Below are 51,270 nucleotides of genomic sequence, written 5' to 3' on the forward strand. Positions count from 1 at the left end.
GTATCTAATTGGATTATCATCAACGAGTGCCCACACAGATTGATAGGTCTATATTGTTAAAGAGCTATTCTTCTTTGTGATTCACATCACTTCGGAAGAGGCGGCCATTCTAGCGAGATAATTTATTGTGTCAAACACTTTTTTAAAATTATTTCGTTTTTCTTTCTAGCCTTGCCAACCTTGCTGAAACCCTTGCGAGCCCTTGCCCTGTCGACGAGGTGGCATTATAGAGATCGCGCTCACATTGGCAAGTGTTATTTTGCAAAAATTGCAAAAAATAATGATTAAACGACGACTTTTCGCCCAAAGCTTTATTTATCCAACTTTACCCAAAACTATCAAACAACTTATCCACAGAGTTATCCTAAAATGTGTATTTTTAATCCCATTACTTATGCCTATAAATAAAGAAAGCTGCATGATCGCAGCTTTCTTCTATAGATAGATATATCTGTAACTAGATACCTGAACCATCTTGTTCATTACCATCATCTTCATGAAGTCCACATTCACGCTTTAAACCAAAGAAGCGAGTCTCTTCCTCTGACATTCCTGGCTCCCATTTACGTGTCGTATGTGTATCCCCAACAGACAAGTAACCTTCTTCCCAAAGTGGGTGATAGGTAAGACCATGTTGCTCGAGGTAGTAGTGAACATCTTTATTAGTCCAATCGATTACGGGCAGAAACTTAAACACGCCATTTTGAATCGACAGTATCGGTAAACCCGCTCGTGATTTACTTTGCTCTCTACGTAAACCTGAAAACCATGTTCCAACATTAAGTTCTTTCAATGCACGACGCATTGGTTCGACTTTATTTATTTTGTTGTACTTCTCGATCCCTTCAACGCCCTGCTCCCATAATTTGCCATAACGTGCTTCTTGCCATTGAGCACTTTGCTCCGCTCGATAAACTTTTAGATTAAGGTTGAGTTTTTCTGTCAACTCATCAATAAAGCGGTACGTTTCTGCAAACAGATATCCGGTATCCGTAAGAATAATTGGGATATCAGGTTTTTCTTGAGTCACAAGATGAAGCATGACAGCGGCTTGGATACCAAAGCTTGAGGATACCGCAAACTCTCCATCCAGATTTTCCAAAGCCCACTTTACTCGCTCTTGTGCCGACAGCGGTTCAAGTTCGACATTGATTTGTGCAAGACGGAGAATTTGCTCCGTCTTTGTTAATGTCAGTAACTCCGCCAGCTCCGGTTTGGAAGCCACAGAATCAAGCATAGAAGTCCCTCTTTGATACGAACACTTCTTGAATGATGCCTGCACGAATGGTGAAATCGCCAAAGGCTTCGCCTTCCTCACGCTCTTTCGACCATCGAGCCACCAGCAGATCAATCTCTTCTAGGATTTGTTTATCCGTGATGTTCTCTTTATACATTTTAGGTACACGTGTACCAGCACGATTCCCCCCCAAATGTAAGTTGTAACGACCCGGCGCTTTACCTACCAGACCAATTTCAGCCAACATCGCACGGCCACAACCATTTGGGCACCCCGTCACGCGCAGAATGATATTGTCATTTTCTGGCAATCCGTGTTTTTCCAGAATGCCTTCAACATCCGTGACAAACTGAGGGAGGAAGCGTTCAGCTTCTGCCATCGCTAGAGGACAAGTTGGGAATGCCACGCACGCCATTGAGTTTTTACGTTGCTCGCTGACGTTGCCATCCATTAAGCCATGTTCACGAGCGATCTTTTCAATCTTCGCTTTTTCGCTTTTAGGTACACCCGCAACAATTAGGTTTTGGTTGGCGGTCATACGGAAGTCGCCTTTGTGGATCTTCGCGATTTCAGCGACGCCCGTTTTCAGCGGCTTCCCCGGATAATCCAGCAATCGACCATTCTCGATAAATAACGCCAAGTGGAATTTACCATCGATACCTTCTACCCAACCAATACGGTCACCACGTTCAGTGAACTCATACGGGCGGCTAGCTTCAAACTGAATGCCCGCACGTTTTTCTACTTCTGCTTTAAAGACGTCTGTACCGACGCGGTCGAGTGTGTATTTGGTTTTGGCGTTTTTACGGTTTGAACGGTTACCCCAGTCACGCTGAGTTGTCACAACTGCAGCCGCGACATCTAAGGTTTTTTCTAGAGGAATGAAACCAAAGTCATCAGCTCGACGTGGGTAAGTCGACGTATCGCCATGCGTCATCGCCAAACCACCACCCACTAGCACATTAAAGCCAACCAATTTGCCGTTATCGGCAATCGCAACGAAGTTCAAATCATTCGCGTGGACATCCACATCATTTTGTGGAGGAATGACTACGGTTGTTTTGAACTTACGTGGTAAGTAAGTTTTGCCCAGGATCGGCTCATCTTCTTCAGTCGATTCGACTTTTTCTCCGTCTAACCAAATTTCAGCATACGCGCGAGTTTTAGGTAGAAGGTGTTCACTGATCTTCTTCGCCCACTCGTAAGCTTCTTGATGCAATTCAGACTCTACCGGGTTCGTGGTACACAGTACGTTACGGTTAACGTCTCCTGCTGTCGCGATTGAATCAATACCGATGCTGTTGAGCGTTTGGTGCATCAACTTGATATTTGGTTTTAATACGCCATGGAACTGAAACGTTTGACGCGTCGTCAGGCGAATACTTCCATATAACGAGTGTTCTGTAGCAAACTTGTCGATCGCCAGCCATTGTGTTGGCGTAATAATACCGCCAGGCATACGAGCACGAAGCATCACGTTATGAAGAGGTTCAAGCTTTTGCTTGGTACGCTCGTTACGGATATCGCGATCGTCTTGCTGATACATACCGTGGAAACGAATAAGCTGGAAGTTATCCGCTGTAAAGCCGCCAGTGATTCGGTCTTGTAAATCTTCGGCGATGGTTCCACGTAATAAATTGCTTTGTTTTTTTAGACGTTCGTTATCAGATAGTGGCCCTAGCTCTTCGCCTAATACAATCTGCTTGTTATTTTCAGTAGAAAAAGTCATTAGTACACATCCCTCTGATAACGTTTCGCTTTACGTAAATCATTAATAAATTGTTCTGCATCGTCACGCGGCATCTTGCCTTCTTGCTCCGCAACAATGACCAATGCGTCATGGACATCTTTCGCCATACGAGTCGCATCACCACATACATAGATGTAAGCGCCATCTTGAATCCACTGCCATACTTGCGCGGCATTTTCTAAAATGCGGTGCTGTACATAAACTTTTTCTACTTGGTCACGACTGAAAGCAACATCTAAGCGGCTTAACACTCCCGACTTAAGGTATTTTTGCCATTCAACTTGGTACAAGAAATCTTGTGTGAACGTGCGATCACCAAAGAACAACCAGTTTTTACCTTCAGCATCGCGGTTTTCACGCTCTTGAATAAAGCTGCGGAATGGCGCAATACCAGTGCCCGGCCCAACCATGATGATCGGTGTATTATCATCTTCTGGCAGTTTGAAGTTATTGTTGTGCTCAACAAATACTTTTACGTCACCGCCTTCTTCTAGACGTTGAGCCAAGAAGCTCGATGCGCCACCGTAACGTTTTTCATCATTGTGGTCATATTCAACCAATCCGACGGTAAGGTGTACTTCTTCATCCACTTCAGCTTGGCTAGAAGCAATAGAGTAAAGACGAGGCGTCAAACGGCGCAATAAACCAACCAACTCATCCGCGGTCAGTTTGGTTTTCTTCTCTGCGAATACATCAACAATTTGAGTGTTGGCAGAGTACTCACGAAGCTTGTCTTTATCTTCCACCAGCTTTTGTAGTTTCTTGCTGCCAGATAACTCGGCAAACTTAGCCACTAGCTGTGGGTTAGATGTCGTGATCTCGAACTTACTCACTAAAGCACTGTGAATAGATAAGCTTTCGCCATCAACGTCAACTGTTTCAACACCAGACAAGCCAACTTTACCTAGAATGTCATTAGCAAGCTCAGAGCTGTTTTCGTACCACACACCCAAAGCATCACCTGGTTGGTATGTCAGACCCGAACCATCTAGATCGATTTCAATATGGCGAACATCTTTACCCGAGTCTCGACCCGTGATCTTTTGGCTGGTGAGTAACGTCGCTGTGTATGGATTTTGTTTGTTGTACTGAGAATGTGAAGCTGCCGCTTGTCCTACAGGAAGTTGAACAATTTCCGCTTCATTGCCAGAAGATAGTGTCTCTTTAACTTTACCTAGCGCATTCTTGCGCCATTCTTCCGCTGCCGCTTCGTAATCAACATCGCAGTCAATACGGTCAATAAAAGACGTCGCGCCCAGTTTTGCTAAATACGTGTCAAAGTCTTTACCAGTTTGGCAGAAGAACTCATAACTAGAATCACCCAATGCAATCACACCATATTGAAGGTTTGATAGCTTAGGTGCTTTCTTAGATTGTAAGAACTCGTGCAACTCAATGGCATTGTCTGGCGCTTCACCTTCTCCGTTGGTAGAAGCAACAATGATGACGTGCGTTTCTTTGGCTAAGTTTTTGCCTTTGTAGTCGCTTGCGTCAAACAACTCTACTGCAATTCCTTCTGCTTTTGCTTCTTGTTCCAACGCTTCAGCAACACCTTTTGCGTTACCGGTTTGAGAAGCAAAAATGATGGTCAACTTACCGGCAGGCTTTGCTGATACTGCGGCAGCTGCTTGGGCGATTGGTGTTGCCGCCGCACTTGGTTGATGTTGAGCTAAACCCCAAAAGTACCCACTGACCCAAGCAAGTTGCTGCGAAGACAGCTCAGAGACAGTTTGTTGGAGTGAATTAAATTGTTGGTCATTCAGAGGGCTTGCGATCGGAGGATTTCCGCCTTGCCCATTATTATCTTCAGACACATTCTTGTGAGAATACTCATTCTTTTGAAAAGACATTATCACGACATCCCTATTCATTGCGTGACGATAGAGTACCCACTCTCCTTAATAACAAGAAAGAATAGAAGTGAATGTTTTATAACTTTTTGGAAGTAAGGACGGCTTACTTTTTGCTCAGCGATCTTCGATGCGGACTTGTTGAAAGCCCACCGCCATGGCTGATTTTGAGGCGGCATCTAAATCTTCATACAAACATTCTTCACCGTGACTGTCGGTCAGAAACACGAAACCACCTCGCGCATGCCTAAACTCAACAACCCATCCACCTTCTTGGATTGCTGGCTCAATAATGGCTTCAACAAGCTGGTTTTCACGAAATAGATGTCTTAGTTCATTTATTGTCATCGCTATCCCTGCTCTAACTTTCCCATTGCTCCTAAATAAGCATGGTCTACCTGAACAAAATAGGGAGAGAAATTCGAATAGATATAATGAAGTGGTATAAAAAAACGCCACTTATATCGTGGCGTTTTTAAAACTGAAGAAAGGAATCGAATTAAAATGAGTATTCCGCGCTAACAAAGAAGCCATTTGCGAAGATAAACTCTTTACCTAAGCTTGAGAGAAACACTTCCGACTCTAAATCGATCACGCGGTATCCACCACGGAAAGCCAACTGAGCGTCTTGTAGTGGCACATGGTATTGAATGCCAGCCATTAAGTCCGTGCTCTTGATGCCTTTGTTGTCACCAAAGTTCATCTCACCAATCACATCAAAGTTCGTATTAGGCACTTGGATCTCTGCGTAGCCGTACCAAGCCCAGATAAGCTCATCAAACTCTTCAGTACGCTTATTTGTACCTGCATCAATGTATTTCGTATCGCTTAGATTGCTGAATGTAACACCCGCATCAAAATGCAATAGATCATGGTCTAGCACTTGGTAGTACATGGTTAAATCGAGTTTATCAAAGCCCATGTAATCGGCATCAACACTTGAGTAACGTAGACGTGCATTCGGTACGTATTTCACATCGTGCTCAATGGCAGCGTAAAAAGTACCCGTTGTACTGCTATCTCTTCTTACTTCATTAACTTTTGTATCTGCACCCCATACTTCTGCCCCCACTTTTGCGGAAAAAGAAGATTCTGCGAATGTAGGAAGAGATGCGGCTAATGATAATGCTGTTAAAGCGATGGTCGCTTTATTTGTCATGGAATGTGTACTCCGAGATAGCTGATATTCAACAATGAGGGCGTGAGGGGAAATATACCATACTCTCACGCCTCGCTATCAACTAAATCGTCTATACCCAACTATTTATAACGCGGTTGGGCAACGAAGTTTTTAAAGAACCAAATACCCAATGCGATGACTATCAGCCATGGTAATAGTTTGAGTACCGCGCCGATCATGCCAAGTAAGAACATCACAACCAACGCAATACCTGTTGCTGCGAACACTGTCATCATCGTGATGCCTGTTACTAACAAGGTCGCGGCAAATACTAAAATAAAGATCAGCTCCAACATAATCACTTCTCCATTTGTTTTAAACGACTAGAGCAGTTTCCATACCAACTTATCCAAAACAAATTAAGGTTATGATTTCTAAATAAAAATAAAGCCAGAGGCATTTCTGCGCTCTGGCTTCGCTGTCCGTAAGTTGGTATTTTTAGCCAACCACTGGTGAATTTTACACATTCAGCTCTTTTGGAATCTTCGCTAACGCATCCTGCAGCACTTCTAGGCCAGAACCTGGCTTGTGCGCATTTTCACTGATGTGACGACGCCATTGGCGAGCACCCGTCATATTTTGGAACAAGCCCAACATATGACGCGTGATATGACCAAGATACGCACCTTTCGCAAGCTGCGCTTCAATGTATGGGTACATCTCTTCAACAATTTCACTGCGCTTCTTCACTGGGGCATTAGAACCAAACAGCTCTTGATCTACCGAGGCAAGCAAGTAAGGGCTTTGGTAAGCTTCACGGCCAATCATCACACCATCTAGGTGTTGGAGGTGCACTTTTGCTTCTTCCAGAGATTTCACACCACCATTAATAGCAATAGTTAAGTGAGAAAAATCTTGCTTCAATTGGTAAGCACGTGGGTAGTCCAGCGGCGGAATCTCGCGGTTTTCTTTCGGGCTCAGACCACTTAGCCACGCTTTACGCGCGTGAATAGTGAACTGCTCACAGCCGCCTTTCTCAGAGACGATCGATACGAAGTCCGTTAGGAACTCATAAGAATCTTGATCGTCAATGCCGATACGTGTTTTAACCGTAACAGGAACATCAACCACCTCTTTCATTGCAGCGACACAGTCCGCGACCAATCGCGGCTCCGCCATCAGGCAAGCACCAAAGCGACCGTTTTGCACACGATCAGATGGACACCCCACATTTAGGTTGATTTCATCGTAGCCACGTTCTTGCGCCAACTTGGCACACTTGGCCAAATCTTCTGGGTTTGAACCACCCAACTGAAGGGCTAACGGATGCTCCTCTTCGTTGTAAGCGAGGAAATCTCCTTTTCCATGAATGATCGCACCTGTCGTCACCATTTCAGTGTACAGCAGGGTTTCTTTGGTCATTAAGCGATGGAAGTAGCGACAATGACGATCGGTCCAATCCAACATTGGTGCTACGGAGAGCCTGCAAGAATGAGTCATGATTTAAACACCCGTTTTTATGTTGCTAAGGTCGAGCGCAGCAGTACGCTCAAAAAATAAGTCGGGTATTGTATACCCAGTGTCCAGCGGATGCGAGCCTTGTCCATCAATCAAAGAAAAGTGAACAAGGGACGATTCCGGCACGGTTATCTCGTTCTGTGATGGCTATTCCGGCTTCAGACCCTGTGCGACTTGCTTTAATTCATGATTTTCGTTCTGATAGTGGGTAAAATGAAGCATTTCTAAACGAACTTCGTATAGAAATGATTTATCATAGAGCACGTCCGATAGTTATGGTGAAAGGTTTGAACCCAACAATCATTGAACAAATTGAAAGTATCTGCGCAGAGCGTGGAGTAAGATTGACTCCGCAACGCCGACGCGTGTTTGAACTCATTTGTTCTAATCGCCGCGCCTCAAGTGCGTATGAGCTATTGGAGCAACTAAAAGAGAGTGAGCCTCAGGCCAAGCCTCCAACTGTTTATCGAGCGTTAGATTTTCTCTTAGAGCAAGGTTTTATCCACCGAGTGGAATCGACAAATAGCTTTATTACTTGTTGTTCTTTCAATACTCAACAGCACTTTTTCCAATTACTAATTTGCGATAAATGTGGTGATGTCGTTGAACTCGAAGATGAGACACTGATATCCTTGTTAGCTGAAAACGCCGAGAAGCATGGATTCAAACTGACCAACCAAGTTATTGAAACTCATGGTGAATGCCAGGCCTGTTCCTCCGAGACGAAAGAAAAAGTATAGAAGAACGTTATGCGCGCTGAATTTGTAAACCCGTTTTTAGCTTCTTTAATGAACGTGCTAAAAACCATGGCTTCTCTTGAGCTGAAGCCACAAAAACCGCGAATCAAGAAGGATGAGATCGCACGAGGTGACGTTTCTGGTTTGATTGGCATGGTTGGCCCACAAACACGTGGTTCAATGTCAATTACCTTTGATGAAGCGTTAGCGCTAGAAATCATGCAGAACATGCTTGGTGAGCGTCCAAACGGACTCAACGAAGAAGTGACCGATATGGTGGGTGAGATCACCAACATGGTTACTGGTGGTGCGAAGCGCATTTTGGCTGAAAGCGGTTTTGATTTTGATATGGCAACACCCGTTGTGGTATCTGGCCGAGGCCATACGATTCGCCACAAGTGTGAAGGCTCAATCATCATCATGCCTTTCTCTTCCCAGTGGGGAAATGCCTTTATCGAAATCTGCTTCGAATAAAAGAGAAAAAATAGGTTGGCCAGTGCCAACCTATTTTGTTTCTGCCTCAGGCAATAAAAAGGTCAGCATTTGCTGACCTTTTCTTTTTCTATTCGAACATTCACTAAGCTTTGAACGCTTTAAATGCGTTGATTAGACCGTTTGTTGAGCTGTCGTGCGAGTTGATTTGAGACGCATCTGCAAGCTCAGGTAGGATTTGGTTAGCCAGTTGTTTACCTAGCTCTACGCCCCATTGGTCAAAGCTGAAGATATTCCAGATAACACCTTGTACGAAGATTTTGTGTTCGTACATCGCAATCAAGTTACCTAGCGTACGAGGCGTAATTTGCTTCACTAGGATAGAGTTTGTTGGACGGTTACCTTCAAACACTTTGAATGGCGCAATCGCTGCCACTTCTTCAGCGTTCTTACCTGCTTTCACCAACTCTTCTTTCACCGTTTCTTCACTCTTACCAAACGCTAGTGCTTCAGTTTGCGCAAAGAAATTCGACATCAGTTTTTGGTGGTGGTCACCCGCAGGGTTGTGGCTGATTGCAGGTGCAATGAAGTCACATGGGATCAGCTTCGTACCTTGGTGAATGAGCTGATAGAAAGCGTGCTGACCGTTGGTACCTGGTTCACCCCAAATGATTGGGCCTGTTTGGTAAGTCACAGCATTGCCTTCACGGTCAACGTATTTACCGTTTGATTCCATGTTGCCTTGCTGGAAGTACGCCGCGAAACGGTGCATGTACTGATCGTAAGGCAGAATAGCTTCTGATTCCGCACCGTGGAAGTTGTTGTACCAAATACCGATAAGCGCAAGGATCACTGGGATGTTGCTTTCTAGATCTGTTGATACAAAGTGCTTGTCCATCTCGTGAGCGCCATCAAGCAGCTCAACGAAGTTGTCGTAGCCTACCGCCAATGCGATAGACAGACCGATCGCAGACCATAGTGAGTAACGACCACCAACCCAGTCCCAGAATTCGAACATGTTCGCTGTATCGATACCAAATTCAGACACGGCTGTCGCATTCGTTGAAAGCGCAGCAAAGTGCTTAGCCACGTGAGCTTGATCGCCTGCTGACTCTAAGAACCAATCACGTGCTGTGTGCGCGTTAGTCATGGTTTCTTGCGTTGTGAACGTCTTAGACGCGATCAAGAATAACGTCGTTTCTGGGTTAACTTTCTTCAACGTTTCAACGATGTGAGTACCATCAACGTTAGATACGAAGTGAAGATTTAGATGATTTTTGTACGGTGCTAGTGCTTCCGTCACCATGTAAGGGCCAAGGTCAGAACCACCGATACCGATGTTCACGATATCTGTAATTGCTTTACCAGTGTAACCTTTCCACTCACCGCCGATAACGCGGTCAGTGAATGATTTCATTTTTTCTAGAACCGCGTTCACTGCTGGCATTACGTCTTCGCCGTCTACCATTACTGGAGTGTTCGTGCGGTTACGTAGTGCAGTGTGAAGAACAGCGCGACCTTCTGTTTGGTTGATCGCTTCGCCACTGAACATCGCTTCAATTGCAGATTTCAGCTCAGTCTCGTTCGCAAGAGCGAACAGGTGCTTCAGAGTTTCCTCATTGATGAGGTTCTTTGAGTAATCGACTAGGATGTCTGAGCCGAAACGTGCAGAGTATTTGTCGAAACGCGCTGCGTCTTGAGCAAATAACTCTTTAAGATCCATATCTTGTGCAGATTCGAAATGCGCCGTTAGCGCTTTCCAAGCTTGTGTTTGCGTTGGATTGATATTTTTCAACATGGTCTTTATCCCGATGTTACAGTAGGTTCCATTCCTTACAGTCTAGCGAAAACTGTGGAATCCCCGATTTAGCAAATAGAATATTAATTAGATGTTTGGGCGAATTGCCACAAAACAAGTCTTTGTAATTTTTTTTCAGGCGCCAATTATGACCGAGTGCTTTTACACTCACATTGAGTTAGGTCACGTTCCCTGCCCTGAATTTGAACAATTCATTTATGGTGGCAAGAATCATATCATTTACTTATGACAGGCTCTAATTGGAATAGGATAGACGCCAATTTATAAATTTCCAAAGGAACACGTATGTGGGCACAAAAAACACTGCAATTAAAGGCGAGAAGTCGCGGTTTTCATCTAATTACTGATGAAATTGAACAACAATTACCGCAAATACACGAGCTTTCAGTAGGTTTGTTACATCTATTTATTCAGCATACCTCCGCCAGTCTGACCTTAAATGAGAATGCAGACCCAACTGTGCGCATGGACATGGAAGCGCATTTCAACAAGTTCGTGCCGGAGAGAGCTCCTTATTATCAGCACACCTATGAAGGTGATGACGACATGCCAGCACACATTAAAGCATCGCTGCTTGGCAGTAGTGTGACGATACCAATCCAAAATGGTCGATTAGCATTAGGAACATGGCAAGGTATTTACTTGGGTGAGCACCGAGACTTTGGCGGCAGCCGACGCATCATTGCAACCATCAATGGCGAGTAAGAGAGGTAAAAAAAGGCTAACCGTAAGATTAGCCTTTGTTTTTGTCATCTTGCTTAGAAGGGTTGATTGATCATCACCCGGAACGTCCCTTCGTCTGCACCCTTGGCAACTTCAGCGCGAACCACAACACCTTCAACTTGGAAACGAACCGCGCCACCGACGCTCCATTTCATGTCTTCATGGAGTGTTTTTAAATCGTATTCATCGGCAACTCGCCCCACCTCAACAAACGCAACCCATTGCCACCAAGGCATATCGTAGTAATTGATAATGGGAATGTCGTCCAGAGGCTGCCAGTCTGGTAATACCCGATATTCGGCAGAATAGTGAATCGCAGAGCGTCCATGGTAACGACCCGCGGTATAGCCTCTCAAACGGTACAACCCACCCAAGCGAACTTGTTCTTGCTCTGGCGGACGACTACAAACAACACCATCACATTGATTCCAAGTTGGAGTGTCGGCTGTATAAAAATCCAAGGCCAGCACTTGTTGATCAAACCAATCACCAAGAGGCCCCAGCGAGTAATATTGGCTATTTTGGAATTCCCACTTTAGCCACAGCTCCTCTGATTGCCAACTTTCTGCGCCCGTCGTCAAATTCAAAGAGGTATGCGAGCCTCGGGTCGTGTTACGTGCGCTATCGCGGTTGTCCCAATCAAAACCCAATGTAAAACCGTAAGCTTGCTCTTTCTTATCATTGTATACATCCAACGCTCGTGAAGAATAAAAAGGCGTCAGCAGGATAGAGCTAACGCCCGACGCCAAAGGCGATGCATTGCGAACGTCGCGGCTGGGTAGAAACGCGCCTTTCAAACCATGATCTTTCACCGCGCCCCACGGCAACAGGTATTTGAATTCGAACTTATACTTTTGCTCATCACTGTTTGTGATCGTCTGAGATTCAAACGACGAGTTGTTATCGCCTTGCTCACCTAAGTAATAGGGACTGTCATTAAAACGAGCTTGGTACATCTGAGTACTGAACAGCACATTGGGAGAGAGCGCATAATTAAATGCAGAGAGGAAACCAATATAGCTGTCTTTCTCCGAATACAGCCCCATACCAAATAGTGCAGCTTGAGGCTGACCAACCCCTTTAGCAACCCCTGCGACTCCAACGGTACTGCCCAACGTATCGGTACTGAAATAGAACGGGACAAAGGCTGAGTCTTTCTCTGAACTTAGCGCCGGAGAAGACAAAAAAATGCTGGCAGAAAGTGCCAGCATTGAGGTGATTCGTTTATTCATGGATTACTTGGTATATTCCATTTCGACGCGAGGCGTCAATTTGGTCACCAACTCATAAGCTATCGTACCAATGTGATTCGCAACCTCTTCGACAGGTAATTCTTTACCCCAAAGAATCGCTTCGTCACTGACCTTATCTGTAGCATCAGGACCTAAATCTACCGTCAGCATATCCATTGATACTCGACCCGCAATCGGTACTGTACGCCCATTCACCCACACCGGTGTACCATTGGGTGCACTTCTTGGGTAGCCATCGCCATAGCCCACTGCGATAACACCGACTTTTGTGTCGCGTTCACTTGTCCAGATACCACCGTACCCCACGCTTTCACCTTTCTTGACTTCACGAACAGCAATAAGATGAGACTTCAACGTCATCACTGGTTGGTAACCCAAATCTTGAGCCGTTTTGTCGCTAAATGGTGATACGCCGTACATAATAATGCCCGGACGAACCCACTCTAATTGGCTTTGAGGCCATGCTAATAAACCCGCAGATGCCGCTAGCGAGCGCTCGCCCTGACAGCCCGAGGTTAATGACATAAACAGCTCAATTTGTTGCGGCGTGATGCTACTATCAAGCTCATCCGCACAACCAAAATGACTCATGTATCGCAATGGCTTCGCCACATTCGGGCACGTTTTTAAGCGAGAAATGAACTCATCATACTGCTCCGGGCGAACGCCCAAACGATGCATACCACTGTCGATCTTCAACCAAACGACCACTGGCGTTTCTAAATCCGCCTGCTCCAACGCGATAAGTTGCTCTTCACAGTGCACCACGGTTTGGATGTTGTTCGTCACTAACACAGGCAGATCGCCCGGCGAATAAAAACCTTCGAGTAAGAGAATTGGCTTTACCACGCCACAAGCGCGCAGTTGCAACGCTTCTTCAATGCGAGCCACACCAAAGGCATCGGCATGATTAGCATGTTTCGCCACATGACGTAGACCATGGCCATAACCGTTGGCTTTCACTACCGCCATCACTTTACTTTCTGGTGCTTGCGCTTTCACACGCTGCAAGTTGTGCTGCAACGCAGACAAGTCAATGCATGCTTTTGCGGCTTTCATGTAGCTCATAGCATTACTCATCATCAATATCGAATGCTGGACCCGCGTAATTATCAAAGCGCGAGTGTTGTCCTTGGAATGTTAAACGCACCGAGCCAATAGGACCGTTACGTTGTTTACCGATAATTATTTCCGCCGTGCCTTTGTATGGGCTATCTGGGTGATAGACCTCATCACGGTAGATGAACATGATCAAGTCGGCATCCTGCTCGATGGAACCCGATTCACGCAAGTCCGAGTTAACAGGTCGTTTATCCGCTCGTTGCTCTAGGGAACGGTTTAGCTGCGATAGTGCAACGACAGGCACGTTCAACTCTTTCGCCAGTGCTTTAAGCGAGCGAGAAATCTCGGCAATCTCAAGAGTACGGTTATCGGTTAGCGAAGGTACGCGCATCAACTGAAGGTAGTCGACCATGATCATTGACAGACCTCCGTGCTCACGAGCAACACGACGGGCACGTGAACGCACTTCGGTTGGCGTTAAGCCTGAACTGTCATCGATGTACATATTTTTCTTCTGCATCAGGATACCCATGGTAGAAGAAATACGTGCCCAGTCTTCATCATCCAACTGACCCGTACGGATCTTGGTTTGGTCTACGCGAGACAAGGATGCCAACATACGCATCATCAACTGTTCCGCCGGCATCTCTAGCGAGAAGATCAAAACGGGTTTGTCTTGCTGCATTGCCGCGTTTTCACACAAGTTCATCGCAAAGGTGGTTTTACCCATCGATGGACGCGCTGCCACGATAACTAAGTCAGAACCTTGGAGACCCGCGGTCTTTTTGTTGAGGTCAGTAAAACCAGTATCGACACCTGTCACGCCATCTTGCGGCGTTTTGTACAGCAGTTCGATACGTTCTAGCGTCTTTTCTAGGATGTTGTCGACGTTTTGTGGACCTTCATTTTCACTGGTGCGAGACTCGGCGATAGCAAAAACTTTACTCTCCGCCATGTCTATCAAATCTTCAGAACTGCGACCTTGAGGATCGTAACCCGCGTCCGCAATTTCGTTCGCAACACCAATCAAACCACGGACGATCGCACGTTCAGCCACGATATCTGCGTAGGCATTAATGTTGGCAGCACTGGGCGTGTTTTTCGCTAAGTCAGCAAGGTAAGCAAAACCACCCACATCTTCTAGTTGCTCGTGTCGCTCTAGGTGCTCAGACAGAGTGATAAGGTCAAGCGGTTTGCCCGACTCAAGAATGGTTTTCACACCTTCAAAAATAAGACGGTGCGGACGGCTATAGAAATCACTGGCGACAACTCGCTCAGCAACGGTATCCCAACGTTCATTGTCCAGTAAGAGACCACCAATCACTGATTGCTCTGCTTCTAGTGAGTGAGGTGGCACTTTGATTGCGTCGACCTGACTATCTGAAGGTTTGCGATTTCTGTTTTCCGCCATGACTTTGCTCGATAACTACTAATGACCCACGATTATAACCTTAAAGTTAACTAAGATGCTTCCCCGAAGCGACAATTACTTGTTAAGAAATCAACATGCCTATAGCTAGCCTAAACGTTTTAAATTCCCCCCTCTCATCAAAACATATAACCCTTAGATAAAACGATTGAAGCGGAAGATTTGATGCAGGTGTCGCCTTAGCAATAAGTGGGAATTCCATTCAGCTCTAATAAAATTTAACCTACCATTGACCCAACAAAATATCTGTATCAGTATCATGCCCCTCCTTTTTAATTACGTTCGAGGTTGATGTGTCCCGATACTGGTTACTTGGCTTGAGCTTACTGTGCACGACTGCATCGTACGCTGAAGAATCAGTACAGCCAGAGCAAAATATTGATGTGCCCAACCCTCTACAAACTGAGGTAGAGTTTGGCTATCAAGCTCACACAGGTAACACGGACTCTCGTTCCCTGAATGCTCGTTTGAGTGCTGAATATACGTCTGGCAGGCACCGTTCAAACGGTGAATGGAAGTACTACAACCTGTACAAAGACGGCGAAGAAGACAAACGTTCATCGACATATTCTGTTCAAAGTGACTACAAGTTAGGACCAAAAACCTACTTGTATGGAAGCTTTAAAGGCGTTGATTCGCGCTATAGCGCCTATTTCAAAGATTACACCTTATCAGGCGGTCTGGGTTATCAGTTTTCCTACACCGAAAACTTTATCTTAGAAGCTGAGATTGGCCCTGGTTTTCGTTATCAGGAGCCGAACTTGGATGAGATTGATGATGACGATATCGTCTTCCCTAACATCGTTCGTGAAGGCATTTTCCGTGGCAACCTCAATACCACGTGGCATGCTCTGGATAACTTGAGCTTTGCCGCTGATATCACGCTTGTTACGGGTAAAAGTAATACGCGAGTGGATAGCGAACTCAGTGTCACTAATGACATTACCGAAGACATTGCCCTGAAACTGGCTCACTCGCGTCAATACCACGATAAAGTGCCAGAGGGATTAAGCAAAGCCGACAGTGTGTTCTCCGTCAATTTGCTTTTCGCGTTTTAACCTCCAATTTTTATCACTCAATTTCAGATAAAAAAAAAGCACCTCCGAAGAGGTGCTTTTTAGTATTTCGTCTTGATACTGAATTACTCAGCAGCAACAACCTGTACTTTCGCAGTAGCGAAAACTTCAGAGTGAAGTTGAACGCTGATCTCGAACTCACCAGTTGTACGTAGAGCACCTTCAGGAAGGCGAACTTCGCTCTTAGCAACTTCAACGCCTGCAGCTGTGATAGCTTCAGCGATGTCACGAGTACCGATTGAACCGAATAGTTTGCCTTCGTCACCAGCTTTAGAAGCGATAACAACTGCTTCTAGAGCGTTAACTTTCTCAGCGCGAGCTTCTGCAGCAGCTAGTTGCTCAGCAACTTTAGCTTCTAGTTCAGCACGACGTGCTTCGAACATTTCAACGTTGCCTTTAGTAGCCATAACTGCTTTACCCTGAGGGATAAGGAAGTTACGAGCGTAGCCAGATTTAACGTTTACTGTATCGCCAAGACCACCTAGGTTACCGATTTTATCAAGTAGAATAACTTGCATTGCTTAATCCTCTTTCTTAATAAACGGAACCGATTACTGATGCTTGTCAGTGTACGGTAGTAGAGCTAGGTAGCGTGAACGCTTGATAGCACGTGCTAGTTGACGCTGGTACTTAGCGCTTGTACCAGTGATACGGCTAGGTACGATTTTACCAGCTTCAGTGATGTAGTTTTTAAGAGTTGCTACGTCTTTGTAATCAATCTCTTGTACGCCTTCTGCAGTGAAACGGCAGAATTTACGACGACGGAAGAAACGAGCCATGGGCTATCTCCTGATCTTAAATTTGAGTAATATTGTCGGCATGTAACACTAATTTCCCAACGCCATTTCGGCCGGTCTGATAAGCGACAAAACCACTTACCTTAATGTTACTGCCTTGTACTAAATTCTGAGTAATTGCTTGTGACCTAAGCCCGCTGACGACTACCGGCATACGACAATAAACTTGTCTCGGTAAATCAGCTTCGATAACAGTAGAGCGATGCTCTAACCAAAACCGACAGTGTTCAATGCCACCAGGGCTTTTACTACGAATGGGCGGTTTGGCAATGGTGCCGCTCAGCTCCATTCGGTTGGTCATAACAAAACTTACTCAGCAGCTTCTGATTTAGCTTCAGGCTTAGCTTCAGAACGCTCTTCACGACGTGGAGCACGCTCTTCTTTTTGCTTAAGCATGATAGATTGCTCAGTGATCGCTGCTTTAGTACGCATGATCATGTTACGTAGAACTGCATCGTTGAAACGGAAAGCAGTTTCTAGCTCATCGATTACAGCTTGGTCAGCTTCAACGTTCATTAGAACGTAGTGAGCTTTGTGAAGCTTGTTGATTGGGTAAGCCAGTTGACGGCGGCCCCAGTCTTCTAGACGGTGGATTTTACCGCCAGCTTCAGTGATAGAACCAGTGTAACGCTCGATCATGCCAGCAACTTGCTCGCTTTGATCTGGGTGCACCATGAATACGATTTCGTAATGACGCATGGGTTGCTCCTTACGGATTATTCAGCTTCCACAAATGGCTCAGTCGTCCAGAGGAAGCAAGGAACTAAAGAAAATTGACTGAGTTTAAGGAGCACGAATAGTACAGAAAGGCCGCAAAATAGGCAAGTGATTATTTGCGCAGCGCGCGGGATATTTTTGTTTGGCTCGTGCCAGAAACGACAAAGGCTGCCAGCAAAGTGGCAGCCTTTAAAATCAGAGCGTTATAACGCTTATTTTTAGCACTTATTCTACTTGAGCAAGCTCAGTGCGCATTTGGTCGATCACTTGTTTGTAATCTGGCTGACTAAAAATCGCAGAACCCGCCACAAACATGTCCGCACCTGCTTCAGCAATTTCACGAATGTTGTCGACTTTCACACCACCATCAATTTCCAGACGGATATCGCGACCAGACTCATCGATCATCTTACGAACAGCGCGAAGTTTATCTAGCGTGTGAGGAATGAATGACTGGCCACCAAAGCCTGGGTTTACCGACATCAGTAGAATCAGGTCAACTTTGTCCATGATGAACTCAAGATGCGCAAGTGGTGTTGCTGGGTTTAATACCACACCCGCTTTACAGCCGTGTTCTTTGATAAGCTGAAGAGTACGGTCTACGTGATCAGAGGCCTCAACGTGGAAAGTGATCATCGATGCGCCAGCTTTTGCAAAATCAGGGATGATGCGATCTACCGGTTTCACCATTAGATGAACGTCGATTGGCGCAGTGATGCCGTAATCGCGTAGCGCTTTACACACAGGAGCACCAAAAGTCAGGTTTGGTACATAGTGGTTATCCATAACATCGAAATGCACCACATCCGCACCCGCTGCGAGTACTTTTTCTACGTCTTCACCTAGACGTGCAAAATCAGCTGATAAAATGGATGGAGCAATAAGAAAATCTTTCATACCTGACCTCAGTAGTGACGAGCAAAACAGCAAACCAATTTGCGCGCAATTCTACCGAAGCCAGTGGGGAGATCCACTATTTAGAGAAAATAGTGTCAGAATTATGAAGCAGCGCTATCTGATTCCGGCGCTTTGAACAAGGCGAGCAGTTCGTCAACTTTGTTACGACCACTACCGTTTCGGCTAATGGTGCGTTTCACTTTCACCACACTTAAATCCGCACCGTGGTAAAGGCGGCGCGTTAGTGTTGTGTCATGATTTGAAATCAACACCGGAATCCCACGCTCAGTAGCCGTTCTTTCTGCCATGTCGGCTAATGCCGCTTGGTCGTCCAACGTGAAACCATTACCTGCGTATGAAGTGAAGTTTGCCGTGTTTGAAAGTGGCGCATAAGGTGGATCGCAATACACAACGCTGCCCTTGCGCGCACGACGAAATGTTTCAGGATAACCTTCGCACACAAACGTGGCTTTTTTGGCTTTCTCAGCAAAAAACTCCAATTCCGCCTCTGGGAAATAAGGTTTTTTGTAAGAGCCAAACGGCACGTTGAAGCCACCTTTTTTGTTGTAGCGGCATAAACCATTAAAACCAAAGCGGTTCATGTAAAGGAATGCAAGTGAGCGATACATTACGTCATCGGTTTTATTAAACTCAGCACGAATGCTTAAGTACGCTTCTTTGCGATTGTTTTCGGCGACAAACCAGCGCTTCGCTTCTGAGATATATTCCTCAGGACGCTCTTTAAGCAGGTTGTAGAGATTAATCAGGTCGGGATTGATGTCCGCCAACAGATAGTGGTCATAGTCGGTATTAAGAAAAACCGAGCCAGCACCAACAAAAGGTTCAACCAGCTTTCGAGCCGGTGGCAAATGACGTTGGATGTCTTCAACCAGTCCGTATTTTCCTCCTGCCCATTTAAGAAAGGCTCGCTGCTTTTTCATCTACTGCTCTATCTATCGACCAAAAATTAAGGCTGCGGAATGTAACATATTTTTCAGCGAAGCTCAGGATTATTTCACGCGATCAATTTCTCGATGAACTTGGCCTAGCGATTTTGCCCATGGGCTCACCGACTTAAGTGAATCTGGCAGCTTCTCTACCGCGTCTCGAGCCATTTGAATTGTCGGATAATCTTGGTAAGTCACGATGTACCATTCCGTTCTACTGCGAACCGTCGGATAAATGCGTACCTTGTTATTCAGCTGATGCTCATCAAGAAAAGCTTGCACATCTTCCATTGATGTCATGGCTGCTAACTGCAAGGTGTACGCTCTTGGAGATAACGCTTTTAACTCTTCACGTGAAAACGAGAATTTGACGATAGGTTTACTTGAGGTCGTCTCTGTTTTCGCAACCTCTTCTGATGCGGCATCGCTTGGCTTCACCACTTTAATCAAAGAAGAGTTTGTCTCTGACTGGGTTTTCGCTTGAGGTTCAGCCCCTTCTACTAACGCTTTAATATTGTCTGTATTCGCTTGCTCAGGCTTACCTTCTAACAGAGCATCAACCACGTCAGATTCAATCACCACACGCTGCTGGGTGTCATCATTTCCGACGCTTGCTACTTCTTCTGTCACCGTTGGTGGCAATGAGTTGGAATCGTCAGTCGCATCGGATAAATCGCCGTCATTTGGCAAGTCGTCAGTCACTGAGGTTAAATTAGATTCTGATGGCGAAAGAGTCGGCTCAGTGAGTGTCGGAATGGCAGTTTGCTCGATGCTTCCCGTGATCTGCTGCGCTTTGTCATCTGGGCTTGGCTGATTAAACATCCACCAATAGCCTCCAGCGGCCAGCAACAGTAGCACCAAAACCACTAATGCGATGTTGAGTGGCGATCCGACAATTGAACGGATAATGATCCTTTTTTCCACTTTCATCTCTCCTAATGCCATGATGTCACCCGGAATCGGGTCGACTTTCTTAAATGCATCTCGAACACGTTTCTCCGCATCGTCATCGACATACCTAACCACTAGTGATTCGAAGAAACGACGCGCTTCCACTTCGGATAGCATATCGATATCAAGTTCAACTGGCTTAAGTTCTTGCCCATAACTCAATCGAGACAAGACCGACTCCAAACGCCCAGACTGAGTAAAAAGCAACACGTTGATCGTCCAGTTCGGCTTTTCATGTGCCTCTAAGACTAACGTCCATAACTCCGAAACGAGCGTTTCACTAAGTAAATGAGCATCATCAATAACAATCGCAATATCGCAAGGCTCACCTTCGAGAATACGCTCTAGACTGTCGAGTAAAGGCTCTTGTTGATTAAACAATGCATCGGAAACCAGCTGACTCAAGATGAGGATGCGACGCTGCACGTCATCTTGGGTCGCATGACAAAGTAACAAACATTGATTTTTGTTACTCGCACCCAGCTCAAGGTATCGTTGCGCCAGCCAAGATTTTCCATACCCATCAGGGCCATTGATCGCAATAAGGTTGGATCCAAAGTTGGTCAACAACTCCAATCTATCTAATAACTCGGTTTGAGAATCTAATTCCAGAACGTGAGCAAAACTCATCTAATAACCTTCTTAAACAACAAGAATGACGCCAGATGGCGTCATTACAAGGTTAAATATTGCGACCGAAATCAATAGCCAGCTGAATCACTTCTTGTGAAGTATCGGCTATCACTTCCGCACTGCCAATTCCGGTTGGTAGAACTAAGCGCAATTGACCTGACAGCACTTTTTTATCACGCATCATATGCTTGATAAAGTCATCAAAACTCATGCTGTCGGGTGTATGGACTGGCAATTTCGCTCTGCGCAACAATGCCACAATACGCTCAAACTGCTCTTCAGAAATCAGTCCACGCAGAAGTGACGTTTTGGCCGCCATCACCGTACCAGAAGACACCGCCTCACCATGTAACCAATTGCCGTAGCCTAATTCAGCTTCTATCGCATGACCGAAAGTGTGACCCAAATTGAGCAACGCACGAATTCCAGACTCTTTTTCGTCTTGTGCAACCACTTCAGCTTTAATTTGGCAGCAACGTGCAATGGCATAGGTAAGCGCATCTTCATCCAACGTGTATAAACGGTCTAAATTTTCTTCCAGCCAATCAAAGAATGCACCATCATAAATAATGCCGTATTTGATCACTTCAGCTATACCAGCAGCAAATTCACGCTCAGGTAGCGTCGATAAACAGTTGGTATCGATGATCACCGCTTTCGGTTGGTAAAATGCACCAATCATGTTTTTACCTAGCGGATGATTGACTGCTGTTTTGCCGCCAACGGAAGAATCCACTTGGGACAACAACGTCGTTGGAATTTGGATAAAGTCCACACCTCGCTGATAACAGGCTGAAGCAAAACCGACGAGATCTCCGATTACACCACCACCGAGGGCGATAATGACCACATCACGAGCATAACTTCCCTCTAGCAGGAAATTCATGACTTGGTTAAACACATCCAGGTTTTTGTACTGCTCGCCATCAGGCAACTCAAGTAACGAAGCATCACAACCAAGTTGTTTTAGTTGATGAAGGATTTTATCGGCATACAAAGGTGCCACTGTGACATTACTGATCACAACGACTTTTTGATTGGTATTTTTGTTTGAGAGAACTTGAGAAAGGTACGCCGGGTCCTCAAACAACCCGGCGCCTATAGAGATTGGGTAGCTACGCTCTGCTAGATTGACCGTAATCCGTTCCATCGGTGTGCTCCAATTAAAAGAAGATAAGTACTTATCTCTCTTCTAGCATTTTTACGATCTGGTTGGCTACCACTTTTGCACTTTGATCGTCAGTGCGAACAGTGTAATCCGCTACTTCTTCGTATAACGGGTTACGTTCTTCAGCTAATTGCTCCAATACTTCACGAGGGTTGTCCGTTTGAAGTAGAGGACGCTTCTTGTCACGGTTAGTACGTGCAAGTTGCTTTTCAATTGTCGTTTCTAGGTAAACAACTACACCGCGAGCAGAAAGACGGTTACGGTTCTCTTTGCTTTTCACAGAGCCGCCGCCAGTTGCCAGCACGATGCCTTGTTCTTGAGTCAGATCTTCAAGTACCGCTTCTTCACGCTTACGGAAGCCTTCTTCACCTTCTACATCAAAAACCCAAGAGATGTCTGCACCAGTGCGTTCTTCAATCACTGTATCGGAGTCAACAAACTCCATATGCAGTTGCTGTGCTAGATGTCTACCAATTGTACTTTTGCCGGCGCCCATTGGGCCAACAAGGAAAATATTACGTTTCTCAGCCATGTTTAGCAGTAATTTACAACATTGATTCAATAAGATCGCCACAAGAAAACACAGCTAAACCGCTGTTCTACAAGGCTTGTGGCACCAGTTCCTCACAGATAATTCGTGATAAGACCCGAAATTATCCAAGCATGGTGCCACTAATGCAACTTTATTTTTGATCTAATCGCCTATTTACTTGATAGCCACTACTGAATAACGACCTTAGGCGTAACGAAAATTAGCAACTCACTTTTACCAACGTTTTCGTAACTTCGGCGGAAAAGTGCGCCTAATAGCGGAAGATCGCCCAACAATGGCACTTTATCCACTGAGTTAGTAATGCTGTGCTGGAAAATACCACCGAGCACAACCGTCTCACCATTATTAACCAGAACTTGGGTGCCAATGCGCTGCGTATCAATTGCCATTGCCTCTCCTGTGCCCGTTTTCACTACCTTACCAGGTCGGTCTTGGGTCACACTCAGATCCAACACTAAACGATTGTCAGGTGTGATCTGCGGTGTCACCTTCAAGCTCAACACCGCTTTTTTAAAGGCCACTGACGTTGCACCACTCGATGAAGATTCTAGATAAGGAATTTCGGTACCTTGTTCAATGTACGCAGGCTTCTTATTGGTCGTGATCAATCGTGGGCTCGAAATGATTTCTGCTTTTGATTCTTGCTGTAATGCAGACAGCTCTAAGTCCAATAATGTATCAGAACCTAACTTTGCCACTTGGAACGCAATGCTTGCAGCACTTTTATTAGTTGCAGCTAAGTTCACATTAAGGAAATCATCGATACCAACACCATCACCACCCTCTTCACCTTCGCCGTCACTACCACCTTCGTACAAGCCGATTGTCGCAAGGTTGTTCTCAATAGAGCCACCAACGGTGTTATTACCATTAATAGATGTGAAGCCCCAACGAATACCTAACTCATCCATGTTCCCCTCATTGATGGTGACAATTCGGGCTTCAATTTGTACTTGTTTTACTGGGATATCGAGCGATTCAATGATTTCGCGAATAACGGCGATGTTCTCTGGCAATTCTCTGATTAATAGCGAATTGGTTCGCTCATCAATGGTCATACTGCCACGCTCTGACAACATGCTAATGTTGCCTTCACCATTAATCATCTCTGCAATATCCGAAGCTTTAGCAAAATTGACTTTAATGATTTCTGATGAAAGTTCACCCATTTCTTCCGTCAGCTTTTGTTTTTCTAACTGCTGCTTCTCGCGCAAATCCAGCTCATCGGTTGGAGCGACCAAAATCACGTTGCCATCAACACGCTTATCTAACCCTTTCACTTGCAAGATGATGTCGAGCACTTGCTGCCACGGCACACCATCAAGACGCAGTGTAAGGTTGCCTTCGACAGAGTCCGAAACCACCAAGTTAAACTGGTTGTAATCTGCAATCAGCTGCAAAACGTTACGCACAGGAATGTCTTGGAAGTTAATCGAGATCAGCTTGCCTTCTTTTTCTAAGATGCTCTTGTCTGGCACTTTTTCATTTGGTTTAAGCTTGCTGACAGTGATTTCAAGATAACGCCCCGTCAAACGATAGTCATGCGTGTATTCTTCATCGATATACGCAACTAATCGTGTGGTGGAGGTATCGCGGAACACTTCCACACTTTCCACCACCGTCGCGAAATCTTTCACGTCGAGAAGGTAAAGCTGTTCATCTTTTACCGACGTGTTCATTAAATCAATGCTTAATCCTTCTTGAACACGTTTAACATCAACAATAGCCGCCGGGGATGCAAGCTCCACCACAATCACGGCATCTTTGCTTTTGTTAGTGCGAAAGTCGATGCTCTTGAGCGCATTAGACTGTACATCTTCTGCTGCTGCTAAAGGGGCCAGAAGTAAAAACAACCATAAGGAGAAGAGCCCAGTAAGCATCCTTGGTGTACGTGTTAATCCTTGTCTCATTTTCATTACTCAATATCAAAAATAAATGCAGCTATATCTATCTCAAAGCCAACTTAACTTTACGTTTTTGCCAGCACCCCAAACCATCGGGCAAGGTTTCATTAATCAACAAATAGGAGTGGGTAACATGGGTGACCTTACCGTTATTACGCCCGAGGTATTGACCTGGTTTCACTTTGTAAACCGTGCCATTCGGGGCTTGTACTAAACCAGAAACGGTGTTCCCCATACCCATCACTCCTTTTAAACGAAGTTGGCTGAGTGGGAATTTTTCTAACTTGCCAGATCTCGCTCGGTTCGGCGGTTGCCAACAATCTTTTCTCGCCACAGGTTGAGTCGCGATGGTCGCCTCTTTGGGCAATTCGAAAGGAGCACGCATCACTTCTGGGGCATACGCCACTGCGATGTATTTGTCAGCAGGTTTGAGCTTCTCCACATCTCGCCGAGCCTGGCTCTCAACACCACGAATAAAATCCGTTAATGATTCATCATTAGCCTGGCACCCAACCAATAGAGCGCTTACCAACACCGTCAGCAAAGATTTATTTCTCATCTTTCTTTTCCTCAGGCTTGAACTGATAAGTGTTTGCTCTCACTCGGAAGTGCAAAGTTTCACTCTCTTGGCTGACACGCTGCCAAGTCACGTCTTTAAAGGTGATGATGCGTGGCAGAGTGGCAATGGCCTGTGAAAAACGACCGATATCGTGGAAATCACCTGTTAGCTCGATATTTAGTGGCAATCGATACAGGAAGTTTTCAGATTGCTTTTCTCCCCAATCGATTCGAGTAAACGTTAACTTGTTGTCGATACCGAGTTCGTTTACCGACGCCAACATTGTGGCCAACTCTTTTTGTGCCGGTAGTTGTTGCAACAGCAACTCATAACGCGTAGTGAGCTCGTCCAGTTGAGATTGCAACTGAGGCAATGCAGCCACCTTGTTGGCTTTTATGCGCAATGCCACTTTTAATGTTTGCTCCTCTTGAATCAAATTGTTCAAGCGAGCCTCTTCTGGCTTTAAGTAAAACCAATAACCAAACCCTTGGATAAGAAGAACAAGCAGGCAGATCACTACAAGCTGAGGCAGTAATGGCCATTCAGCAATCTCATCCATTTCTAGATCTTGCCAATTAACCATGTTGTTTTCCCTCTTTCTTCTCTTCTACCGTGTTAAACATGAAGGACACTTTAAAGGTCTGAAACTCTTTACCAAAGCGGGCTTTTCCGTGCACGATAGAGTGCATTTCAACGTCCAGTAGCTTGGCAGAACGTTCCATGTTATCGAGCATGGTTGCTAGCCGTGGTGTACTGTCTGAAATACCTGAGATTTCAATTTCTAGATCGTTCATTTTGATCTTGTCGACATATACGCCTTCTGGAATAACAGCTGGCATGAGGTTCATAAAATCAGTGGTTTTATTCCGACCATTTTGCAACGCTTCCACAACTTTCAAGCGTTCCAAGATTTTGCTGTGTTCAAGCTCCGCGATCTTCATCGCTTCTATCCGCTTATCTAGATCGGAAATGTACGTTGTTAGATAGTCGAGTCGCTCTTGTTGAAGATCTTGTTGATACTCATAATATTTGCCAACGCCCCACTGAATCCCCAACGCCACCATGACGCCCAATACCACTAAACCGACAAATCGACGACGATGCTCTTCCCTTTGATTTTCGCGCCAAGGCAATAAGTTAATGCGATACAGCACGCACACCTCCTAACCAATGAATGCCACGCACCGCCAGCCCTGCAGCCGTCGAAAAATGTTGCCAATCGGCCGCTCGGCGCTTGCGTTTCGACACTTTCATTTCAAACAGTCCGAGTGGGTTTAACAACTCACACTCCAATGCCAACTGATGCGACAGCTCTTCTGCCAACATTGGCGTCGATGCCCCCTCGCCCGATAACCAAATGCCTTTGATGTTTTGCGAACCGTTGATCGAGGTATAGAGCTGCATTTGACGTTTTACGCGCTCAACCACTTGACGATTGAACTGTTCCGTTTTGGCTTGAGCATCATCAGAAAGTAAGTCTTCTTGTGACGTCCCCATTGAGATACGAGTACCGCACGCAAACTCCTTATGAAACAGTTCGCCTTGCTCGGTAAACATGGTGAATGAACTCGCTAACGAGCCGATGTCTAACAAACAGTATTTGTTTTTTTCAGGAAAACGCTCTGCGGCAAGCTTCCAGATATGACCTAGGCTTTGAGAGTGCACGTCAACCAACACAGGCTTTAAACCAGACTGTTGTAACGCTTCAACTCGGCTTTCAACCACATCTTTGCGCGTAGCGAATACTTGATAACTGTCCGTTCCACGCATCCCTTCTTCAGCACGAAGGCGTACAAAATCCAAACTCAGTTCTTCCACAGGAAAAGGAGATTGATGAGAAAAAGCTTGTACCACTGCAAACTCGATTTCGCTCTCATCAAGGCTTTGTTCGATTTGCAGTTTCTTGCTAATAACTGAGTTGTCTGGAACAGAAATTGCCACTCGCTTGGCCCCAAAAGGCAGCTCTTTTTTCATCTGCTTTAGGGTCTTTACAATTTCTTGATGATTTATAGTGTTATTTTCAGCGACAATACCTTCCTTAAGTAATATTTCTTTGTAACCCAGTAAGGCGTATTGATCGCCAATGGGTTTAAGTACTACGGCTTTGAGGCTGTTATGGCCAATATCTATGCCGGTAACGATTAGCTTATCCATCTCTACTCTCGCTCCGAAATTTCTTCGCGCAAAGGTTGTTATTAGCACCCAAATAAGAGTTAATATCTCTATGTGCTAAATTTTTGACCTAAGAGTACAAGGGTTTGCCGTTACACAGCCTCAACCAATCAGGGATTCTCCGGTGAAGTTCATAAAGCGTTTATTATTTTTAACATTGATTTGCATAATTCTTGGAGTCACCACAATTTTTGGCTTCTATCAGTACGTGAAGCCTGAATTGCCAGACGTTGCAACTCTAAAAGACGTTGAATTACAAACACCTATGCAGGTATTTAGTCAAGACGGGAAGCTGATCGCACAGTTTGGTGAAAAGCGTCGTATTCCTGTTACTTACGATGAAATTCCTCAAGATCTAATTCACGCACTGATCGCCACCGAAGACAGCCGTTTTTACGAGCACCCTGGTATCGATCCAATCGGTATTACTCGTGCAGCTGTCGTGGTTGCTCTTTCCGGCTCAGCAAAGCAAGGTGCGAGTACCATCACTCAGCAGCTAGCGCGTAACTTCTTCTTATCTAACGAGAAGAAACTAATGCGTAAGATCAAAGAGATCTTCATTGCCATTCACATTGAGCAACTGCTGAGCAAACAAGAGATCATGGAGCTTTACGTTAACAAGATCTTCCTTGGCTATCGCTCATACGGTTTTGGTGCAGCAGCTCAGGTGTATTTTGGTAAGAGCCTAAATGAGCTCTCGCTTAGCGAAATTGCGACACTGGCGGGAATGCCAAAAGCCCCTTCAACCATGAACCCAATTTACTCGCTAGAACGTGCAACAAAACGTCGTAACGTTGTGCTAATGCGTATGCTCGATGAAAAGTACATTACGCAAGAGCAATTCGATGAAGCACGTAACGAACCAATCATTGCTCGTTACCACAGTGCAGAAATTGAAGTGTCTGCGCCTTACGTTGCCGAACTTGCACGCGCATGGGCAGTAAAAGAGTACGGTGAAGAGAAAGCCTATACGTCGGGTTTGAATATCTACATGACGGTTGACTCCAAACTGCAAGACGCTGCCAATAAGGCTGCGGTAAACAACCTAATGGCTTATGACGAGCGTCATGGCTACCGCGGCGCAGAAAAAGTATTGTGGAAAGAAGGGGAAGCCGCTTGGGATGCAGAACAAATTGAGAAGCATCTAAAAGGCCAGCCAACTTACGGCGATCTTTACCCTGCGGTCGTGACAAAAGTGGAAGGCAAAACAGCGCAAGTTGTTGTGAAAAATAACGACGCACAAACCATCCCTTGGACTGGCATGAACTGGGCACGCAAATTCCTCACCGATAACCGTCAAGGTTCAACGCCAAAATCTGCACAAGAGGTTTTAGCTGCAGGTGAACAAATTTGGGTTCGCGAGCTAACGACCACCGATGAAGATGGCAACACTCAAAGCAGCTGGAAGCTAAGCCAAGTGCCTAGCGCGAACACCGCATTTGTCGCGATGAATCCTGAAAATGGCGGCATTTTGTCACTAGTAGGTGGTTTTAACTTTGTTCACAGCAAGTTTAACCGCGCAACCATGTCCGTGCGTCAGGTTGGTTCTAGTATCAAACCATTTATTTACTCAGCCGCTATCGATAAAGGCCTAACGTTAGCAACTCTAATCAACGATGCGCCAATCAACAAATGGGACGCAGGTTCAGGATCGGCATGGCGACCAAAGAACTCGCCTCCAACTTACGGCGGTCCAACTCGCCTTCGCATTGGCTTAGCGCAATCGAAAAACGTAATGGCGGTTCGTACCTTACGTGAAGTGGGTCTGGATGAAACTCGTCAGTACCTAACTCGCTTTGGATTCGATATCAACGAAGTGCCTCGCTCAGAAACTATCGCCTTGGGTGCGGGTAGCTTAACACCAATGAAAGTGGCGCAAGGTTACTCGGTTTTTGCAAACGGCGGTTACTATGTTGAGCCGTTCTACGTAGAACGAGTTGAAGATGCATTTGGCGAAGTTTTGTTTAAAGCCAACCCTAAGAGCGTTTGTCATCAAGATTGCCCACAAATGAGCCCACAACCAGAAATGGATCGCTTTGCCAGTGAGTTCGGTGAGCAAGACGTTGCCGTTGATGGCCAAGCTCCAGAGAACGCACTAGAAAATGATGAACCAAAATACGCACCACAAGTGATCTCTGAACAAAACGCATTCTTGATGCGTGAAATGATGTACAGCAACATCTGGGGTGGCGGCAACTGGCGTGAAGGAACTGGCTGGAACGGTACCGGCTGGCGTGCGCAAAAACTTGAGCGTCGTGATATTGGTGGTAAAACTGGTACGACTAACGATTCAAAAGACGCATGGTACAACGGTTATGGTCCGGGCGTGGTTGCTATTGCATGGGTGGGCTTCGATGATCACTCACGCGCGTTAGGCCGCACGACGGTGAACAGCAATTTGGGTCAAGGCCAAGTATCTGGTGCTGAATCAGGTGCGAAAACAGCAGAACCAGCATGGATTGACTTTATGCAAGTGGCATTGGAAGGCAAGCCAGAACAAGGCAAGAATATTCCAGATGACATCGTGCGCGTTCGCATCGATCGCAACAGCGGTCTGCTGACTCATAAAGTGGATAGCACGTCCATGTTTGAATACTTTGAGAAAGGCACGGAGCCAACCGAATACGTTGGTAACAGCCTCGAAGACAGCATTTATTCAAGCGGTCCTGGTGGAACAACGGAAGAGTTGTTCTAAACCAAACGAAAGAAAAGATAAGGGGAGAGCGTTGGCTCTCCCCTTTTTTATAACGTTAAGCGGCCATAGAAGATGGCTGCGACTCTAGAATTGCTTTGATTTTCGCTGCTAATGCTTCAAAACGAGCACGCAACGGAGAGCCAGGGCGGTACGCCAAAACAATGCTGCGTGAAGGCGTAGGGTTGACGGCAGGAATGTAGCAAACGCCATCTTTTTGTTTTTCGGCTGGAATAGAAAGCTGAGGCAACAAAGTAATACCCGCTCCCGCAGCAACCATATTACGCAAAGTTTCTAAACTGGTGGCTTTAAAGCGCTCATCATCTTTTGCTCCTGCCGCAAAGCAGAAACCTAACGCTTGGTCGCGTAAGCAATGCCCATCACCTAAAGCCAACACGGTCTTCCCATTGAGCTCTAACATATCAACCTGGTCGAGCTGTGCCCATTCATGACCACATGGTACAGCAACACTAAGCGGTTCGTTGTACACTTCAATCTCTTTAAATGGGGCAGTTTCCGCCACAGAAGCCAATACCAAGCAGTCCAGCTTCCCTTCCTCTAGCTGACGAACCAACTGATGAGTTTGAGCCTCATGCAGGAACAGCTCAAGCTCAGGGAACTCTTCTTTCAGCTGTGGAAGAATTTTAGGCAATAAGTACGGCCCAACCGTCGGAATAAAACCGATGTGCATTGGACCGGTCATTGCCCCACTCTGTCCGCTGGCCATATCTTTAAAGGTTTTCACCTCACTCAGAATGCGTTTAGCTTGATCCACCAGCTGTAAGCCAGAGTCGGTGAATAACACTCGGCGGCTGCTTCTTTCTAACAATGCCGTGCCGAGTTCATCTTCCAGCTTACGTATTTGACCACTAAGCGTTGGCTGACTGACAAAACACGCCTCTGCCGCTTTGCGAAAATGCTTGTGCTCCGCCAGTGCGACTAAGTACTCAAAATCCCGAATATTCATAACACACGATTCGCTTCTATTTGATGATAGTCAATGTCTATCAAAACCATAGCATCAAACGATTAGAGCTATCAAAGGATTTTTACAATAATGGGCTCAACAAAACGAACCAGAGCCAAACGACAAGTCACGCTCTAAACGCTTCACTCGAATATTTTAAAGGAATCAATATGTTTGTATCTAAAGAAGGTCAAAACGTACCACAGGTTACTTTCCCGACTCGCCAAGGTGATACTTGGGTGAACGTTACCTCGGATGATCTATTCAAAGGCAAAACCGTGATCGTATTCAGTTTGCCTGGAGCGTTTACACCGACTTGTTCTTCTAGCCACTTACCTCGTTACAACGAGCTATTCCCTGTGTTCAAAGAACACGGTGTTGATGAAATTTTGTGTATTTCGGTAAACGACACATTCGTTATGAACGCTTGGAAACACGACCAAGAAGCCGAGCACATCACCTTTATTCCAGATGGTAATGGAGAGTTCACTGATGGCATGGGCATGCTCGTGGACAAAAATGACATCGGCTTTGGTAAACGTTCTTGGCGTTACAGCATGCTGGTAAAAGATGGTGTGATTGAGAAGATGTTTATCGAACCAAATGAACCAGGAGACCCGTTCAAAGTATCGGATGCCGACACTATGCTGAACTACATCGCACCAGAGTACAGAACTCAGGAATCGATCACTGTATTTACCAAGCCTGGTTGTCCTTTCTGTATGAAAGCCAAACAAAACTTGATTGATCACGGTCTTCAATATGAAGAAGTAATTTTGGGGAAAGATGCAACTTCCGTCAGTCTTCGTGCTATTACAGGCCGTACGACCGTCCCGCAAGTATTCATCGGCGGTAAACACATCGGTGGTAGCGAAGAGCTAGAAACTTACCTAGGCTAACCTGTCCATAGCCTACACCCCCGGTCTCCGATGTCTTTGACTCGGAGGCCACCCTGTCTCTTCCCGCTCAAATCTAAGTCCTTAGTTCTTAAATCGTTCTACTACCTGAATCAACGTTTTTAAATACAACACTTTTTGTTCATCATAACGTCTTGTTTCTATTCCCAAGCCAAATACAAAAAAACCTCGCAGATACGAGGCTTTTTTCTGGACTAGAGTTTCATGGATTACATCATCGCATAACGACTCACTAGCACAATCGCGGTGAACCCAATGGTGAAAAATCCCCCGGCAAGTCCTAGTGCTACTCTCAGTTCTGTCGACATTATCTTTTCCTATTTTCGGCTGACGCGGCACCATACACCAGTTACGTGCTACAGAATTTCATCCAAGCTAATTTTCCATTTTTGGGTCCGTACCACCTAACAAGCGCACATGGTAAAGCCTATTCATCTTCTGCTAATCTTGGGCAAGTTGAATTGAGGTAAACATCATGGCTTGTCGTAGCTGCCAAGAACATTGGTTTTGGAAAAAGATCGGTCGTTGTCAACGATGCATGGATCAATTGACCGTACTTTCAGTTGTGTGTTGGATCATTTGGTGGTTTGCTTTTCGCGATCACCCACAAAGCATTGAATCGATCGCCCTGATCTTTGCGGGCTTTGCATTTAACATTTTATTGTTTCTGCACTTATGGATGCGTTTTGTCATCTTACCGTGGCAGCGTCGTCGCGGGAAACAGAATGGAGAGGATCATAACAAATGACAGATAGAAAAAAGCCCCAAAATCAATCTCGATTCTGGGGCTCTCTTAGATTCTTCTAAGAAAAAGCAGTGGTACCTTAATAGACCGAGCTTCCTCTCAAAGGTTCAAAGTTTTTTCGATTTTTTTAGCAAAAACTTATGTAAATGATCGTTCTCTAACGATATCTGTTTAAATACTAACAAAATCAATACGCTATGCGACATGGCTGCGTTGGATGATCTGTTCAACTAAATTGATCTCTAACGCCACTTCATCACAGGCATGTTGACGCGGGCATTGGTCGCAATCTTTCAACACTTTTTCTGGCAACAGAGACTTAGATGTTGGCAAGAAACTCTGCTTCATAAAGAACTCTGGCGTACGTGTTAGTACGAAGACTTTCTTAATCGCCATTTGACGTGCTTTATCCACCAAATAGTTCACGATCGCGCTGCCTTGCCCTTGTCCTTGCCAACCCGCCTCAATACCGAGCGAGCGAATTTCCGCAAGTCCAGAGTCATACACATACAGAGACGCGCAACCAGTCACTTCACCATGATGTTCAGCAACGGCAAATGAGCCAATGTCGCGAACGAGTTCATTACGAGAACGAGGTAAGTTTTCGCCCATATTCGCCCAGTACGCAACCATGCCCTCAAGCGTTTCGATATCCGTTAAACGTGCAGGACGTACTTTGACGGCCGAACTATCACGCTGCGCCAAACGCTTGTCCGCTTGGTCAACGGCATAAGCGACTTGTTTTGGTGACACGCCCCCAAGCGCGCTACGTTTTTCTAGACAAGACTCAATCGTTAGGATGTCGTACACATCGTTGTCGATGACGTCAGAGAACTCTTGCAGCTCTTGCAATGACAACTCTTCCAGTGCACAACCTTTGGCAATCGCGCCAACGACAGCCACACCGACAATATGATGCGCTTCTCGGAAAGGAATGCCTTTCGCGACCAAGTAGTCCGCTAATTCTGTGGCATTGGCGTAGCCTTGTTTCGCGGCTTCTAACGTACGTTCGCCATTAACCTTGATACCATCGAAACACAACGCTGCCATTTCCATACAGTCGTTCCATGTATCAAGTGCATCGAACAAACCTTCTTTGTCTTCTTGCATGTCTTTGTTGTACGCCAGTGGCAGGGCTTTGACTGTCATCATCATGCCAGCAAGTGCGCCGTACACGCGACCAGTCTTACCACGAATGAGCTCTAGCGCATCTGGGTTTTTCTTCTGTGGCATCAATGACGAGCCAGATGTCACTGTATCCGCCAACTCAATGAAGTTCGACTCACCTGAGTTGTAGAAAATCATATCTTCCGCGAGACGTGACAAGTGCAGCATAGAGATAGAAGCGACAGACATCAGTTCCATCACATGGTCACGATCCGATACCGAATCGAGTGAGTTACGCGTAGCACGATGAAAACCAAGATTATGCGCCAGTTGTTCACGATCAATTGGGTAAGCAGTACCAGCTAATGCGCCAGAGCCTAACGGACAGGTATCTAAACGTTGCAGCGCATCACTCAGACGTGAGTAATCACGCTCAAACATTTCAACATAAGCCAAACACCAATGAGCAAACGTCACAGGCTGAGCACGTTGTAAGTGAGTATAACCAGGCAAAACCGTACCTTGATGTTGTTTCGCCACTTGCACCATTTGCGATTGTAGACGATCAAGTGCAATAAGAAGTTGCTGCCCTTGCTGACGACACCAAAGCTTTAAGTCGGTCGCCACTTGGTCGTTACGAGAACGACCAGTGTGCAGCTTTTTACCTAAGTCGCCGACTTTGCTGATCAACTGCTGTTCCACCCACGAGTGAATGTCTTCAGCATCAGAGCGTAAAATCTGATGCGGATCTTCCATCACTTCGAGTTTCAACTCATTTAAAGCGAGCTCGAGCTTTTGCTGCTCTTCTGCTGATAATACACCAACCGAAAGCAATGCTTTAGACCACGCAATTGAGCCTACGATATCTTGCTCAGCCAATCGGTAGTCGAAACGCAACGAATCGTTGAACTCTTTGAATCTGGTATCTGCCGCTTGGGTAAATCTTCCGCCCCATAATGCCATTGCGTCTCTCCTGATGACTATTGCTTACTCTAACGTGTCTAATGAGTGATGACGAAATCGGTGGTCATTTGCTCACTTTTTCTTATACGCCAACGTTACGGCAATTCAATATAAAAATAAAGTATAAATTCAATATTTTTACATATATATTCACCCCCCCCACTTAATTTGCGACTCTTTGGGTAATAAAAAAAGACCCGCCATATGTTGGCAGGTCTTTATTCAATCCGAGATGGGGAGTGATTATTTTTTCTGGCTATTCAATGCACGAATACGGCTTGATAGCGAGTAAAGACGGATGAAGCCACCAGCATGACTTTGATCGTAAACCTCATCTTCACCAAAAGTAGCGAACTCTTCTGAGTACAAGCTGTTGTCAGAACGTTTTTGCGTTACCGTTGCTTGACCTTTGTATAGCTTAACAACCACTTCGCCATTGACGTCTTGTGCTAGCTCTTCTGAGGCAGCAAGAATCGACTTACATAGCGGTGTAAACCAACGACCGTCGTACACAAGGTGAGAGGCTTTTAGACCAAGTTCTTCACGGAACTCGAATGACGATTTGTCTAGCACCAATTGTTCAACTGCGCGCAGAGCTTCCATCATGATGGCACCTCCCGGAGTTTCGTAACAGCCACGAGACTTCATTCCCACCAAACGGTTCTCTACGATATCAATACGACCCACACCGTGTTTTGCGCCTTTTTCGTTTAAGTAAACTAGCGCGTTGTATGGTGTCATCGCTTCACCATCCACTGCCACAACTTCACCTTTTTCGACTTTCAACGTAACGTATTCAGCTTCATTTGGCGCTTGTTCAGGGTCAACGGTCCAGACCCAGCAATCTTCGTTTGGTGCATTCCATGTATTTTCTAGCACACCACCTTCAGTAGAAATGTGCCATGCGTTCGCATCACGCGAATAAATCTTCGTTAGAGACGCTGAACAAGGAATGTTACGCTCTGCAAGGTAATCCAGACATTGTTCGCGGCTCACTAAATCCCACTCACGCCATGGAGCGATAACGTGTAGATCTGGTGCTAACGCAGCAAACGCGCCCTCGAAACGCACTTGGTCGTTACCTTTACCAGTACAGCCGTGACACAATGCGTCCGCGCCCACTTTACGTGCAACTTCAACCTGCGCTTTAGCAATGATAGGACGCGCCATTGATGTACCCAACAGGTATTTACCTTCGTAGTAAGCACCGGTTTTTAGTGTTGGATAGATGTAATCTGCCACCATTTCTTCTTTTAGGTCAGCGATGTAGCACTCTGATGCGCCAGATGCTTTTGCTTTCGCTTCAATGCCTTCGAGCTCTTCAGCACCTTGACCTACATCGGCCACGAAAGCGACGACTTCACAGTCATAATTCTCTTTTAGCCACGGGATGATTACTGAAGTATCTAGACCGCCTGAGTATGCGACTACCACTTTATTTACGTTCACTTTGCTCATGTTTTTTCTCCAAACTTAACTGGCGCTGCGCTCGGCGGTCAGTGCCAACCACTTCCTAATGTTGAATTCTTTAACTGTTTTGCTTCCGCTTATTGAGGCAGAAACTGTGTTCCAATACTTTCACCAGCAAATAACTGCGTGAGTTTTTCTGGGTAGCGCCACGTCGCCACTTCTATCGGACGACCAAGATCGTTGGCGGCTTCGAGAGCAGCTTTCACTTTGACGATCATCCCATCAGTGATCACTTGGCCTTCGATCAGCGCATTAGCTTCTTTCTCAGATAAGCTTTTAAGCAGATGACCTTTGCCATCTAACACACCGCTTACATCTGACAACAGCACCAACTCCGCGTCCAAAGCACCCGCAACGGCAACCGCTGCTTGATCCGCATTCACGTTCATCATTTGACCTTCAGCCGTGAGACCAATAGAGCTGATGATAGGCAGTGCGCCCGTATTTAAAATCGCTTGAAGTAGGCTTGAGTCACCCGGCGTCGCTTTGCCCACCGCGCCTAATTCAGGATCTAACTCTTCGACATGACAAAGGCCACCATCCGCTAGGCTCAAGCCCACCGCATTCAAACCATCGGCAATCGCTTGACCTTGCAGTAACTTATTTGCCGTTCCTGCCAGCGCACCGGCAATGACTGGAATTTGATCGTATGGCGTCACACGTAGACCATGTTTCTTTACGGTCTTAAGTTGAAGTTTCGCCATCAACTCATCCACCAAGTAGCCACCGCCATGAACGATGGCGATTTGTCGCTGCGCCGACTTCTGGTATGCCGCGATGGCACCAAACAGTTGGCTTAAGGTTTGAGTGCAAGATAGAGCCGCACCGCCTAGCTTAATGACTAAAGGAGCTTGATTGGTTTGCGTCATTGCTTTTCCCTCTTTCAACGACTACAGCAACGCTGTCAGTTCTGGGTAACCGTAATGAATATTTAAACACTGCATCGCTTGACTCGATGCACCTTTAAGTAGGTTGTCGATGGCTGAAATCACAATGATGTGTTCGCCTTGCACCTTCCAGCCGATATCGCAGAAAGGGGTATTTTCAACATCCTGAATACGTGGAATGCCATCACCTTTGAGGCGTACGGCTGGCTTACCTTGATAAGCTTGTTCAAAAGCTTGAGCAACTTGTTGCTCCGTTACACCTTGCGCCAACTTCATCGTGACAGTAGCAAGAATGCCGCGTTTAAAGCTGCCAAGATGAGGAGTAAAAATCACATCACATCCTAAATGCTGGGCAATTTCTGGTTGGTGACGATGATTGAATACACCGTAAGGCTGAAGGCTAACCTCACAAAAACTGTTGGTCATTGAGGCTTTACGCCCTGCACCAGAGACACCGCTTGTCGCGTTAATGACTGGCCATTGCTGAGTATCCAGCAAGCCACTGACAAGTAGTGGTTTAATTGCCAATTGCGACGCCGTTGGGTAGCAGCCAGCTACCGCAACTAAAGGAGCGCTTTTAATCTCTTCTTGGTTCCACTCCGCTAAGCCATACGCCGCTTTATCTAGCCAGTTGTTGAATTGATGCTCAAAGCCGTAAAAGGTGTCGTAAAAGCCATCGCTTTTGACACGAAACGCGCCGGACAAATCAAAGACCTGACATCCAGCGTCGAGAAAGATAGGAGCAAGATCATGGCTGACCTCATGAGCCGTAGCTAAAAAAACCACATCAGAGTCTTGCGCAACTTGCTTTGGATCGGTCAACGCATTCACCACCATATCGACCACGTTCGCCAATTTACCGTGTAACTGTGCAATGGTTTTTCCTGCATCGACACTGTTGGCGGAAACGTATAAACCTGATAGCGTGAGTTGTGGGTGTTTATTAACCATGAACGCTAACTCTGCGCCGGTGTAACCGCTGGCTCCGATAATTGTGGTTTTTAGCATTGTGTGGCATCCATATACTTAAAGCTCAAAATGATTATTCATATTTAAAATTAGCTTTATTTTGATTTTTTATTCATTAAACATGAGTTAATATGTGTTTTACATTTTTGTGCTCTGTCTGTCAATAGGAGAATTGAAGAATCCATGCAATTACCAACTTTTCTAGAGGTCTATGAAGGACTCATTAGTACCTCTTCGATCAGCTCAACTGATCTAAGCTGGGATCAAGGCAATGCCAAAGTGATCGAGAAACTCGCCACTTGGTTTAAAGATCTTGGTTTTCACGTTGAGGTGATCGAAGTCGAATCAGGCAAACACAATATGATTGCACGCATGGGCGAAGGCGAAGGCGGTCTGCTGCTTGCTGGGCACAGCGATACCGTGCCATTTGATGAAGGACGCTGGAGCTTTGATCCCCATAAGCTCACTGAGAAAGACAACCGCTTCTACGGTCTGGGTACGGCAGACATGAAAGGCTTTTTTGCTTTCATTTATGAAGCAGTAAAAAAGGTGGATTGGAGCAAGCAAAACAAGCCGCTTTACGTATTGGCCACCTGTGATGAAGAAACCACCATGCTCGGCGCAAGACACTTCACCACGAACGCGCCGTTCAAGCCGGATTACTGCATCATTGGAGAACCCACTAGCTTAGTTCCTATTCGTGGCCACAAAGGGCATGTCGCCAATGCGATTCGGGTTACCGGTAAATCCGGCCACTCCTCTGACCCAGCTTTGGGCGTCAACGCAATTGAAATCATGCATGAAGTGTTGTTTGCGATGATGCAACTGCGCGACAAACTCATTAAAGAGTATCACCACCCAGGATTTGCCATCCCTAGCCCAACGTTGAACTTAGGCCATATCCATGGCGGTGATAGTGCCAACCGTATTTGTGGTTGTTGCGAGTTGCACTATGACGTTCGCCCATTGCCGGGCATCAGTTTGGACGGTTTAGAAAACATGCTGCGCAGCGCACTACAAGAAGTAGAAGCTAAATGGCCGGGACGAATCGACATCGTACCGTTGCATGAGCCAATTCCAGGATATGAATGTCAGCACGATCATCCATTTATCGGTGGTGTTGAAGAGATCTGTCAAACCAGTTCGCAAACCGTCAACTACTGCACGGAAGCGCCTTTCTTGCAGCAACTGTGTCCGACTCTGGTACTTGGCCCTGGTTCTATCGAACAAGCGCACCAACCAGATGAGTTTCTCTCCTTTGATTTTATCGATCCAACCATTGATGTGCTTTCAAAAGCGATGGTTAAGTATTGTTGTTGATTGAGTTTAAAAAAACCTTTATGCAGCTCCGATGAGCTGCATATTTTTGCTCTCAAAGCACAAGGTTTTATGCACCGTTAACACGAATTTAACTTGTTATTTTGTAATTAATTTTCACTTTTAATTCTATGCCCGTCGAAACTTTGCTCTAAATCAGGAGAGACGCCGAATAATTGCAAACTTAGTCTGCTTTATTTGACTAGAACTGGTGCTTTTCGCTAGATTGGAGTCTTAACAAGGACAATGGATGTAGTTTTTTTACGAGGCAGGACGACAATGAACGAGAAATACGCCGCACTTAAAAGCAATGTGCGCATGTTAGGCCACTTACTGGGTAACACGATTCGCGATGCCCACGGCGAAGAAATCTTCGAGAAAGTGGAGACCATTCGTAAATTATCCAAATCGGCTCAAGCAGGTAATCAAGCAGACAGGGAAAGCTTGATAGAAGAAATCAAACACCTACCCGATGAGCAACTAACGCCAGTCACCCGTGCGTTTAACCAATTTCTAAACCTCACCAATATTGCCGAGCAATACCACACCATTTCACGTCACTGTGAAGAGCACATCTGTGAACCAGACGCGATCAACTCGCTGTTTTCAAAACTGGTACAAAACGATGTTAGCAAACTCGATACGGCTCAAGCGGTACGTGATTTGAATATTGAACTGGTATTAACCGCGCACCCAACGGAAATCACTCGCCGCACCATGATCAATAAACTGGTCAAGATTAACGAGTGTTTATCCAAACTAGAACTCAGCGACCTGTCTTCTAAAGAACGCAAAAAAACAGAGCGTCGCTTAGAGCAACTTATCGCACAAAGCTGGCATTCTGACGTGATTCGTCAACAACGCCCTACTCCATTGGATGAAGCGAAATGGGGCTTTGCCGTAGTAGAAAACTCACTGTGGGAAGCTGTGCCAGATTTCCTACGTGAAATGAATGATCGTCTGAAGTCTTACCTAGGTGAAGGTTTACCAATTGATGCTCGTCCAGTGCATTTCTCTTCTTGGATGGGGGGTGACCGTGATGGCAACCCGTTCGTTACTCATAGCGTAACGCGTGAAGTATTGCTTCTGTCTCGTTGGAAAGCCGCTGACCTTTATCTCAATGACATCAATGAATTGATCAGCGAACTCTCGATGACCGTTTCTAACGATCAAGTTCGTGAACTTGCTGGTGAAGATCAACACGAACCATACCGCGCAATCCTGAAACAACTACGTGCTCTGCTCAATGAAACCAAAGATATTCTTGATGCGAAGATCCACGGTCAAAAACTGGCAGTCAAAGCACCGCTACAAAAAGTTGAACAGCTTTGGGATCCTCTGTACGCGTGTTACCAATCACTGCATGAGTGCGGCATGGGCGTCATCGCTGACGGCTCGTTGCTAGATACGCTGCGTCGTGTGAAAGCGTTTGGCGTTCACCTAGTTCGTCTTGATATCCGCCAGGAAAGTACGCGCCACGCAGATGTACTCTCTGAGCTGACTCGATACCTCGGCATTGGTGATTACGAACAGTGGAGCGAGCAAGATAAAATTGCTTTCCTCACCAATGAACTTGCGTCTAAACGTCCGCTACTGCCACGCGATTGGGAACCATCAGAGCCTGTCAAAGAGGTTTTAGACACCTGTAAGATCATCGCTCTGCAACCGCGCGAAGCGTTCGGTGCTTACGTCATCTCAATGGCTCGTACCGCCTCAGACGTACTCGCTGTGCACCTATTACTGCAAGAAGCGGGCTGCCCTTACCGTATGGATGTTTGTCCTCTGTTCGAAACTCTAGACGACTTGAATAATGCGGAGTCGGTCATTAAGCAGCTAATGAGTATCGACCTTTACCGTGGCTTTATTCAAAACCACCAAATGGTCATGATCGGCTACTCTGATTCAGCAAAAGATGCGGGTGTCATGTCAGCAGGCTGGGCTCAGTACCATGCTATGGAATCTCTAGTTAAAGTGGCAGAAGACGAGGGTGTTGAGCTGACTCTGTTCCATGGTCGTGGCGGCACCGTTGGTCGCGGCGGCGCACCTGCACACGCGGCTCTGCTGTCTCAACCACCAAAGAGCTTGAAAGGCGGGTTACGCGTAACAGAACAAGGCGAAATGATCCGCTTTAAACTGGGTCTACCAGATGTTGCGGTAAACAGCTTCAACTTGTATGCAAGCGCCATTTTGGAAGCAAATCTACTGCCACCACCAGAGCCAAAACAAGAATGGCGCGACTTGATGGAAGTCCTGTCGGAAGTGAGCTGTGAAGCTTACCGTGGCGTCGTCCGTGGCGAACCAGATTTTGTTCCATACTTCCGTCAAGCGACGCCTGAACTAGAGCTAGGCAAACTGCCGCTTGGTTCACGCCCAGCGAAACGTAATCCAAATGGCGGTGTAGAAAGCTTACGTGCAATTCCTTGGATCTTCTCGTGGAGCCAAAACCGTTTGGTGCTTCCGGCTTGGTTAGGCGCAGGTGAAGCTATTCAGTACTCAGTAGACAAAGGTCATCAGGCACTGCTAGAAGAAATGTGTCGCGAATGGCCGTTCTTCTCAACTCGCCTAGGTATGCTTGAGATGGTGTACACCAAGTGCAACATGGAAATCTCTCGCTACTATGACCAACGCCTAGTTGAACCTCAACTTCAACCATTGGGTGACCGACTGCGTGAACAGCTTCAACGTGATATTAAGTCCGTACTGAACGTAGAGAACAACGAAAACCTAATGCAAAGCGACCCATGGGGCCAAGAATCAATTCGCCTACGTAACATCTACGTAGAGCCATTGAACATGCTTCAAGCTGAATTGCTATACCGTACTCGTCAAACAGAAGAGGCGTCTGCAAACCTTGAAGAGGCTCTGATGGTGACCATCGCGGGTATTGCAGCAGGTATGCGTAATACGGGTTAAAAATAACCATTCGTAATACAAAAGGCTGAGTTCATACTCAGCCTTTCTTATATTCATAACTTCCAACCACATAATTGCGCAGCAAATAACCAGATATTTACACCATAAAAAAGCCATAAAATACCAACAAATTAGAATTATTAACTACAAAATAACTCTATTGAGTATTATGTTAGTTTTTCAGGGTAATTTTGTCCTAGTATTCCACTTCATGCTTATTATTTATATACTACTTGCCTGCTGAGAGCTCATAAATCCAATCATACCTGCTCCAGCCCTGATGGGGATCCCCATCTCTAGGTGATAAACGGCTTTAAGGTGACAGGACCAACTTTGTTGGTGCTACTTATACATTAAAAAACTCAAGCGCCAGTAAGAGCGCAGCTGAAAGTATAAGTAGCTTGTTTACAAGTTTATTGACCATTTGGATTGAAGACATGTCATTACCACACGTAATCTTAACTGTTCTTAGCACTCGCGACGCAACCGGTTACGATATCACTAAAGAATTCTCTGCTAGCATCGGTTACTTCTGGAAAGCAAGCCACCAACAAGTTTACCGTGAGCTAAATAAAATGGCCGAGAAAGAGCTGGTTACTTGCGTACTAGAACCTCAAGAAGGCAAACCAGACCGTAAGGTTTACTCCATCACAGATGCAGGCCGTAGCGCTCTTGGAGAATGGTTTGATCAACCAACTGCACACCCAACCGTTCGTGATGAATTTTCAGCGAAACTTATGGCTTGTGCTGTTCAACCATCAACACCTTTCCGTGATCAACTAGCAGAACTTGTTGAAGAGTCTCGTAAACTGGTTTCTCACTACAAAGAAATTGAAGCGGCTTACTACGCAACGCCTTCAACTTTGGACAAACAAGCTCGTTTAGAGCGCCTAACGCTTCGTCGTAACCTACTGTTACGTGAAACGTGGATCACTTGGGCAGAAGAAGTCCTAACAGAACTTGAAGTGATTGGTTAATTTCCTTTTACTTAGAGACAACGAAAAAGGCTTGCCACTTGGCAAGCCTTTTGTCTTTTTGAAACCGGATTTACGCTTCTACGGCTACACGAGGGCGAACACCTAAAGTATGGCATAACGCATAAGTCATCTCCGCACGATTCAGCGTATAGAAGTGGAAATCTTTTACACCTTCGCGACTTAGTACACGAACCATATCAATAGCTTGGCTTGCACCTACAAGTTGGCGAGTCACAGGATCATCATCCAAACCTTCAAACTGTTTGCTCATCCACCCTGGCACTTTAACGTTATTCTGCGCCGCAAAGCGTGAGGCTTGCTTAAAGTTCGAAACTGGCAAAATACCCGGTACGATTTCTACATCGATTCCCGCCGCAACACAGCGGTCACGAAAACGCAAGTAAGATTCCACATCAAAGAAGAACTGAGTAATGGCACGGTTTGCACCAGCGTCCACTTTACGCTTTAGGTTTAGTAGATCCGATTGAGCACTTTTTGCCTCTGGATGCACTTCTGGAAAAGCCGCCACAGAAATATCAAAATCGTGACGAGATTTTAGTAGCTCAACCAAGTCCGAAGCATACATATCTGGAGCACCGCCACCAGGTGGGATGTCACCACGCAGCGCAACGATATTTTCGATGCCGTTATTCCAGTAATCATCAGCAATCTCAATCAACTCTGAACGTGTTGCATCGATACAAGTGAGGTGAGGCGCAGCAACTAAACCGGTCTCTGCTTTGATTTCCTTGATAATGGAGTGAGTTCTATCACGCTCACCAGAGTTTGCTCCGTATGTTACCGAAACAAATTTAGGCTTGAGCGTTTTGAGACGATGCACAGAGTTCCACAGCGTTTCTTCCATCTTTTCACTGCTTGGCGGAAAAAACTCAAACGAGACATTAATGTTATCTGACAACTCAGCGATATTCTGGTTTAAGGCGTCGATATGGCCTGCGTGCGTGTATCCCATCTTACTCTCCCTGTGGCACTCCGCCACGAAATCAAAATCCTTGAATCGACGTTTAGACGTCTATATGTCTACAGAATGTATTGAATGTGATTTAATGTCAACCTTGTGATTATGAATTTTTCTCACGTTAATAATGAGGATAGTTCAAGTTAATTCGCATCTGCTATTTACTCATAACAACGTTTGAAAATGGCGAATCTTATTTTAAGTATGGCACTGAGGAAGGAATAAAAAACCCCGGATGAATTCCAGGGTTTTTAGGTCTCTCGAAAAGTTTAGAATAATCCAGCTAAGCGGTTGAGATCCGATTGGATTGCACCAGCGGTCACCTCGCGTCCTGCACCTGGGCCACGAATCACCAAAGGGTTGTCCTTGTACCATTTACTTTCAATCGCAAAAATGTTGTCGCATGGCAGCAAGTTAGCCAGCGCATGTTCGCGCGGTAATGCTTCTACGCCCACCGTCGCTTTGCCATTTTTCTCTAAGCGCGCCACATATCGAAGCACCTGCTCATCTCTTTGTGCTTTGGTTAGACGCTCTTGAAGAATCTCACTGAGCAGTGCGCCATTATCAAAGAACTCATCCAAACTCAGAGAGCGCAACTCTTCAGGCACCAGTGATTCCACTTTTACGCTGTCCGGTTCAATATCCAGACCAGACTCACGCGCTAAGATAACCAGTTTACGCATGACATCCGAACCATCTAAATCAGCACGCGGATCCGGTTCTGTTAATCCTTGTTGCCACGCTAAATCGACCAACTCATTAAACGGCACCGAGCCATCAAACTGCTGGAACAGCCAAGAAAGTGTTCCCGAGAAGATTCCGGATAGCGCCACAATCTCGTCACCACTTTCACGCAGATCTCGCACGGTATGGTTGATAGGTAACCCAGCCCCAACCGTCGCGTTGTAGAGCCAGTAACGACCGATTTTCGCGAATGCATCTTGCACTTGATGGTAATACTGACTATCGGCAGAGCCTGCAACTTTGTTAGCAGAAATTAAATGGATGCCTTGCTGAGCGATATCAACATAACGTTGCGCCAACTCTTTGCTCGCGGTCACGTCCAATACCACAGCTTCATCATAACCTTGTAAATCGCCTAACCGACTCAGCCACGCCCCATCATTCTCAATACTTTCATCATCAAACCTGTCGGCAACCGCCGCCGCATCAATACCCTTTTCATCAAACCAATATGTCTGGCTATCGACAACGGCAACTAAGTCAAAGCTCATACCGTGGCGTTTTTCGAGTTCTGTTTTCTGAGTCGCAAATAGATTTAACCAGCTAGAACCGATATTGCCTTTGCCACATAACGCTACCGCTACGCGCTTTTGCGCTTGGAATAACTGGCTGTGAATCAACTGCACTAATGCTTCGGTATCGGTGCGACGCAGTACCGCAACTAGGCTTAAACCTGATTCAGTTTCAGAAACAAATTCAACTGGTGCGTGCTTCAATTTTTGGTAAAAACCAAAACAATGGTTGGCATTCTTCGTTACGCCCGCTCCGACAGCGGCCACAAGTGAATAGCCTTCTTTGAGTTTGATTTCAGCTTCAACCGCAAGATCTTGTAGATACTTCAGCGCACCTGTCGCAATCTCTGCGGTGTACGCTAAGCGTAATTTTTGCTGATCGGCTTGGGCTTCGTAAGAGAGTGGCTCGAGTTGCGCACGTTGAAGAGACTTTAAAACATCACTTTGGGTTTTGTTGAAGTCATGACCATGTCTAAAGGACAATTGAATCAACAATACCTCATCCAAAGAAGTGATGATTTTTGCTCCACGCCCAGAAGCAAGTACACGCTCAATACGTGTTGAACCTGATTCAGGTTGATAACTGCACTTGAGGCTTAAGTCCATCGTGCTTTGCGCGACAGGTTGTAACGTACGGCTATGCAAAACCGGCGCTGCAAGGCGGGCCAGTTCACTCGCTTCGTCTAAGCGCAGTAAAGGCAACAGACATGCGTCCGACACCAAACGAGGATCCGCACTGTAAACGCCAGCAACATCACTCCAAATGGTTACGGTTGTCACTTCCGCCAAAGCACCGATTACGGTTGCGGAATAATCCGAGCCATTCCGCCCCAACAACACGGTTTCTCCTGTCTCATTTTGCGCCATAAATCCAGTAATGATGATGCGTTTGTGGCTGTGTTGCGCCAACGCCTCCTTAATCAGGGGATAAGAACGCGCACGGTCAACTTCCGGTTGAGTACCTGCTTCTGCACGTAAAAATGCACGTGCATCTTGTGCGACCGCAGGAACATTTTGTTGTGAAAGCAAGGCAGCCAATAAACGTGAAGACCACACTTCACCGTGACCCAACACTGCCGCTTTTTGCGCACCCGTCAGTGGTGCAGCCAGCTCGGCTAAGGTACTGAACTCATCGTGCAAAGAAGCGAGCAATTGCGTCTGCACCTCGCCTTCTAATAAAGATTCAATTAGCTCCGACTGGAATTGTCTTAAGCCTTGCAGTGCTTCATGCGCAATACGGCCATCTTTGTCTAAACCTTCCAGAAACTCGATCAAGCGATTAGTGGTCTTCCCCGCGGCGGATACCACCACCAGATCATTCTCAGCAGAGTATTCTTTGAGAATATCGGCCACACGTAAGTAACATTCAGGGTTTGCTAAGCTGCTGCCACCAAATTTATGTAACTGACGTTGTACACTCATTTTTTAGTTCTCCTATTACTGAGCAGCTTTTACAAAGGCTTGATCGAGATCGGCAATCAGGTCTTGTGCATCTTCTAAACCCACAGACAAACGAAGCAGCTGATGCGACACGCCCGCTTCCGCTAACGCCTCTTCCCCCATGGCTCGATGCGTCATAGATGCGGGGTGACAAATCAAACTCTCCACGCCACCAAGCGACTCTGCAAGAGAAAACAGTTCGAGCTCTTTAACAAACACTTTAAGTTGCTCAAATGAGCCTGCAAATTCAAAGCTCAACATAGACCCAAAACCCGACTGCTGCTTTTTCGCGATTTCGTGACCAGGGTGATCTGGCAAGCTCGGATGGTAAATCTTCGCGACCAAAGCCTGCTGTTGTAGGTAGTTGAGTACGTGTTGAGAGCTTTCTTCGTGCACTCGCATACGGGCGCCTAAAGTGCGGATCCCACGCAACGTCATGTAACTATCGAAAGGCGTACCCGTGGCGCCAATACAGTTTCCCCACCATGCAAGTTCTTCTGCGTGCGCTTCTGTTTTGGTGATCACCACACCACCAATCACGTCCGAGTGACCATTAATGTATTTTGTGGTTGAGTGGATAACAAAATCAGCACCGAGATCCAAAGGCTTTTGGTACACCGGAGTCAAAAAGGTATTGTCTACCGCAACCCAAGCGCCCACTTGTTTGGCTTTTTCGCATACCGCAGCAATATCAACCACACGAACCAAAGGGTTCGATGGGGTTTCTAACAAAATAAGCTTTGGCTTTTTCGCTAGTGCAGCCTCTAGAGCTTGCTCATCCGATTGATCAACGAACTGCACTTTGAAGTCGCCCTTGTTAGCTCGTGTATTGAACAAACGGTATGTGCCACCATAGCAATCATGCGGTGCAACAATCAGATCATCTGGCCCAAGAAAAGCCGATACCCACAAGTTAAGTGCGGAAGTACCGCAGTTAGTCACCACTGCGCCTTTGCCAGACTCTAACTCTGATAACGCACTCTCTAGCAAACCACGGTTTGGGTTACCTGAACGCGTGTAATCGTATTTAGGGACTTCACCAAAAGCAGGGAAACCATAGTTGGTTGAAAGGTAGATTGGTGGAACAACAGCGTGGTATTGGCTGTCTGATTCGATACCAGTGCGTACAGCAATGGTCGCAGGCTTGCGGGTGCTCATGGGTGTATCCTTTCACAGGTGATGACTTCTAAATAGGAATGCGCTATATCTAATTTGTCAGATCTATCTGAACAACACTCTTCCTTAACTGTTCTGTTCACTTTACTTGTCAAAAAATGAGACGTCAACACTTCTAGACGTCTATATGTCTTTGCTTGTGGCAGTAAATGCAGCTAAAATCAGCACCTATATTAATTTCAACTTATTACATAAATGAAGGTGTGCAATGGCTGACTGGAATGGCGAATACATTAGCCCATATGCTGAGCACGGTAAAAAAAGCGAACAAGTAAAAAAAATTACCGTTTCTATCCCGCTAAAAGTTTTAAAAGTGCTGACTGATGAGCGTACTCGTCGTCAGATCAATAACTTACGCCATGCAACCAACAGCGAACTACTATGTGAAGCATTCCTGCACGCATATACAGGTCAGCCATTACCAACGGATGAAGACCTTCGTAAAGACAGGCCGGATGACATTCCAACTGAAGCAAAAGCGTTAATGACGGCGATGGGTATCGAATTCGAAGCATTTGACGAAGAATAATTGCTTACAAATTCATCCGCTTTAGGAGCTGCGCCGGGGGCAGTTTTTGGAGATATAAAAAATGGGACGTCAATGCGTCCCATTTTTGTGTTCAATGTGGCTGAGTAAATTACTCTGCCATGTAGTTTTCTGGCATCTCGATACGAGCAACACCGGAATCTACTGCCGCTTGAGCTACCGCTTTTGCTACGCGAGGTAGCAGACGTGGATCCATTGGCTTAGGAATGATGTAGTCGCTGCCAAATTCTAGCTTCTCAACACCTGCAGCTTTTAGTACCGATTCAGGCACAGGCTCTTTTGCCAATGCACGAATTGCGTCAACTGCTGCCAGCTTCATGTCGTCATTGATTTCACTCGCACGTACATCTAACGCACCACGGAAAATGAAAGGGAAACACAATACGTTGTTCACTTGGTTTGGATAATCACTGCGACCAGTACCCATAATTAAGTCATCACGCACTGCGTGTGCTAGCTCAGGTTTGATTTCAGGATCTGGGTTCGAACAAGCAAATACAACTGGCTTGTCAGCCATGAGTTTCAACGCTTCTGGTGGCAATAGATTTGGACCAGATACACCTAGGAATAGGTCTGCACCTTCGATCACATCTTCTAGTGTGCGCTTGTCTGTATTGTTTGCGAACAGTTGCTTGTACTCATTCAGATCATCACGACGAGTATGGATCACCCCTTTGCGATCCAGCATGTAGATCTTCTCGCGCATTGCGCCACACTTGATAAGCAGCTCCATACACGCAACAGCTGCAGCACCAGCACCAAGACAAACAATCGTTGAATCTTCAAGCTTCTTACCCTGCAGCTCGATAGCATTGAGCATACCTGCAGCTGTCACGATAGCCGTACCATGTTGATCATCGTGGAATACTGGTACGTCACAACGCTCAATCAAACGCTTTTCAATTTCAAAACAGTCTGGTGCTTTGATGTCTTCAAGGTTGATACCACCGAAAGTGTCAGCAATGTTCGCAACCGTATCAACGAACTCGTCGATCGTGCGATGCTTCACTTCAATATCAATTGAATCAAGGCCAGCAAAACGCTTAAACAGTAACGCTTTACCTTCCATTACAGGCTTAGAGGCAAGTGGGCCAAGGTTACCTAGACCAAGAATAGCGGTACCGTTTGAAATAACCGCAACCATGTTGCCTTTCGCTGTGTACTTGTACACGTTGTCAGGGTTTTGTGCGATTTCACGTACAGGCTCAGCCACGCCAGGACTGTATGCAAGAGCAAGGTCACCAGCTGTTTCTGCTGGTTTAGTTAATTCGACAGCGATTTTACCCGGGGTTGGATAAGCATGGTAATCCAGAGCTTTTTGGCGATGTTCTTCTTCTGGGGTGGCTGCTTGGCGATTGTCTTCAGACATGGATCGTTTCTCTTTGTTATTTTTAGGTAAGGGGGCATAAATTCTAAAGGATAGAAATCAATCTTCATAGGTAAGATTGCGAGCAATATCCTTAAAAAGCCGATAATAAAAGAGATTAGACCAGATAAGTGTGTTAAGCACCTGATTTTCTGGTCAGGTGCTCTTTTTATGATATGAATTCTTTTTGAACAATGCGTCAGTATGTTCGTTACTCTTCATCGACATACTGAGCTTGAAGGTAGTTTTCAATGCCTGACATTTCAATCAAGCCAAGTTGGGTCTCAAGCCAGTCCACATGCTCTTCTTCATCTTCGAGAATATCTTGAAATAAATCACGCGAAACATAGTCGCGAATATCTTCGGCATAGGCAATCGCATCTTTAAGATCAGGAATGGCCGCCATCTCCAGTTTAAGGTCGCATTCGAGCATTTCCTTGGTATCTTCACCAACCATTAGCTTTCCAAGATCTTGAAGGTTCGGTAATCCCTCCAAGAACAAGATCCGTTCGATAAGGTGGTCAGCATGCTTCATTTCATCAATCGACTCGTGGTATTCCTTATCGGCCAGGTGCTTTAACCCCCAGTCTTTATACATACGAGCATGAAGAAAATATTGATTGATAGCGATGAGCTCGTTACCGAGCACTTTATTGAGATGTTGGATGATGATTGGATCGCCTTTCATGACAAAGCCCTCCTATTTGGCTTCTATTAACTTTAGAAGCAAATGAGAAGGTGTCAAAGAGACCAAGTAATCCTCAAAAAGCGATGAGGTAGTTAACTAGCTTGTCTTAATTCGGTGTAATGTGTTTCTGCTAGGATTTCTTTCGCCTGCTTAATGCACTTACCACACTGGCTCCCCAAAGCAGTGCATCTCTTAATGCCTCGAATATCAGTTACACCCTCATCTATCGCCAACTTCCTAATTTTTTTGTCGGAGACGCCATGGCAAAGACAAACGTACATATAAAAACCTTTCTAATAAAAACCGAAGACAAGAATATAAACGGGAATGGTTATTGTTACCACTCGTGTTGAGGAAGTATTGAGAACATTTCGTTATATAGGTTTTTGTTCGGAAAGAGAGGATCAATCACTTATGAGGGAACTGCGAATCAGAAAAAACATACTTCAAGTAAGAGGTTGTTTTTTAAAAACAAGAAGGAAGCACCTTCAGTTTGTGCTTATAACTAAATAAAAAACAAATACGAAAAAGGGAAGCCGAAGCCTCCCTTTTCTTGATGCGCTTTCTTCAAAAAGAAGAAGAGTGCAAGA

The 51,270-nt window shown here is 45.8% G+C and carries 47 protein-coding genes; 11 read left to right on the forward strand and 36 right to left on the reverse strand.

Features of this window, described 5'->3' with window-relative positions; all coding sequences use genetic code 11:
- Positions 1-457: 457 nt before the first annotated feature.
- The 7 genes from ACF8CV_RS16280 to dusA form a co-directional block, all read right to left on the reverse strand.
- Positions 458-1,237, reverse strand: coding sequence for a phosphoadenylyl-sulfate reductase (locus ACF8CV_RS16280; RefSeq protein ID WP_005477371.1), 780 nt, complete (start codon positions 1,235-1,237; stop codon positions 458-460).
- Entirely contained in the window at positions 1,230-2,966 is a 1,737-nt protein-coding gene (gene cysI, locus ACF8CV_RS16285; protein WP_138938659.1) for an assimilatory sulfite reductase (NADPH) hemoprotein subunit, read from the reverse strand. The genes ACF8CV_RS16280 and cysI overlap by 8 nt, the downstream gene beginning before the upstream one ends.
- On the reverse strand, positions 2,966-4,837 hold the full coding sequence (locus ACF8CV_RS16290) for an assimilatory sulfite reductase (NADPH) flavoprotein subunit (protein ID WP_031411330.1): 1,872 nt from the start codon (positions 4,835-4,837) through the stop codon (positions 2,966-2,968). The genes cysI and ACF8CV_RS16290 overlap by 1 nt, the downstream gene beginning before the upstream one ends.
- A 117-nt stretch (positions 4,838-4,954) precedes the next feature.
- Positions 4,955-5,185 (reverse strand): hypothetical protein, encoded by a 231-nt coding sequence (locus ACF8CV_RS16295; RefSeq protein WP_005455817.1) that lies wholly within the window; start codon positions 5,183-5,185, stop codon positions 4,955-4,957.
- A gap of 151 nt (positions 5,186-5,336) precedes the next feature.
- Positions 5,337-5,996, reverse strand: coding sequence for a TIGR04219 family outer membrane beta-barrel protein (locus ACF8CV_RS16300; RefSeq protein WP_005455819.1), 660 nt, complete (start codon positions 5,994-5,996; stop codon positions 5,337-5,339).
- Between the two features lie 101 nt (positions 5,997-6,097).
- Positions 6,098-6,313 carry an envelope stress response protein PspG gene (gene pspG / locus ACF8CV_RS16305; RefSeq protein WP_005496590.1) on the reverse strand — a complete coding sequence of 72 codons (216 nt, stop codon included), beginning with the start codon at positions 6,311-6,313 and terminating at the stop codon, positions 6,098-6,100.
- A gap of 163 nt (positions 6,314-6,476) precedes the next feature.
- A complete protein-coding gene (gene dusA, locus ACF8CV_RS16310) occupies positions 6,477-7,457 on the reverse strand; it encodes a tRNA dihydrouridine(20/20a) synthase DusA (protein WP_138937894.1) in 981 nt (326 codons plus the stop codon).
- Between the two features lie 293 nt (positions 7,458-7,750).
- On the opposite strand from dusA, the gene zur reads away from it, so the two are divergent.
- A complete protein-coding gene (gene zur / locus ACF8CV_RS16315) occupies positions 7,751-8,215 on the forward strand; it encodes a zinc uptake transcriptional repressor Zur (protein ID WP_005381268.1) in 465 nt (154 codons plus the stop codon).
- A gap of 9 nt (positions 8,216-8,224) precedes the next feature.
- On the forward strand, positions 8,225-8,686 hold the full coding sequence (locus ACF8CV_RS16320; protein WP_005381269.1) for a chemotaxis protein CheX: 462 nt from the start codon (positions 8,225-8,227) through the stop codon (positions 8,684-8,686).
- 103 nt (positions 8,687-8,789) lie between these two features.
- On the opposite strand, the gene pgi is transcribed toward ACF8CV_RS16320, so the two are convergent.
- Positions 8,790-10,442: a glucose-6-phosphate isomerase gene (gene pgi / locus ACF8CV_RS16325; protein WP_005455828.1), complete on the reverse strand. Its 1,653-nt coding sequence runs from the start codon at positions 10,440-10,442 to the stop codon at positions 8,790-8,792.
- Between the two features lie 306 nt (positions 10,443-10,748).
- Between pgi and ACF8CV_RS16330 the strand changes: the two genes are divergently transcribed.
- The gene (locus ACF8CV_RS16330) at positions 10,749-11,168 is read left to right on the forward strand and encodes a secondary thiamine-phosphate synthase enzyme YjbQ (RefSeq protein ID WP_005496585.1); all 420 of its coding nucleotides are present in this window, start codon (positions 10,749-10,751) and stop codon (positions 11,166-11,168) included.
- Between the two features lie 53 nt (positions 11,169-11,221).
- Here ACF8CV_RS16330 and ACF8CV_RS16335 read toward each other — a convergent pair whose 3' ends face one another.
- Genes ACF8CV_RS16335 through ACF8CV_RS16345 form a run of 3 tightly spaced genes read right to left on the reverse strand, consistent with a single transcriptional unit; the run spans position 11,222 to position 14,912 of the window.
- Positions 11,222-12,418, reverse strand: a complete 1,197-nt coding sequence (locus tag ACF8CV_RS16335) for a BamA/TamA family outer membrane protein (protein WP_025500007.1) — start codon at positions 12,416-12,418, stop codon at positions 11,222-11,224.
- Between the two features lie 3 nt (positions 12,419-12,421).
- Positions 12,422-13,498 carry an alanine racemase gene (alr, locus tag ACF8CV_RS16340; RefSeq protein ID WP_005496583.1) on the reverse strand — a complete coding sequence of 359 codons (1,077 nt, stop codon included), beginning with the start codon at positions 13,496-13,498 and terminating at the stop codon, positions 12,422-12,424.
- A gap of 13 nt (positions 13,499-13,511) precedes the next feature.
- Positions 13,512-14,912, reverse strand: a complete 1,401-nt coding sequence (locus tag ACF8CV_RS16345) for a replicative DNA helicase (RefSeq protein WP_005455859.1) — start codon at positions 14,910-14,912, stop codon at positions 13,512-13,514.
- 311 nt (positions 14,913-15,223) lie between these two features.
- On the opposite strand from ACF8CV_RS16345, the gene ACF8CV_RS16350 reads away from it, so the two are divergent.
- Complete coding sequence (locus ACF8CV_RS16350) at positions 15,224-15,988, forward strand: DUF481 domain-containing protein (protein WP_005455861.1); 765 nt, start codon at positions 15,224-15,226, stop codon at positions 15,986-15,988.
- Positions 15,989-16,071: 83 nt separating this feature from the next.
- On the opposite strand, the gene rplI is transcribed toward ACF8CV_RS16350, so the two are convergent.
- The 14 genes from rplI to pilM form a co-directional block, all read right to left on the reverse strand.
- Positions 16,072-16,524, reverse strand: coding sequence for a 50S ribosomal protein L9 (gene rplI / locus ACF8CV_RS16355; RefSeq protein ID WP_005480442.1), 453 nt, complete (start codon positions 16,522-16,524; stop codon positions 16,072-16,074).
- A 33-nt stretch (positions 16,525-16,557) separates the two neighbouring features.
- The gene (gene rpsR / locus ACF8CV_RS16360) at positions 16,558-16,785 is read right to left on the reverse strand and encodes a 30S ribosomal protein S18 (RefSeq protein ID WP_000090472.1); all 228 of its coding nucleotides are present in this window, start codon (positions 16,783-16,785) and stop codon (positions 16,558-16,560) included.
- A gap of 16 nt (positions 16,786-16,801) precedes the next feature.
- On the reverse strand, positions 16,802-17,104 hold the full coding sequence (priB, locus tag ACF8CV_RS16365; protein WP_005467185.1) for a primosomal replication protein N: 303 nt from the start codon (positions 17,102-17,104) through the stop codon (positions 16,802-16,804).
- 8 nt (positions 17,105-17,112) lie between these two features.
- Entirely contained in the window at positions 17,113-17,502 is a 390-nt protein-coding gene (gene rpsF / locus ACF8CV_RS16370; RefSeq protein ID WP_005381299.1) for a 30S ribosomal protein S6, read from the reverse strand.
- Positions 17,503-17,745: 243 nt separating this feature from the next.
- A complete protein-coding gene (rpe, locus tag ACF8CV_RS16375; RefSeq protein ID WP_005496581.1) occupies positions 17,746-18,417 on the reverse strand; it encodes a ribulose-phosphate 3-epimerase in 672 nt (223 codons plus the stop codon).
- Between the two features lie 101 nt (positions 18,418-18,518).
- On the reverse strand, positions 18,519-19,358 hold the full coding sequence (locus tag ACF8CV_RS16380) for a Dam family site-specific DNA-(adenine-N6)-methyltransferase (RefSeq protein ID WP_005486862.1): 840 nt from the start codon (positions 19,356-19,358) through the stop codon (positions 18,519-18,521).
- 69 nt (positions 19,359-19,427) lie between these two features.
- Positions 19,428-20,945 carry an SPOR domain-containing protein gene (locus tag ACF8CV_RS16385; RefSeq protein ID WP_138937893.1) on the reverse strand — a complete coding sequence of 506 codons (1,518 nt, stop codon included), beginning with the start codon at positions 20,943-20,945 and terminating at the stop codon, positions 19,428-19,430.
- A 52-nt stretch (positions 20,946-20,997) separates the two neighbouring features.
- Complete coding sequence (gene aroB / locus ACF8CV_RS16390) at positions 20,998-22,098, reverse strand: 3-dehydroquinate synthase (RefSeq protein ID WP_138937892.1); 1,101 nt, start codon at positions 22,096-22,098, stop codon at positions 20,998-21,000.
- A 31-nt stretch (positions 22,099-22,129) separates the two neighbouring features.
- Positions 22,130-22,648, reverse strand: coding sequence for a shikimate kinase AroK (gene aroK, locus ACF8CV_RS16395; protein WP_005381319.1), 519 nt, complete (start codon positions 22,646-22,648; stop codon positions 22,130-22,132).
- A 188-nt stretch (positions 22,649-22,836) separates the two neighbouring features.
- Positions 22,837-24,585: a type IV pilus secretin PilQ gene (locus tag ACF8CV_RS16400; protein WP_025442303.1), complete on the reverse strand. Its 1,749-nt coding sequence runs from the start codon at positions 24,583-24,585 to the stop codon at positions 22,837-22,839.
- Between the two features lie 31 nt (positions 24,586-24,616).
- Positions 24,617-25,132: a pilus assembly protein PilP gene (locus tag ACF8CV_RS16405; RefSeq protein WP_005480477.1), complete on the reverse strand. Its 516-nt coding sequence runs from the start codon at positions 25,130-25,132 to the stop codon at positions 24,617-24,619.
- Entirely contained in the window at positions 25,122-25,715 is a 594-nt protein-coding gene (locus ACF8CV_RS16410) for a type 4a pilus biogenesis protein PilO (protein WP_005480482.1), read from the reverse strand. The genes ACF8CV_RS16405 and ACF8CV_RS16410 overlap by 11 nt, the downstream gene beginning before the upstream one ends.
- On the reverse strand, positions 25,708-26,286 hold the full coding sequence (locus ACF8CV_RS16415) for a PilN domain-containing protein (protein ID WP_015297396.1): 579 nt from the start codon (positions 26,284-26,286) through the stop codon (positions 25,708-25,710). The genes ACF8CV_RS16410 and ACF8CV_RS16415 overlap by 8 nt, the downstream gene beginning before the upstream one ends.
- Complete coding sequence (gene pilM / locus ACF8CV_RS16420) at positions 26,270-27,286, reverse strand: type IV pilus biogenesis protein PilM (protein WP_005496568.1); 1,017 nt, start codon at positions 27,284-27,286, stop codon at positions 26,270-26,272. The genes ACF8CV_RS16415 and pilM overlap by 17 nt, the downstream gene beginning before the upstream one ends.
- Positions 27,287-27,428: 142 nt before the next feature.
- Between pilM and ACF8CV_RS16425 the strand changes: the two genes are divergently transcribed.
- Entirely contained in the window at positions 27,429-29,999 is a 2,571-nt protein-coding gene (locus ACF8CV_RS16425; protein ID WP_208871002.1) for a penicillin-binding protein 1A, read from the forward strand.
- A gap of 55 nt (positions 30,000-30,054) precedes the next feature.
- On the opposite strand, the gene oxyR is transcribed toward ACF8CV_RS16425, so the two are convergent.
- Entirely contained in the window at positions 30,055-30,963 is a 909-nt protein-coding gene (gene oxyR / locus ACF8CV_RS16430) for a DNA-binding transcriptional regulator OxyR (RefSeq protein ID WP_005465160.1), read from the reverse strand.
- A 170-nt stretch (positions 30,964-31,133) separates the two neighbouring features.
- Between oxyR and ACF8CV_RS16435 the strand changes: the two genes are divergently transcribed.
- A complete protein-coding gene (locus tag ACF8CV_RS16435; protein WP_015297397.1) occupies positions 31,134-31,862 on the forward strand; it encodes a redoxin family protein in 729 nt (242 codons plus the stop codon).
- Positions 31,863-32,355: 493 nt separating this feature from the next.
- Entirely contained in the window at positions 32,356-32,628 is a 273-nt protein-coding gene (locus tag ACF8CV_RS16440; RefSeq protein ID WP_017449461.1) for a DUF3624 domain-containing protein, read from the forward strand.
- A gap of 192 nt (positions 32,629-32,820) precedes the next feature.
- On the opposite strand, the gene argH is transcribed toward ACF8CV_RS16440, so the two are convergent.
- The 4 genes from argH to argC all read right to left on the reverse strand — a co-directional run bounded on the left by argH (position 32,821) and on the right by argC (position 38,060).
- On the reverse strand, positions 32,821-34,695 hold the full coding sequence (gene argH / locus ACF8CV_RS16445; RefSeq protein ID WP_005465154.1) for an argininosuccinate lyase: 1,875 nt from the start codon (positions 34,693-34,695) through the stop codon (positions 32,821-32,823).
- A 243-nt stretch (positions 34,696-34,938) separates the two neighbouring features.
- On the reverse strand, positions 34,939-36,153 hold the full coding sequence (locus ACF8CV_RS16450; RefSeq protein WP_140274704.1) for an argininosuccinate synthase: 1,215 nt from the start codon (positions 36,151-36,153) through the stop codon (positions 34,939-34,941).
- A gap of 89 nt (positions 36,154-36,242) precedes the next feature.
- Positions 36,243-37,034 (reverse strand): acetylglutamate kinase, encoded by a 792-nt coding sequence (argB, locus tag ACF8CV_RS16455; protein ID WP_005496562.1) that lies wholly within the window; start codon positions 37,032-37,034, stop codon positions 36,243-36,245.
- Positions 37,035-37,055: 21 nt separating this feature from the next.
- Positions 37,056-38,060, reverse strand: coding sequence for an N-acetyl-gamma-glutamyl-phosphate reductase (gene argC, locus ACF8CV_RS16460; RefSeq protein WP_140153140.1), 1,005 nt, complete (start codon positions 38,058-38,060; stop codon positions 37,056-37,058).
- A 144-nt stretch (positions 38,061-38,204) separates the two neighbouring features.
- Here argC and argE point away from each other — a divergent pair, with 144 nt between their 5' ends.
- The 3 genes from argE (at position 38,205) to ACF8CV_RS16475 (ending at position 43,228) form a co-directional block, all read left to right on the forward strand.
- The gene (argE, locus tag ACF8CV_RS16465) at positions 38,205-39,341 is read left to right on the forward strand and encodes an acetylornithine deacetylase (protein WP_102600948.1); all 1,137 of its coding nucleotides are present in this window, start codon (positions 38,205-38,207) and stop codon (positions 39,339-39,341) included.
- A 276-nt stretch (positions 39,342-39,617) separates the two neighbouring features.
- Positions 39,618-42,251, forward strand: a complete 2,634-nt coding sequence (gene ppc, locus ACF8CV_RS16470; protein WP_005465143.1) for a phosphoenolpyruvate carboxylase — start codon at positions 39,618-39,620, stop codon at positions 42,249-42,251.
- Between the two features lie 437 nt (positions 42,252-42,688).
- Positions 42,689-43,228 carry a PadR family transcriptional regulator gene (locus ACF8CV_RS16475; RefSeq protein WP_005395734.1) on the forward strand — a complete coding sequence of 180 codons (540 nt, stop codon included), beginning with the start codon at positions 42,689-42,691 and terminating at the stop codon, positions 43,226-43,228.
- A gap of 70 nt (positions 43,229-43,298) precedes the next feature.
- Here the strand turns inward: ACF8CV_RS16475 and metF are convergent, their stop codons facing one another.
- The 3 genes from metF to ACF8CV_RS16490 form a co-directional block, all read right to left on the reverse strand.
- A complete protein-coding gene (metF, locus tag ACF8CV_RS16480) occupies positions 43,299-44,201 on the reverse strand; it encodes a methylenetetrahydrofolate reductase (RefSeq protein ID WP_005465139.1) in 903 nt (300 codons plus the stop codon).
- 275 nt (positions 44,202-44,476) lie between these two features.
- On the reverse strand, positions 44,477-46,885 hold the full coding sequence (locus ACF8CV_RS16485; RefSeq protein WP_208871003.1) for a bifunctional aspartate kinase/homoserine dehydrogenase II: 2,409 nt from the start codon (positions 46,883-46,885) through the stop codon (positions 44,477-44,479).
- 15 nt (positions 46,886-46,900) lie between these two features.
- Positions 46,901-48,061: an O-succinylhomoserine (thiol)-lyase gene (locus ACF8CV_RS16490; RefSeq protein WP_021484679.1), complete on the reverse strand. Its 1,161-nt coding sequence runs from the start codon at positions 48,059-48,061 to the stop codon at positions 46,901-46,903.
- A 226-nt stretch (positions 48,062-48,287) separates the two neighbouring features.
- Here ACF8CV_RS16490 and metJ point away from each other — a divergent pair, with 226 nt between their 5' ends.
- Positions 48,288-48,608: a met regulon transcriptional regulator MetJ gene (gene metJ / locus ACF8CV_RS16495; protein ID WP_005432736.1), complete on the forward strand. Its 321-nt coding sequence runs from the start codon at positions 48,288-48,290 to the stop codon at positions 48,606-48,608.
- Positions 48,609-48,717: 109 nt separating this feature from the next.
- Here the strand turns inward: metJ and ACF8CV_RS16500 are convergent, their stop codons facing one another.
- The 3 genes from ACF8CV_RS16500 to ACF8CV_RS16510 all read right to left on the reverse strand — a co-directional run bounded on the left by ACF8CV_RS16500 (position 48,718) and on the right by ACF8CV_RS16510 (position 50,961).
- On the reverse strand, positions 48,718-49,995 hold the full coding sequence (locus ACF8CV_RS16500; protein ID WP_005465132.1) for a malic enzyme-like NAD(P)-binding protein: 1,278 nt from the start codon (positions 49,993-49,995) through the stop codon (positions 48,718-48,720).
- A gap of 208 nt (positions 49,996-50,203) precedes the next feature.
- Positions 50,204-50,680: a bacterioferritin gene (bfr, locus tag ACF8CV_RS16505; RefSeq protein ID WP_025534562.1), complete on the reverse strand. Its 477-nt coding sequence runs from the start codon at positions 50,678-50,680 to the stop codon at positions 50,204-50,206.
- 92 nt (positions 50,681-50,772) lie between these two features.
- A complete protein-coding gene (locus tag ACF8CV_RS16510) occupies positions 50,773-50,961 on the reverse strand; it encodes a (2Fe-2S)-binding protein (protein WP_005496545.1) in 189 nt (62 codons plus the stop codon).
- Positions 50,962-51,270: the final 309 nt, after the last annotated feature.

It is taken from the genome of Vibrio sp. zbq_1, assembly GCF_043102935.1.
In the GTDB taxonomy this organism is placed as follows: Bacteria; Pseudomonadota; Gammaproteobacteria; order Enterobacterales; family Vibrionaceae; genus Vibrio; species Vibrio parahaemolyticus.

What these genes read in the sequence shown, in the direction of transcription:
- ACF8CV_RS16280 (WP_005477371.1), bottom strand. Translation starts at nt 1,237, where the DNA reads ATGCTTGATTCTGTGGCTTCCAAACCGGAGCTGGCGGAGTTACTGACA.
- cysI (WP_138938659.1), bottom strand. Translation starts at nt 2,966, where the DNA reads ATGACTTTTTCTACTGAAAATAACAAGCAGATTGTATTAGGCGAAGAG.
- ACF8CV_RS16290 (WP_031411330.1), bottom strand. Translation starts at nt 4,837, where the DNA reads ATGTCTTTTCAAAAGAATGAGTATTCTCACAAGAATGTGTCTGAAGAT.
- ACF8CV_RS16295 (WP_005455817.1), bottom strand. Translation starts at nt 5,185, where the DNA reads ATGACAATAAATGAACTAAGACATCTATTTCGTGAAAACCAGCTTGTT.
- ACF8CV_RS16300 (WP_005455819.1), bottom strand. Translation starts at nt 5,996, where the DNA reads ATGACAAATAAAGCGACCATCGCTTTAACAGCATTATCATTAGCCGCA.
- pspG (WP_005496590.1), bottom strand. Translation starts at nt 6,313, where the DNA reads ATGTTGGAGCTGATCTTTATTTTAGTATTTGCCGCGACCTTGTTAGTA.
- dusA (WP_138937894.1), bottom strand. Translation starts at nt 7,457, where the DNA reads ATGACTCATTCTTGCAGGCTCTCCGTAGCACCAATGTTGGATTGGACC.
- zur (WP_005381268.1), top strand. Translation starts at nt 7,751, where the DNA reads ATGGTGAAAGGTTTGAACCCAACAATCATTGAACAAATTGAAAGTATC.
- ACF8CV_RS16320 (WP_005381269.1), top strand. Translation starts at nt 8,225, where the DNA reads ATGCGCGCTGAATTTGTAAACCCGTTTTTAGCTTCTTTAATGAACGTG.
- pgi (WP_005455828.1), bottom strand. Translation starts at nt 10,442, where the DNA reads ATGTTGAAAAATATCAATCCAACGCAAACACAAGCTTGGAAAGCGCTA.
- ACF8CV_RS16330 (WP_005496585.1), top strand. Translation starts at nt 10,749, where the DNA reads ATGTGGGCACAAAAAACACTGCAATTAAAGGCGAGAAGTCGCGGTTTT.
- ACF8CV_RS16335 (WP_025500007.1), bottom strand. Translation starts at nt 12,418, where the DNA reads ATGAATAAACGAATCACCTCAATGCTGGCACTTTCTGCCAGCATTTTT.
- alr (WP_005496583.1), bottom strand. Translation starts at nt 13,498, where the DNA reads ATGAAAGCCGCAAAAGCATGCATTGACTTGTCTGCGTTGCAGCACAAC.
- ACF8CV_RS16345 (WP_005455859.1), bottom strand. Translation starts at nt 14,912, where the DNA reads ATGGCGGAAAACAGAAATCGCAAACCTTCAGATAGTCAGGTCGACGCA.
- rplI (WP_005480442.1), bottom strand. Translation starts at nt 16,524, where the DNA reads ATGCAAGTTATTCTACTTGATAAAATCGGTAACCTAGGTGGTCTTGGC.
- rpsR (WP_000090472.1), bottom strand. Translation starts at nt 16,785, where the DNA reads ATGGCTCGTTTCTTCCGTCGTCGTAAATTCTGCCGTTTCACTGCAGAA.
- priB (WP_005467185.1), bottom strand. Translation starts at nt 17,104, where the DNA reads ATGACCAACCGAATGGAGCTGAGCGGCACCATTGCCAAACCGCCCATT.
- rpsF (WP_005381299.1), bottom strand. Translation starts at nt 17,502, where the DNA reads ATGCGTCATTACGAAATCGTATTCATGGTGCACCCAGATCAAAGCGAG.
- rpe (WP_005496581.1), bottom strand. Translation starts at nt 18,417, where the DNA reads ATGAAAGATTTTCTTATTGCTCCATCCATTTTATCAGCTGATTTTGCA.
- ACF8CV_RS16380 (WP_005486862.1), bottom strand. Translation starts at nt 19,358, where the DNA reads ATGAAAAAGCAGCGAGCCTTTCTTAAATGGGCAGGAGGAAAATACGGA.
- ACF8CV_RS16385 (WP_138937893.1), bottom strand. Translation starts at nt 20,945, where the DNA reads ATGAGTTTTGCTCACGTTCTGGAATTAGATTCTCAAACCGAGTTATTA.
- aroB (WP_138937892.1), bottom strand. Translation starts at nt 22,098, where the DNA reads ATGGAACGGATTACGGTCAATCTAGCAGAGCGTAGCTACCCAATCTCT.
- aroK (WP_005381319.1), bottom strand. Translation starts at nt 22,648, where the DNA reads ATGGCTGAGAAACGTAATATTTTCCTTGTTGGCCCAATGGGCGCCGGC.
- ACF8CV_RS16400 (WP_025442303.1), bottom strand. Translation starts at nt 24,585, where the DNA reads ATGAAAATGAGACAAGGATTAACACGTACACCAAGGATGCTTACTGGG.
- ACF8CV_RS16405 (WP_005480477.1), bottom strand. Translation starts at nt 25,132, where the DNA reads ATGAGAAATAAATCTTTGCTGACGGTGTTGGTAAGCGCTCTATTGGTT.
- ACF8CV_RS16410 (WP_005480482.1), bottom strand. Translation starts at nt 25,715, where the DNA reads ATGGTTAATTGGCAAGATCTAGAAATGGATGAGATTGCTGAATGGCCA.
- pilM (WP_005496568.1), bottom strand. Translation starts at nt 27,286, where the DNA reads ATGGATAAGCTAATCGTTACCGGCATAGATATTGGCCATAACAGCCTC.
- oxyR (WP_005465160.1), bottom strand. Translation starts at nt 30,963, where the DNA reads ATGAATATTCGGGATTTTGAGTACTTAGTCGCACTGGCGGAGCACAAG.
- ACF8CV_RS16435 (WP_015297397.1), top strand. Translation starts at nt 31,134, where the DNA reads ATGTTTGTATCTAAAGAAGGTCAAAACGTACCACAGGTTACTTTCCCG.
- ACF8CV_RS16440 (WP_017449461.1), top strand. Translation starts at nt 32,356, where the DNA reads ATGGCTTGTCGTAGCTGCCAAGAACATTGGTTTTGGAAAAAGATCGGT.
- argH (WP_005465154.1), bottom strand. Translation starts at nt 34,695, where the DNA reads ATGGCATTATGGGGCGGAAGATTTACCCAAGCGGCAGATACCAGATTC.
- ACF8CV_RS16450 (WP_140274704.1), bottom strand. Translation starts at nt 36,153, where the DNA reads ATGAGCAAAGTGAACGTAAATAAAGTGGTAGTCGCATACTCAGGCGGT.
- argB (WP_005496562.1), bottom strand. Translation starts at nt 37,034, where the DNA reads ATGACGCAAACCAATCAAGCTCCTTTAGTCATTAAGCTAGGCGGTGCG.
- argC (WP_140153140.1), bottom strand. Translation starts at nt 38,060, where the DNA reads ATGCTAAAAACCACAATTATCGGAGCCAGCGGTTACACCGGCGCAGAG.
- argE (WP_102600948.1), top strand. Translation starts at nt 38,205, where the DNA reads ATGCAATTACCAACTTTTCTAGAGGTCTATGAAGGACTCATTAGTACC.
- ppc (WP_005465143.1), top strand. Translation starts at nt 39,618, where the DNA reads ATGAACGAGAAATACGCCGCACTTAAAAGCAATGTGCGCATGTTAGGC.
- ACF8CV_RS16475 (WP_005395734.1), top strand. Translation starts at nt 42,689, where the DNA reads ATGTCATTACCACACGTAATCTTAACTGTTCTTAGCACTCGCGACGCA.
- metF (WP_005465139.1), bottom strand. Translation starts at nt 44,201, where the DNA reads ATGGGATACACGCACGCAGGCCATATCGACGCCTTAAACCAGAATATC.
- ACF8CV_RS16485 (WP_208871003.1), bottom strand. Translation starts at nt 46,885, where the DNA reads ATGAGTGTACAACGTCAGTTACATAAATTTGGTGGCAGCAGCTTAGCA.
- ACF8CV_RS16490 (WP_021484679.1), bottom strand. Translation starts at nt 48,061, where the DNA reads ATGAGCACCCGCAAGCCTGCGACCATTGCTGTACGCACTGGTATCGAA.
- metJ (WP_005432736.1), top strand. Translation starts at nt 48,288, where the DNA reads ATGGCTGACTGGAATGGCGAATACATTAGCCCATATGCTGAGCACGGT.
- ACF8CV_RS16500 (WP_005465132.1), bottom strand. Translation starts at nt 49,995, where the DNA reads ATGTCTGAAGACAATCGCCAAGCAGCCACCCCAGAAGAAGAACATCGC.
- bfr (WP_025534562.1), bottom strand. Translation starts at nt 50,680, where the DNA reads ATGAAAGGCGATCCAATCATCATCCAACATCTCAATAAAGTGCTCGGT.
- ACF8CV_RS16510 (WP_005496545.1), bottom strand. Translation starts at nt 50,961, where the DNA reads ATGTACGTTTGTCTTTGCCATGGCGTCTCCGACAAAAAAATTAGGAAG.